Here is a 53,444-nt window from a genome sequence, read left to right on the forward strand (position 1 = left end):
GAAGGCGATCGGATAGGTGAAGGCGCCCCAGGTCAGGATGTCGGCAAGGTTGATGCCGGCGACCATGGCGTTCAGCGGAAACTGAACGAGGAAGTTTGAGGCGACGACGACGAGCGTCATCAGGGCCACATAGATAAGCAGATAGCGTGTCTTCAGCATTTTTTTATCCTGGGTGATGCCACCAGTTGGAGTGAACAAATTTTGGCCGGTACCATACCGGCAAAGCAAAAGGCTTGTCCGGTTTCAACCGTGCAAGCCTTTTGAAACTTTCGAGAAGAAAGCGCGCCGATGCTTAGGCGGCAGCAGCAGCTTCTGCAGTCTTCTTGACGATCTGGCGGCGCAGCAGACGAGCGCGCATCGACAGTTCGTTTTCGCTTGCCTTGATCAGGAACGCGTCGAGACCACCGCGATGTTCGACCGAGCGCAGGGCGTGAGCCGAAACGCGCAGGCGGTAACGCTGGCCGAGAGCGTCGGAGATCAGGGTAACCTGGCACAGGTTCGGCAGGAACCGGCGCTTGGTCTTGTTGTTGGCATGGCTGACATTGTTGCCAACGAGGACGGCCTTGCCGGTCAATTCGCACACGCGAGACATTTGACACCTATTCTTGTTTTTCTCAGCCGCCGAATTACGACGCACCGGCAAAACCGGGCTTGCAATCCAAGGCCATGATTGGAAAGTTGCGGTTCTATAGTCAGAGCGGCTCGCCGCGTCAAGCCAAACCTTGGCCTTTCCCGCAATTCTGTCAAAAAGCTCGTGTTTGCTTCGACAAGCGGCCAGAGTATAGACCGCGTAACAGGGCGGCGTTCGCCCGTCAAACAAGGCTCGCTTCATGGCTCTTCTGGGCAGACGGATTTTGATCCCTGCAATCGTGGCATCGATGGCGATTCCGGCCGGCGCGGAGGAGATCCGCCACCGCACGGAATATCGCGTCGCCCTCGGTGTCCTGCCGATCGCGCGGGCGGCCTTCGTCACGCAGATCGAGGATGACAAGAGCTACACAGTATCCGGCGACATCAGTTCGGCCGGTCTCGCCGACTTGGTGACGACGATTTCGGCTAAGACCAGCGTCGACGGCGTCATTCGCGATGATCGGCTGCAGGCGCAGCGCTATTCGCTCTATTACAAGAGCGGCAAGCGGGCGCGGACCTACGAGGTTCGCTACAGCAACGGTAATATCGTCTCGACGACGGTGAAGCCGGAGCGCAAGCCGCCGAGCAACTGGATCAATGTATCGCCGGGCGACATGCGATCCGTTCTCGATCCGATTTCCGGCCTGATCTTTCCTGCTGACGTGAAGCTCTGCTCGCAGAAGCTGCCGATCTATGACGGCGAGATGCGCATGGATCTGGTGCTATCGCCGAAGGGCTCCGAAGATTTTGCGACGGATGGGTTCACCGGCAAGGCGACCGTCTGCAGCGTGCGCTTCGTGCCGCGGTCGGGCTATAAGAAGGGCCGCAAGGATATCGATTATCTCAGCAAGAGCGGCCGGATGGAAATCTGGTTTGCCAAGGCGGATGCGGCAAATGTATATGCTCCAGTCTACGTCAGCATTCCGACGCAATACGGAACGGTGACGATCAAGGCGGTGAAATACAGCGCCAGCTGACGGAGCCTGTCTCCGCAATCGGGGGACATGATGAAGCTTCGGGCAACTTTGATCGGTTTCACGGCCATTCTGATGTGGTCGTTTCTCGCGCTGTTCACGGCTGCATCCGGCAAGATGCCGCCGTTCCAGCTGTCGGCGATCTGCTTTGCCATCGGCAGTATCCCCGGCATCGCCGTCCTCGTTCTCAACCCGTCGCGGCTGGCGCTCTTGAAGCAGCCGGCGAAGGTCTGGATCGTTGGGATCGCCGGGCTGTTCGGCTATCATTTCCTGTATTTCACGGCGCTCCGGAACGCTCCGGCGGTGGAGGCGGGGCTGATTGCCTATCTGTGGCCGCTGCTGATCGTCGTCGGCTCGGCGCTGCTGCCCGGCGAGAAGCTCCGCTGGTATCATATTGCCGGTGCCCTTGCCGGTCTCTGCGGCACGTTTCTGATCGTCGGCCGCAACGGAATCAATTTCGACGGCGCCTACGCCGTCGGTTATGGCGCGGCGTTTCTCTGCGCCTTCACCTGGTCCGGCTATTCGCTGCTGACGCGCCGCTTCGATGCTGTTTCGACCGATGTCGTGACCGGTTTCTGCATCGCGACCTCTCTCCTGTCGCTCGTCTGCCATCTCGGATTGGAAACCACCGTCTGGCCTGAAACGGCATTCGAGTGGCTTGCCGTCGTCGGGCTCGGGCTCTTTCCTGTGGGGGCGGCCTTCTATGCCTGGAATCATGGCGTCAAGAACGGTGATATCCAGATCCTCGGCGCTGCAAGCTATGCCGCTCCGCTGCTCTCGACGCTCATCTTGACGCTGTTCGGCTTTGCCGAGCCGAGCTGGCGGATCGCTCTTGCCTGCCTGCTGGTGACCGGTGGTGCCATCCTGGCAGCGCAGGAGATGTTCCGGCGCAAGGCGGCGCCGAAACAGGCCGCGGCAGCCGAGTAGGTCAGCCGGCCGGTGCCCAGTCCGGCGGTGCCATCTCGAATTTCGAGAATTCGAAGCCGGGTGACACGGTGCAGCCGACAAGCGTGAAATCGCCGAGCGTTTCGGCCGATTGCCACCAGTTGGCGGGAATGATCGCCTGCGGGCGCTCGCCGCCTGCCAAGTCGATGCCGAGCTTCAGCGTTTCGCTGCTCGTTCCGTCTTCCGAGCGATGCAGGGCGAGCGGTGCTCCGGCATAATAGTGCCAGATCTCGGCGGCGTCGTGGACGCGATGCCAATGCGACCGCTGCCCTGATTTCAGCAGATAGTAGATTGCCGTCGAATGGCCGCGCTCGCCGCCATTGGTGTCGCGGAAGGTCTGGACATAGAAGCCGCCTTCCGGATGCGGCTGCATCGAAAGCGCCTCGATGATCTCATCGGGCGACATCAGAAATTGTCCTTGCGCTTGCGGATCTCCGCAAAGACCTCTTCGTTCGTCTTCGTTTCCATCAGAAGATTGCGGCGGATCGCCGGATCGGTAGCGCGCAGGAAGGGGTTGGTTTCCTTCTCGAGCGCCAGCGTCGTCGGGATCGTGAAGCGTCCCTCGGCACGCAGCGTCTCGATTTCGGCAGCGCGCGCCTTCAGCCGCTCATTTGTCGGATCGATAGTGACGGCGAAGCGGGCGTTCGACAGGGTATATTCGTGGCCGAAATAGATGGCCGTCTCATCCGGTAGCACCGCGAGCTTCTGCAGCGAATGCCACATGTCGGCGGCGGGGCGCTCGAAAAGGCGGCCGCAACCGAGTGCAAACAGCGTATCGGCGGCGAAAAGCAGCTTGTCGTCCACGAAGTGGTAGCAGATGTGGCCGGCGGTGTGGCCGGGGGTCTCGATCACGTTGACCGTATGGTCGCCGAAGGTGAAGCTGTCGCCATCGGCCATCGTCTTGTCGAGGCCCGGGATGGCGACGGCCTCGTTGACTGGGCCGATGATCTCGCAGCCGAACTGCTCTTTCAGCGCCAGATTGCCCTCGACATGGTCGGTATGGTGATGGGTGGTGAAGATGTGGGAGATCGTCCAGCCGCGGCGCTTGGCCGCCGCTTCGACAGCAGCCGCATCCGGAGCGTCGATCGTTGCAGTCAGGCCAGTTTCCGGATCATGCACGAGAACGCCAAAATTATCGGATCGGCAGAGAAAAACTTCTAATTCCAAAGGTTTCATAGTCTGAACGGCCTCTTTCCTACGGACATGCCCGGAATGTAGAGGCTCCGGCCTTGAAGTCCAACCGCCCACTGATAACATTTACTGCAATGCACGCGGATATTGTCGATCTACGCCAGTTTTATCATTCCGAGCTTGGCCGCCTGGCCGAGCAGTCGATCGCCATGGCGCTGTCATCGCTCTGGGTGCGGTTGCCGCAGGAGCGATTGGTCGGTCTCGGCTATGCCGTGCCGTTTCTCGATCGTTTCGGCGCCGATACCGAGCGCACCTTCGCCTTCATGCCGGCCGGCCAGGGTGCCGTGAACTGGCCCATGGGCTCGCTGTCCTCGACGGCGCTGATCTTCGACGAGGAATTGCCGCTGCCGGATTCATCCGTTGATCGGGTGCTGATGGTTCATTCGCTGGAATTCGCCGAAAGCCCGCGGGAAACGCTGAAGGAACTCTGGCGGGTGCTTGCGCCGGGCGGACGCCTGGTAATCGTCGTGCCGAACCGGCGTGGCGTCTGGGCGCGGATGGAGCATACACCCTTCGGCTCCGGCCGGCCCTATTCGCGTGGTCAGCTGACGCATCTGCTGCGGGAAACCAATTTCACGCCCGGAGCTTCCGCCGAGGCGCTGTTCTTCCCGCCATCCAAGCTGCGCACCGTTCTCAGCTTGCGGCGTGGTTTCGAGCGCATCGGACGGACACTGTGGCCGGCCTTCTCCGGTGTCATCATCGTCGAGGCGCAGAAGCGTCTCTATCAGGGTCTGCCGGTAGCGGCACGCGCCTCGCGCCGCGTCTTCGTGCCGGTTCTTGCGCCGCATGGCGTTCCGACCACGCGCAACCGCTAAGTCACTCGACAAAAGCCGCTTTCCGTTTTATTGCCAAAGGGCAATTTAAGCCGGAATTCCCGGCATTTTTCCAAGGTTGATCCCATGAGCGTTGAGAAGAGCAAGCCCGTTCCACGTCCCGGTATTCTTGATATCGCAGCCTATGTGCCGGGCAAGGAACATGCGCCGGGCGTTGCCCGTGTCTACAAGCTCTCCTCCAACGAAACGCCGCTTGGAGCCAGCCCGAAGGCGATCGAAGCCTTCAAGAACGCCGCTGGCAATCTCGAGCGCTATCCGGACGGCCAGGCACATGAGCTGCGCGAGGCGATCGCTGCTGTTCACGGTCTGAATCCGGCTAACATCATGTGCGGCAACGGCTCGGACGAGCTGCTCGGCCTGCTCTGCCACGCCTATCTCGGCGCTGGCGACGAGGCGATCATCACCGAACATGGCTTCCTGGTCTACAAGATCCAGATCATGGGCGCAGGCGCCACGCCCGTCACCGTCAAGGAAAAGGATCACGCGGTCGATGTCGACGCGATCCTCGCAGCCGTGACGCCGAAGACGAAGATGGTGTTCATCGCCAATCCAGGCAACCCGACAGGCACATATGTGCCGGTCAGCGAAATCCGCCGTCTTCAGGCCGGACTTCCGAAGGATGCCGTCCTGGTGCTCGATGCCGCCTATGCCGAATATGTCCGCCGCAATGACTATGAATCCGGTATCGAGATCGTCTCGTCCAACGCCAATGTCGTCATGACCCGCACCTTCTCGAAGGTCTATGGCCTGGCAGCGCTCCGCGTTGGCTGGATGTATGCGCCGGCTGAAATCATCGATGCGCTCAATCGCATCCGCGGGCCGTTCAACATGAATGCGCCGGCAATTTCCGCAGGTGCTGCGGCTGTTCGCGATCAGGCGTATGTGCAGGAGGCTGTTGCCTTCAATCTGATGTGGATCGAGAAGCTCAAGGGTGCCCTTGAGACAATTGGCCTGACGGTGACGCCGTCGGTCACCAATTTCATTCTCATCCATTTCCCCGATGCCGATGGCAAGCGCGCTGCCGATGCCGACGAGTTCTTGACTAGCCGCGGCTACGTCCTGCGTGCGGTCAAGGGCTATGGCTTCCCGAACTCGCTGCGCATGAGCGTCGGCCCGGAAGAGGCGAACCGCGGTGTTATCGAGTCGCTCGGCGAGTTTATGGGACGCAAGGCATGACCATCCAGTTCGACCGCATCGCGCTTATCGGTATCGGCCTCATCGGCTCGTCGATTGCTCACGACGTCAAGCGGCTGGGGATCGCCAAGGAAGTGGTGATCTCGACCCGCAGCGCCGACACGCTGAAGCGGGCGGAAGAACTCGGTCTCGGTGACCGTTATCTCCAGTCTGCGGCTGAAGCCGTCAAGGGTGCGGATCTCGTCATCGTTTCGGTGCCGGTCGGTGCGTCTGGAAGCGTCGCCAAGGAAATCGCCGCAACGCTGATGCCGGGCGCGATTGTCACCGACGTGGGCTCGACCAAGGCCTCTGTTATCGCGCAGATGCAGCCGCATATTCCCGAAGGCGTTCACTTCATTCCGGGCCACCCGCTGGCTGGTACCGAAAAGTCCGGACCGGATGCTGGTTTCGCCGGACTGTTCGAACAGCGCTGGTGCATTTTCACGCCGGTGGCCGGTACCGATCCGGCAGCGCTTGCCAAGCTTCGCCAGTTCTGGGAGGCGCTCGGCGCTCGGGTCGATGAGATGGATCCGCAGCACCACGACAAGGTGCTGGCCATCGTTTCGCATCTGCCCCACATCATCGCCTACAATATCGTCGGCACTGCCGACGATCTGGAGGCGGTGACCGAATCCGAGGTCATCAAGTATTCGGCTTCGGGTTTCCGCGACTTTACCCGTCTTGCGGCATCCGATCCGACCATGTGGCGCGACGTCTGCCTGCACAACAAGGATGCGATCCTCGAGATGCTGTCGCGTTTCTCGGAAGATCTCGCCTATCTGCAGCGGGCGATCCGCTGGGGCGAGGGCGACAAGCTTTTCGAGCTCTTCACCCGCACCCGCGCCATCCGACGCTCGATCATCCAGGCTGGTCAGGACGTCGATGCGCCGGACTTCGGCCGCCATCACGGCCAGGAACCGAAGAAGAGCTAACCGCGAGCGTTTCTCAGAAAACGCTTTAGATCGGCGGGATGGAGCCGAGCGGGATGAAGCCGCTGACGGTTGCCTCGCCGCGATTGACCACCAGATCCACCGACACGCGATCGCTGCCGGCTGCCAACGCTTTCAGAAGCTTGGCGGCGGTATCGACGGTCTTGGCGATCTGCGGGAAAGTCTGCTTGATGCTGTCGCGCCACGGGCCGAGCTGCTCGATCTCAAGCTTGAACTTACCCGAAAGAAAGCCCTGCTCATCGAAGGAGAAGGGGCCGGTCAGCGTCATGACCTTGCCGTCGCCGATATCGGCCACGACCTTGCGCAGCTCGCCACTGGCGCCGTAAAGCCCCTGTCTGTCGCTGCCATCGATCATTCCCGCCTTACCGACCAGCGTCACGTCGGCGCTCGCCGAGAATTTCGGGAAGACCTGCGGCCAATCCTTGATGACGGTGCTGGCATCCTGCAGCGAGATCGCGCCATCAAGATCGCCTTCATTCTGGCGGAGATGAATTTCCGTACGGGCGGCATCGACGTCGATCGTCTGACCGCTATAGGAGGAAACCGCGGTCGCCTTCAGTCCTTCGATAACGGTCGATGTCCGGTCGATGCCCTTGAACTTGGTGATCAGGCTGGACTGCAGGTTTGCCCATTGGGCCGAGAGGGTCAGGCCGTTTGCGGTGCGGATTTCGGCAGGCGAATCCAGTTCCCAGACGATATGGCCAGGCGCATAGACCTGTGCGGCGGAGCGCAGCTGGCCGAAGCTCGCCGACACGCCGTTCTTGTTGTCGTCGACATCGACTTTCGAGCAGAACAGGCCGATGCGGAAAGGATAGCCGCGGAAATCGATATCGGCGCATTCACCGCTGACACCGGCAGTGTTATGCGGCGCGATAACCTTCAGAACCGTGTCCTTGAGCTGTGAAGCGGCGTAGAACCAGCCGCCGGTATAGATTGCGACCACCAGTACGATGCCCAAGCCGAGCCACCAGAATTTTCTGCTGCTGCCGGATTGGCTTGACGCTGCCATGATGTTCTCCAATGGTGAATCGCGAATAGGAATCTCGGTCTGGCTTGCGATATGGACGAATTTTGGGTGTTTGGCTACGGATCCCTCATGTGGAACCCGGGCTTTGAGTTTGCTGAACGGTCGCAGGCTCTGATTTATGGCTATCGGCGTTCGCTCTGCGTCCGCTCCTGGGTTCATCGGGGAACGCAGGAAAATCCCGGTCTCGTGCTCGGTCTCGATCGCGGTGGCTCATGCCGCGGCATGGCTTTCTCCGTCGCGCCGGAAAATTGGGACGGGGTCATCGACTATCTGCGGGCTCGCGAACTGGTGACCAATGTTTATCTGGAAAAGCGCGTCTTGCTGCTGCTGGCCGATGGCCGCACCGTGAAGGCGGTCGCCTATGTTGTGGACCGCAGCCATGTGCAATATGCGGGCGCCCTTGATACCGGCGAGGCCGCGCGCGTCGTCAATGAGGCCGAGGGCCAATCGGGTCCGAACGACGCTTATGTCTTCAACACCTTGTCCCATCTGAAGCAGATGGGGATCCGCGATCACTGGCTGGAGCAGGTGGTCGGCGAAGTCGAGCGGCTGCGCGCCGCCTGAACTCAGGCCGACGCGGTCTTGGGTTCGTTCAGAACGGCAAGCCGGTCGATGGCCGTCTGCGGCAGCGGGAGATGCGGATTGCGGGCGACGGTGTCGAGAAGCAGTTCGTCGCTCGCCTTTTCCGTAATCTCGACCAGATGCTTAAAAAAGGCGTCTGGGTCCATGCCCGGCATGATCGGGGCGAGGATGCGGACCTTGAAATGGCCGGGATAGCGCATGGTGCTGCGGCGTGGCCAGAACAGGCCGGGATGCATGGCGATCGGCACGACGGGGATGTTGAGATCCCGGTACATGCGGGCAATGCCGTATTTGTAGACCGGCTCGGCGCCCGGCGGGCGGCGGGTGCCCTCAGGATAGATGATCAGCTGGCGGCCGGTCGACAGCTCTTCCTTGGTGCGCTTCAACACCTCGACCATAACCTTGCCGCGGGCGCCGCGGTCAACCGGGATCATCCGCTGCTTCTTGGCATACCAGCCGAACAGCGGGATCCACATCAGCTCGCGCTTGAGGATATAGACCGGGTCCTTCAGCCAGGGCAGCAGCGCGTAGGTATCCCAGAAGGATTGATGCTTCGGCGCCAGGATGTAGCCGCCATCGGGCAAGTTCTCCATGCCCTCGATCTCGAAGGTCGTGCCGACGATCTTCTCCATCAACCAATGGTTCGAGAGCGCCCAGTTCTTCGGAATGCGATAGGCGGTCAGCCGGGGCACGACGAAATAATAGGGCGAAAGCACGATCATCCGCAGGATGAGGTTGGCGTAGAAGATCGTGTTGAAGAGAACGGAACGCAGGGCGAGCATAAGGTTTCCCGAAAAGCCTATATCCGCGAGCAGGGCGGTTGCGACCTGCCTACACGATTATCATCGCCAGAAAAAGACGCTTCGCTTCAGTCCTTGCCGTCGGCGGCAGCCGAACGCAGGCCGGGATGACGGCCGAAGCCGGTGATGTTGCGCGCACCGGCAAACAGCACCTTGCCATATTCGGCGAGCATGACACGCAGCGCATTCGGATCCATGAACCAAGCACGTGTCTTCAGGTCGGAATTGACGACCGGATAGGGAATGAACTGGGTGTCGTCGTCGACATAGGCAAGTTCGGCAAGGCTGCGGGGCATGTGATAATTGTTGGTGACGACGAGAACGCTTCTATAGCCTTTGGCGTGGATCCAGTTCGATGCCTCCTCGGCATTGCCGATCGTGTCGATCGCGTCATAGCCGATATCGACGCAGCAATCGAAGAGATCGGCCGAGCCTGTCGTGGTCTTGCGGATCTGCGCCGGTGTGGTCGAGGGGTGGACGCCTGAAATCAGCAGCCGCTTGCCGGCGCCCTTCTGCAGGAGTTCAACCGCCTGGTCGATGCGCTGGTAGCCGCCTGTCAACACGACGATCGCGTCGGCCTTCGGTTCGGCTGGCGGCCTCATTGTGGTGACGGAATCGGCAAAGCGCAGGAAGCCGCCGAAAACCAGCGCCATTGCCAGAACGACGGCAAAGCCGCACCAGCGCAGCATGCGGCGCAGAGGCCCGCGACGCGGCGTCTCGACCCGGTAGCTAGCCAGCGCCGGGTCGGGGCGAATCGGATTGCGTCTCGTGTAGCCCATGGTCATGAGTCGTGCATATATCGGGATTGCGGCAGCGAACGGGCAAAGGCGGTGCTATATGTGATAGCTATCATCAGCTCGCTATCCCGTCTGTTCGTGTCGGATCGGAGCGAAGTGTATCGATCTCGTATATCGTGCGGACGACCGTGACGCGCGCCGTCAGCGTCGTCAGCAGGGCGATGATGATCATCGTGGCGAAGATGCCGAAATAGCCGAGCACGCCGACCGAAAAGGTCCCGAAAAGCGCAGTTGCCTGATCGGTCTGCGGTGTTGCGATCGTGCGGCTCTGCAGGAAGCCCGCAGCGGCAAAAAACAGCGCTGCCAGACCGCTGCCGATCGCCGAGCCCTTGAGGCTGATTTTCAGGAAGTGCTTCTGGAATTCGGTTGCAACGAAGGAGCTTTCGGCGCCGACGAAATGCAGCACCTCGACGATATGGCGGTTGCCCGACAGAGCGCCGCGTGTCGCGAAGACGACGGTGAGCACCATGGCGGTGAAGACCAGCAGCAGAATACCCGTGCCGATCATCACTGTCGTATGCGCCATCGACACCAGCCGGTCGACCCACGTTCTGTGGTCGTCCAGCGTCGCCTGCGGGATACTGTCCTTGAGCAGCGAGCGCATTGCCTCGAAATCCGGCGGATTGTTTTCGTCGATCGTAACGATAACGAGCCTGGGAACCGGGAGTTCCTTGAGATCAAGGCCGCTGCCGAGCCAGGGCTCGAGCAGACGCGCCGTTGCCGCCTCATCGACGATCTGGCCGCTCTTGGTGCCGACGAAGGTCATGGCGATATCGCGCGCCTGGTTCAGCGCCTTTTCCATATCGAGGCCGTCATCCGGCTTGATCTGGATGGTGATTTCGCGGGAGATCTGGCTTTCCCAGCTGGCGGCCGTCGAGCGCACCATGCTGACGCCGCCGAGCGTCAGGCAGGCGAGGAAGGCCATGATGGCGATCACCACCATCAGCGCGTTGCCCTGGATGTTGGAAGGCGGCAGGATCGGCGCTGTCGGGCGAACGCGCATTTCCGGGCGCCGCTGCTGCTGGGTGGCCGCTTCCGCTACCTTCTTGCTGGGGGATCGCTCAGTCATAGACGTCGAGATGCCCCTCGGACAGAATCATCCGCCGCGCTTCGACTTGGTCCATCAGGGCCAGATCGTGGGTGGCGATGACGACGGCAGTGCCGAGCCGGTTGAGCTCGAGGAAGAGATTGAGAAGGCGGCGCGCCATCGGCGGATCGACGTTGCCGGTCGGTTCGTCGGCGAGCAGGACTTCCGGGCGGTCGATCAGGGCGCGGGCGATCGCGGCACGCTGCTTTTCACCGCCGGAGAGGACCGGCGGCAGCACGTTGATGCGCTCGCCGAGCCCGACCCATTTCAGCAGTTCCAGAACGTCGGTCTTGTAGGTGCTCTCGTCCTTGCCGCGCACGCGCAGCGGCAGCGCGACGTTCTCATAGGTCGTCAGGTGGTCGAGAAGGCGGAAGTCCTGGAAGACGATGCCGACGCGGCGGCGCAGCAGCGGCAGTTCCGGGCGCGGAATATCCGAGATATCGCGGCCGAACATGCGGATCAGACCGCGGGTCGGCTGCAGCGACATGAAGAGCAGGCGCAGCAGCGTGGTCTTGCCGGCGCCGGAGGGACCCGTCAGAAACTGGAAGGACTTTTTCGGAATGTCAAAGGTCAGGTCCCGGAGGATCTCCGGCCCCATGCCATAGCGCAAACCGACATTCTCGAAGTGGATCAACGGGCAACTCAGATTGTTCGAGGTTTCTCACCATCGACTTGTTAACCAAGTGGATTAACAACCGGTAAATTTCGGCGGAAAGATGCCCTATCGGCACCGGATTTAGCGAAGCATTAACCATTAAAATTTACGACTGAGCTGGATTCGTTTCAATGCCCGGTATCGTCCGTGCACCGAAACCATGTGAAGAGCTGAAAGGCCGTCATCATGGAAGCATCTTCGTTCAGCCGCCGCGCGCCGGGGCACGCCTATGATTTCCTGCCGCCGGACAAGGCGGCACGCCAGCCGCGGGCCGGAACGCGCCCGGCCGACATTTCCGATGCCGAGTTCGTCGTCATCAGCGGGCGAAGCCAATCGCCAGGCTTCAATGCGAAAAGTTTCAACGATAATCGCAAGCGGGCTGCAGCAGTACCGAAGGTGGAGACACCGAAAGCGACAATGGCCGCGGCTGCTGCCTTCCGCGCCCTGGAAGAACATTTGCAGCAGGCTTCGTTCAAGAGTTTCGCGGCGCTCGTCCTTCTGCTTTTTCTTCTGGTCTTCGGGTTGTCCGGCGGCTTCTCCAGCCTTCAGGCAGAGGATCAGTCCGCTGCCGGATCGCCTCTGCATTTCACCCACGTGACGCTGACGCCGCGCGATGCCAATGGCATGCGCATCCTGATGGTCAACGGCATTCTCGAAAACGAGAGCGGCACCACGCAGACGGTTCGGCCGATCCGCGCCGACCTGGTGAGCGATGGGCGGCTGATGGCGAGCATCGTTATCAACCCGCCAGTCGACGTCATCTATGGCGGCGAGAGCCGCGGATTTTCGGCGCGTGTCCAGCACTCTGGTGGAAAAATGCCGGAAGTCCGGCTGTCATTCATGCCCTAAGGGTGTTTCTCCGCGTCTAATGTGCTAACGGCTTACCCTTCATTTTCACGGAGCAAGCCGTATGCCTGTCGTGCGCGGAAAAAATATCGATCCTCTTTTCACTGCCGAGCAGATTGCCGAGCGCAACGATGCAATGGCAAAGCAGATTGCCGAAGGTCCGACCAAGGACCTGCTGGTGATCGCTGTCTTGAAGGGGTCGTTCATTTTCGCGGCCGACCTGATCCGCGCCCTGCACAACAACGGTCTAGCGCCTGAGGTCGAGTTCATCACGCTGTCGAGCTACGGCACCGGCACGGTTTCGCAGGGCGTTCGTATCGTCAAGGATATCGATAGCGACGTGAAGGACCGCGATGTCCTGCTGATCGACGACATTCTGGAATCCGGCCGCACGCTGCTGTTTGCCAAGGAGCTGCTCTTCGAACGCGGCGCCCGCAATGTGACGATCGCCGTGCTGCTCGACAAGAGCGTCAAGCGCAAGGAAAAGCTGGAGGCCGATTATGTCGGCTTCGAATGCCCCGACTATTTCGTCGTCGGCTACGGCATGGATGTCGCCTACGCTTTCCGCGAACTTCCCTTCGTCGGCGTCGTCACCGGCGACGCCTGAGCGCCTCCGATACAGACGGGTTGTTAACCATCCCGTCCATCGCCCGCCGCCGTTTACCGATCGCAAAGGAACGGCATGCGATTTCCGTCTTGGGGCATGAAGACGGAGCGATGCATCGATGGCAAAAATTCTGATCACGGAAGACGAGGACTCCCTCCGTTCTTTCGTAGCCCGGGCCTTGCGCCTTGACGGTCATGAGACCGATGAAGCGGCCGATGGTGCCGAGGGGCTGGAGAAGCTGAAGGACGGCGTCTACGACCTGCTGCTGTCGGATATCCGCATGCCCGTTATGGACGGCATCGAGCTGGCGCACCAGGCAAAGTCGGCCTTTCCGGCATTGAAAATCCTGCTGATGACCGGCTATGCCGAACAGCGCGAACGCGCTGACGATCTGGCTGAAAAGATCGTCGATGTGGTCTCGAAGCCGTTTGCGCTTCCCGATATCCGCAAGGCGGTCGCCCGCGCACTGGCTGCCTGATCAGGCAGCCTCATTCATCCGGGACGAACTTGCCTTCGTAGCGCACCCGGAAATTCCGCCTGTGAAAATCCTGCTCGAAGCAGACGAATACCAGTTCGATATCGTTGTCGCTGTCACGCTTGCCGAGCAGGCTTAGCGTGATGACCACGACGCCGCTATAGCCACGGGTGATGCGGAAGGCGGCGTTGCGGATTTCCGTGGCTTCGGGATCGCGGCGATCGTCACGGCGTTCGTAGATGATCCAGAAGCGGGCGGCATCCCAGGTCTTCCGGAGTATTTCGCTGACCTCGGCCTTGAACTCCTCGGCATGCATCGCCGGTCCCCAGGATAATGCCGTTTCTCCGGCGTCGCTGACGACATTGAGATAGCCGTCATACTGGTAGGCGCCCGAAAGCGCCTTTTCGATCATCTCGAAAGCCGAGTTTTCGCTGATTGCAGTCTTGAAGAGAATTGCCATCGAATCGCTGTCGTTCGTCAACCGTCGAGATTGACATTACGAAGCTCACGCGAAAAGGCGAAGGATTTCAGCACTTCGTTACTGAATATCCAGCAGACGCTCCAGATAGCGCCGCTCCATCTCTTGCGGCGGGTTGTTGCCGAGCTTCTCGCGGATGGCATCGAGAATCTCGCGGGCGCGCTGGACGTCGATCTCGTCGGGCACCTTCACGGTGTCGCCGAAGTCAGGCCCATCGGCGCGCCGCGGGCGGCCAAGCGGGTCGCGGCCGTTCTGATCGCCCTGGCCGACCTGGCCGTTCGGGCCTTGCTGACCCTGCTGGCCCTGTTGCGCCTGCATCATCTGGTTCATCATGTCGCGGGCGCCCTGGCGCAGCGCTTCCAGCGCGCGGCCCTGTCCCTGAACCGCGGTATCGCCACGGCCCTGGCCGAGTTCGCGTCCGGCGCCTTCCATCTCGCGCTGGGCCTGGCCGAATCCCGGGCCGGGCTTCATACCCATGTCGCCGAGACCCTTCTGCAGTTCGCCGAGCTGCTTGCCGAGAGCGTCCTGCTGTTCGCGCAGTTTCTTCAGCGCGTCGCGGAGCTGCTGCTCAGTCATCTCGTTCGACGGCTGGTCACCCTGCTGGCCGTTCTGGCCCTGTTGTTGCTGCTGGCCCTGATCCTGCTGTTCGCCATCCTGGCCGGGCATCATGTTGTCAAGCAGCGGGTCGTTCATGCCCATGTCGGGGTCGCCGCGCTGCATACGATCGCGAAGCTGCTGATCGAGCTTGAACGTCTGCTCCATCAGCTTCTGCTGGTCGCGCAGGATCTGGCCGAGCTTGTCCATCTGCTGGCGCATCTGGCTGTTGTCGCCCTGCTGCTGCTGGCCCTGCTGCGAACGTCCCGCCTGCAGGTTATTCATCATTCGCTGCAGTTCCGACAGCATCTGCTGTGCGGCATCGCGGTTGCCGGAGCGGGCAAGGTTTTCGATCTGGTCCATCATCCGCTCCAGATCCTGCTGCCGCAGCATCTGGGCATTCTGATTGGGCTGCATCGGCGCATTCTGCATGCGCTGGGCGAGCTCCTTCATGTATTCGTTCATCGCCTTGCGAAGCTCGTCCATCAGCTTCTTGACTTCGGCATCCGGCGCGTTGCGCTGGAGCGCGTCGGCAAGGTTCTGCTGGGCGTTACGCAGATTGCGCTCGGCCTGCGACAGGTCGCCGTCCTCGATGCCAAGCGCGATGTCCCAGAGATAATCGGCGGTGTCCTTCAGCTGCTCGTCGGTCTTGGCAAGCTTCATGCGCGCCAGGGCCGATTCGATCAGCAGGTAATTGGTGAGTTTCGGGATGGTCTCTTCCGGGCGGATCGTCAGCGCTTCGTTGAGCGCGGTCGCTTCGGGCATCTTGCGGGTGTCGAGCGCAAAGACTTGGCGCTCCTCGGCAACGGCTGCGGCGAGCGGTTCGTTGAACGGCCGCGCGGGGAGAACCATTTCGTGCGGCGGGCTGCGGCCGATCTGGCCTGCCGCGTCCTTGGCGACGAGCGTCACGCGGACGCGCTTGCCGGCCAGCGGGTGCTCTGTCAGGTTCTTGCTGCTGACGCCCTTGGCATCGCGGGCATTGCGGCGCGGGATATCGAGGCGGAAATCGGGAAGCGGGTAGAGTGGCTTGGCAGCCGGATCGGATTCGACCGGTAGAATTTCCGCATGGGCTTCCTGGACGCCGTAATCGTCCTTAGCCGTGAACTTGATCTCGAGCGCACCATTCACGCTCGCTTTCGGCAGCCCGTCGAAAGCGATCTCTGGCGCCTTGTCGGGAATGACGTTGAAGCTCCAGCTCCGGCCGTTGACCTGCAGGGCGCCGTTTTCCTCAAGCTTCATCAGATGCGTCTGTGCCATAGGCACCGGCGTTTCGCCGGCCGCCGTCTGCTGTGGCTGCTGAGTTGGTGCGGAAGCATCTGCCGGCTGCTGACCTGCCTGCTTTTCGGCGGCAATCTCCCTGGCCTCGCCGTTCTCCCTCTTGAAGACGACCTTCTCGTCCGCCTCACCGCCGCTGACGCGCACGGTCAGGCTGGAGAATTGCGGAACGTTGATCGGCGCCTGTTCCGTGCCTGTAGCCGTCAGATAGACGGGGGCGCGGCCGGTATAGGAGGGAGGTGTGATCCAGGCATCGATGCGGACGGCGGGATTTGTCTCGCCCTGCTCGACGGGAGGCTGGAAGGCGTCGGCGATCGAGCCGCCATTGGTGGACAGCGAATAGCCGAAGCCCATGACGACGAGCAGCGCCGGAATGGCGCGCAGGGCGAAGCGGTCGTGCCGGGCGATATCCGGGCGCGGATAACCGGCGTCGAGCGCGGCGATCTTCTCGGCCATGCGTGTCTGGTGTTCGCGCCAGAGCGCGCGGGCAAAGGGCGTGTCGAAGGCCGGTTCGTCTTCCTGCACGGTGACAGGCTGATGCGGCAGGCCGTTGCGCTCTTCGAGCAGCCGGTCGGCCTCGGCATTCGTTGGCCAGCGCAGATGGCGGAACGGGATGAGCGATGCAATGAAGACGCCAGCAAACGCGATCAGCAGCAGGATGCGCAGAATATCGGGAACGCTGCGGAAGAGGCCAAACCAGGAGGCTGCCAGATAAAGCGCGATGACCGAGAGAACGGGCACCAGCGGCGGCAAAACTTGTTCGGAAAGAAGGACGACACGCGCAAAGAGACGCTTTACCGCAACCAGCCTCGCAAGAGATGGCCTGATGGCAAATGCACCATGTCCCTGCCTGCTCGGGCTCTTCTTCAATCCGGTCTCCGCCATGGCGTGTTAGAGTAACAGTGGGCGCTTCCGGCGATTGCTCAGCAATTCGCTCGCATGAGGAAAGGATAACACTCTTTGTGGCGAAGGCGAGGGCGACCGGCGGTTAATGCCGGTTTTTCACGGCCGGTCGCCAAAAAGTGATGGTTCGTCAGTCGAGCCAGGCCGGGACGGAATCAAGGCCGATCAATTCCTCGTAGGTCCGGCGCGGCCGGATGACGTGGAAATCGGAGCCCTTGACCAGCACTTCCGGAACCAGCAGGCGGCTGTTGTAGGTGCCCGCCTGCACCGCGCCGTAGGCGCCACCCGACATGACGGCGAAGAGATCGCCCGGCTTAGGCATTGCCATCTCGCGGTCGAGCGCCAGATAGTCGCCGGTCTCGCAGACCGGGCCGACGATATCAGCCTTGATGCGCGGCGCGTTGGCGGCGGAGATCACCACGGGCTTGATCTCGTGGTAGGCTTCGTAGAGCGTCGGGCGGATGAGATCGTTCATCGCGCCATCGACGATGACGAAGGTCTTCTCGCCGCCGTCCTTCACGTAGATCACTTCGGTCACCAGGATACCGGCATTGCCGACGATGAGGCGGCCGGGCTCGGTGACGATCTTGCAGTTCAGGCTGCGTAGCTGGTTCTTGACGATCGCCGCATAGGCGTCGGGCAGTGGCGGCGGGTTGTTGTCGTCCTTGTAGGGAATGCCGAGACCGCCGCCGATATCGACATGGTGGATGTCGTGGCCGTCGGCGCGCAGCGTGGCGACCAGATCGTGCAGCAGCTTGAAGGCATCGTCGAATGGCTGCAGTTCGGTGATCTGGCTGCCGATATGCATGTCGATGCCGGTCACCTCGATACCGGGAAGTGTCGCAGCGCGCGCATAGACGGCGCGGGCACGCTCCCAGGAGATTCCGAACTTATTTTCCTTCTTGCCGGTCGAGATCTTCGAATGCGTCTTGGCATCGACGTCGGGGTTGATGCGGAAGGAAACCGGCGCCTTCTTGCCGGCCTTGACGGCGCGGCTGTTGAGGATCTCGAGCTCGGGTTCGGACTCGACGTTGAAGCAGTAGATGCCGGCTTCGAGCGCGAAATCCATCTCATGCGGCGTCTTGCCGACGCCGGAGAACATGATGCGGGATGCCGGGATACCGGCGGCCAATGCGCGGCGCAGCTCGCCCTCGGAAACGACGTCGATACCGGCGCCGAGCTTGCCGAGGGTCTTGAGGACTGCCTGGTTCGAATTCGCCTTCATGGCATAGCAGACCATGGAGTCGACATCGCTGAAAGCTTCGGCGAAGACGCGGTAATGGCGCTCCAGCGTTGCCGTGGAATAGCAATAGAAGGGGGTGCCAACGGCCTTGGCAATTTCGGGAACAGGAACGTTCTCGGCGTAAAGAATGCCGTCGCGATACTCGAAGTGGTTCACGGCTTCAGCCTATCAGAGCAGGGGATCGAGAAGGAAAGGCTTGTCGGCAACGCCCGGCTGTTTCGTCGGCTTGGAGGAATCGCCGCCCTTCGTTGCCTGCGCACTCGGCGGATCGAGATCGCCTTTGCGTCCACATCCGGCAACGGCAAGGCCGACGACGGCAAGAACGACCGTCAGGCGGATGAGGTGCGGCAAGCTGGTCTGCATGGGTATCCTCTTGGAGCGGCACTGGTGGACATCTTCATAGCGAAGTTTATCCGGCTTGTGCACCCTGATTGTTGCGCTGTTGCTGGCGGCCGGAACTCAGTTGCGGCCGCGCCAGTAGGCGATCTGCTTGCGCACTTCCGATGGCGCGGTTCCGCCGAAGCTCTTGCGGCTGGCAACGGAAGCTTCGACCGTCAGAACACCATAGACAGCGTCGGTGATCGCAGAATTGATCGCCTGCAGATCGGCGAGCGGCAGTTCGGCGAGATCGCAGCCCTTGCTTTCGGCCAATGCCACGGCGCGGCCGGTCACATGATGGGCGTCCCGGAAGGGAAGGCCCGCTTCACGCACCAGCCAGTCAGCAAGATCGGTGGCGGTCGAATAGCCGGAGCCGGCGGCCGCCTTCATGCGCGCGGTGTTGATGGTCATGTCGCGGACCATGCCGGTCATCGCGGCGATCGCCAGTTCCAGGCTTTCGGCAGCGTCGAAGACCTGTTCCTTGTCTTCCTGCATATCCTTGGAATAGGCGAGCGGCAGGCCCTTCATGATGGTCAGCAGGGCAACCAGGGAGCCGTTGATGCGGCCGGTCTTGGCGCGTACCAGCTCGGCAGCATCCGGGTTCTTCTTCTGCGGCATGATCGAGGAGCCGGTGGAGAAGGCGTCGGAGAGGCGCACGAAGCCGAATTGCGGCGTCGACCAGATGACGATTTCTTCGGCGAGGCGCGACAGATGCATGCCGGCGATCGCGGCGATCGACAGGAATTCGATGGCGAAGTCGCGGTCGGAGACGGTGTCGATCGAATTGCGGGTCGGCTCACGGAAGCCGAGCGCCTTGGCCGTCATGTGACGGTCGATCGGGTAGCCGGTGCCTGCCAGTGCCGCGGCGCCGATCGGGCTCTCGTCGAGATGCTCGATGGCATGGCGCACGCGCGAGCGGTCGCGGCCGAACATTTCGACATAGGCCATGCAGTGGTGACCGAAGGTGACGGGCTGGGCGGTCTGCAAATGCGTGAAGCCGGGCATGACGCTGTCGGCATGCTCTTCGGCGCGGTCGAGGAAGGCGGCGATCAGGCCGGTCAGCATCGCCTCGGTCTTCTGCAGCTCTTCCTTCACCCAGAGCCGGAAGTCGAGCGCCACCTGATCGTTGCGCGAGCGGGCGGTGTGCAGGCGTCCGGCGGCCGGGCCGATCAGCGTTGCAAGACGGGCTTCGACATTCATGTGAATGTCTTCGAGCTGGCGCGAGAATTCGAAATTGCCACTTTCGATTTCTGACAGGATCGTGTTTAGCCCGTGAACGATCTTGTCCTTATCGTCGGCCGATATGATGCCCTGATGGGCAAGCATCGTCGCGTGGGCGATCGATCCGCGGATATCCTGCGCGAATAGCTTCTTGTCGAAACCGATCGAGGCATTTATCTCCTCCATGATCGCATCGGGGCCGGAAGCGAAGCGTCCGCCCCACATCTGGTTGGAGGATTTGGTGTCCGTGTTGCCGTCGGCCATCGAAGCTGCCTGCCTTGAAAGATGCATGTCCTGGAGAATGAAATGACGACAAGAAAGCCGCTTGGGCTGCCATCCCTGAAATTGATCTCGATAGCTGCCGTCGCAGGCATAATTGCCGGTGCGGCAGCGGTTTACATTAAGGAGACGGGGTCTGGCAATGGCGGCGGCGAAACGGCGTCCGGCCAATGCGCCGCGGCAAAGGATCTGGCGCAGAAGATCACGCCGCTTGCCAAGGGACAGGTTGCGGCAATGGTCGCTGCCAACGAGCCGCGCAAACTGACATCGGTCGCCTTCAACGATGCCGACAACAAGCCCGTGACGCTCGACAATTTTGCCGGAAAGACCGTGCTTCTCAATCTTTGGGCAACGTGGTGCGTGCCCTGCCGCGAGGAGATGCCGGCGCTGAATGCGCTCGAGAAGGATATGGGCAGCGACAAGTTCCAGGTGGTCGCCGTCAACATCGATACCGGCGATGACGAGAAGCCGAAGGCCTTCCTCAGCGAGACCGGCGTCGATTCCCTGAAACTCTACCGCGACAATACGATCGGCGTGTTCAACAGCCTGAAAAAGGAAGGCCTTGCCTTCGGCCTGCCCGTTACGCTGCTGATCGATGACAAGGGATGCCTGGTCTCGGCAATGAACGGCCCGGCTGCCTGGGACAGCGAGGACGCGAAGGCGCTGATCAGGGGGGCGGTGGGGCTCTGACGCCGCTTAGCGGGTCGGGACCGGCACTTCGCCGCGATAATCGTAAAAGCCGCGGCCGGACTTGCGACCGAGCCAGCCTGCTTCGACATACTTCACCAGAAGCGGGCAGGGGCGATACTTCGAGTCGGCTAAGCCATCATGCAGGACCTGCATGATCGACAGGCAGGTGTCGAGGCCGATGAAATCGGCGAGCTGCAGCGGGCCCATCGGGTGGTTGGCGCCGAGCTTCATGGCGGTGTCGATGGCATCGACCGTGCCGACACCTTCATACAGCGTGTAGATCGCCTCGTTGATCATCGGCAGCAGGATGCGATTGACGATAAAGGCCGGGAAGTCTTCGGCGACCGTGACGGTTTTTTCCAGCGAGGCAACGAATGCCTTGGCAGTCGAGAAGGTCTTCTCGTCGGTCGCGATGCCGCGCACCAGTTCGACGAGCTTCATCACCGGCACCGGGTTCATGAAGTGAATGCCCATGAAATGTTCGGGGCGGTCGGTGGCCGATGCAAGGCGGGTGATGGAAAGCGACGAAGTGTTGGTGGCAAGAAGCGCTTCCGGCTTCAGGACCGGACAGACCTGGGCATAGATCTTGCGCTTGACGGCTTCTTCTTCGGTCGCGGCCTCTATGACGAGATCGGATGGGGCCAGATCGTTGAGATTGGCGGAGCCGGTGATGAGCGAGAGGGCTGTCTTGCGCTCTTCCTCGGTCATCTTGCCGTTGGTCACCTGCTTTGCGAGGTTGCCGTTGATGGTGGCCAGGCCGGACTCGATGCGGTCCTGGCTGAGGTCATAGATATGGACCTTGTAGCCTGCAGCGGCCGAAACGTGCGCGATGCCGCAACCCATCTGGCCCGCACCGACAATACCGATCGTCTTCAACGCGCTCATATCCAAACCCCCGCGGCAGTCGCCCCCGCGAGCGCAGCCGTATTTTTTAATGAAATTGCCGGGCAAAATGATCGCCCGGCAGCAGTAGTAGTCCCATAAGAGATAATTTTCCAGTCATTCGCAAGTGCGAAAAGCTGGCATCGTGCCTGCTCAAAGAGCTTTCTGCAGCTCTGGGAGGGCTTCGAAGAGGTCGGCGACGAGGCCGTAGTCGGCAACCTGGAAGATCGGTGCTTCCTCGTCCTTGTTGATGGCGACGATCACCTTCGAGTCCTTCATGCCGGCCAGATGCTGGATGGCGCCGGAGATGCCGCAGGCGATGTAGAGCTGCGGGGCGACAACCTTGCCCGTTTGCCCGACCTGCCAGTCGTTCGGCGCATAGCCGGCATCGACGGCAGCGCGCGAGGCGCCGACGGCAGCGCCGAGCTTGTCGGCAACCGGCAGGATGACCTCCTGGAACTTCTCGGCAGAGCCAAGCGCACGGCCGCCGGAGATGATGATCTTGGCGGAGGTGAGTTCCGGACGATCGGAGGAGGAGAGTGCATCCTTGACGAAGGTCGAGAGACCGGAGCCGGAAGCTGCCGAGACCGTCTCGACGGATGCCGAGCCGCCGTCAGCCGCAGAGGTGAAGGATGCGGTGCGCACCGTGATCACCTTCTTGGCGTCAGCAGACTGCACCGTCTGAATGGCGTTGCCGGCATAGATCGGCCGCTTGAAGGTGTCGGCGGAGACGACTTCGATGATTTCCGAGATCTGCGCGACATCGAGCAGGGCGGCAACACGCGGCAGAACGTTCTTGCCGGTCGAGGTCGCAGCCGCGATGATCGTGTCGTAGCTGCCAGCGAGCGAGACGATCAGATCGGAGAGCGGCTCGGCCAGATTATGGGCGAGTTCGTCGCTTTCGGCGAGCAGAACCTTGGAAACGCCTGACAGTTTGGCAGCCGCATCGGCAGCCGCCTTGGCGCCCTTGCCGGCGACCAGCACATGCACGTCGCCGCCAATCTTGGAAGCGGCCGTCAGTGCCTTACCGGTCTGGTCGGAAAGGGTCGCATTGTCGTGGTCAGCCAGAAGAAGAATGGCCATGGATATATTCCTTTCTCGAACCTTAGAGGACGCCGGCTTCGGTCTTGAGCTTCTCGACGAGCTCGGCGACCGACTTGACCTTGACGCCTGCCTTGCGGCCGGAGGGCTCTTCGGTCTTTAGCACCTTGAGGCGCGGCTCGGTGGAGACGCCGAAATCAGCCGGGCTCTTCTTGTCGAGCGGCTTCTTCTTCGCCTTCATGATGTTCGGAAGCGACGCATAGCGCGGCTCGTTGAGGCGAAGGTCGGTGGTAACGACAGCCGGAAGCTTGACGTCGATCGTCTGCAGGCCGCCGTCGACTTCACGGGTCACGGTTGCCTTGCCGTCACCGATCTCGATCTTCGAGGCGAAGGTCGCCTGGGCGGTGCCGAGCAGGGCTGCCAGCATCTGGCCGGTCTGGTTACTATCGTCATCGATTGCCTGCTTACCGACAATCACGAGACCCGGCTGTTCGGCATCGGCGACGCCCTTGAGGATCTTGGCAACGGTGAGCGGCTCGATGGCATCATCGGTCTCGACGAGGATGGCGCGGTCGGCACCCATGGCGAGCGCGGTGCGCAGCGTCTCTTCGGCCTTGGCGGGACCGATCGACACGACGACCACTTCCTCGGCCTTGCCGGCTTCCTTCAGCCGCAGCGCCTCTTCCACCGAGATCTCGTCGAACGGGTTCATCGACATCTTGACGTTGGCGAGCTCAACACCCGTGCCGTCAGGCTTGACGCGGATCTTCACGTTGTAATCAACCACCCGCTTCACAGGAACGAGAATCTTCATGGGGTCCTTCCTTCAAACTCTTTCGCCAGGAAAATGCGCGTTTCGGCGCTGCTCCGATTGTCGAATGGCGACATGGATACGCGTTTTTCCTCCAAACACAACGCTCGCCAGTCGCAGACAGACAAATTGAAGAACGGAAATATATTACGTTTACGTTCACGTCAATATTGTGGGCGCGCCGTCAAGAGTGGCTGTCTTCGGCTGCGATGGTGCGGCGGATGGCAGGCGTGCTGCGCACCGCGCGCGGCGTGACGATCTCCCGGTCGAAGAGGGGCACATCGCGGCGCTTCAGGAGCAGGACGAGGATGGCGCCTGCGAGGATACCGCCGACATGCGCGCCCCAGGAGACGTCGCTATCCGTACTGATGACCAGCATGAAGAACTGCTGGCCGACCCAGAGCAGCAAAGGAATGAAGGCGGGAAGCGGCAAGGGCACACGGAAGAACACCAGCACCCAGACTTTGACGCGCGGGTGCAGCACAAGATAGGCCGCCACGATGCCCGATATGGCGCCTGACGCACCGATCAGCGGCGCCTGGGATTCAGTTGCGAGCAGGCCGTGGCAGAGCGCGCCGAATGCGGCACAGGCCAGATAGAAGATGAGAAAGCGCAGATGCCCCATGGCGTCCTCAACATTGTCGCCGAAGACCCAGAGGAAGATCATGTTTCCCGCCAGATGCCAGAAGCTGCCATGGAGAAAGGCGTAGCTGATATAGGTCAGCGGCTCGGGGATCAGTTCCAGCTCGGGCGGCAGGATGGCGTGATGGAAGGCGACGGCCGGGATATAACCGAGGCCGACGGTTGCCGCCTTGGCGATATCGGGAGAGGCAAAGCCGGTGAACAGCCAGATCGCGACATTCGCGGCGATCAGGGCCAGCGTTACCCACTGCACCTTGATATGTTTCAGCGTATTGGCGTCGTGCAGCGGAATGAACATGAAAGCCTGCCCCCGGGCGATCTTCGTTGCCGGGAACCTATCTGTTTTTTCCGGGAACCCAAAGCACATCCGCGCGGCCCTGGTCATTCGCATGACGGGCGGCAACGAAGAGGAAATCGGAGAGGCGGTTGACGTATTTCAGCGCCTCCTGGCCGACCGTCTCGCCTTCGGTTCGCGACAGCGCCACCATCAGCCGCTCGGCGCGCCGCGAGATGGTGCGCGCCAGATGCAGATGCGCGGCAGCCGGCGAGCCGGCCGGCAGCACGAAGGATTTCAAAGGTTCTAAATCGGCGTTCAGCCTGTCGATATCAGCTTCCAGACGGGTCACCTGGGCGGCGACAATGCGCAGCGGCTCATAATCGAGCGGCTTGCCGGTGTCGGGGGTCGCAAGATCGGCGCCGAGATCGAAGAGGTCGTTCTGGATGAGCATCAGCATCCGGTCGAGCTCTGGGTGATCGCCGGTGTGGAGCCTGACGACGCCGATCGCCGAATTCGTCTCGTCGATCGTGCCATAGGCCTCGATACGCAGATCGTGCTTCTGCCGCCGGGGACCGGAGACCAGCGCGGTCGTACCGTCGTCGCCGGTCTTGGTGTAAATCTTGTTGAGCTTGACCATCGATCCCCCAGTTCTCAATGCGTCAGGTCGGGCGGCCGCCGCCGGTCAGCCACAGCGTCAGCATGATCAGGATGACGGCGATCGCCTGCAGCAGCACGCGCAGCTGCATCAGCTTGTTCGACAGGTTGGAATCGCCGCCCTTCATCATGTTGAAGAGGCCGCGGATCAGCACCAGCGCGACGAGGCCCATGACGATGATGGCGAGAATGTAAGTGGCCGTGGACATGGTATTCGGCTTTCTTGGTCAGTCGGTCCAGCGCATCAGGCGATAGAAGAGATCTGCAGGCAGCAGTCTCTTCAGCATCATGCCCTGCTTTGCCGGAACCGTTACAGGATAATGTGGCTTCGGATTTTTCGAGTTCAATGCGTCTTTTAGAACCGCATAGACCGCATCCGGTTGAAGTTTATGTCGGCTGACCGGGCCGGTGCCGTCAAGCCGCGCCAGCTGTCGGCGATAATCTGCCGCATGCACGGAGCCGCGGATATCGATGTGCTCGTTGATCTTGGAGAGCGCATTGGCCGTGAAGCGCGAGGCGATAGGGCCTGGCTCGATCAGGCTGACATGGATGCCGCTGCCTTGCAGCTCCATTCGCAGCGTGACGCTCAGGCCTTCGAGAGCGAATTTCGATGCGGTGTAGGCGCCGCGGTAGCGGTAGGGCACGACGCCGAGGATCGAGGAGCACTGGACGATGCGGCCGCTGCCTCGCTTGCGCATCAGGGGCAGTACGCGGCGCGTCAGTTCATGCCAGCCGAAAAAGTTGGCCTCGAACTGTTCCCGCAGCACATCCGTCGTCAGATCCTCGACGGCGCCCGGCTGACCGTAGGCGCCATTATTGAAGAGGGCGTCGATGCGGCCGCCGGACACAGCTTCGATCTCGCGCATGAAATCGGCGATGGAATCGGTATGGGCATAATCCATGCGGAAGGCTTCTATGCCATCGGCCTCAAGCGATCCGAGATCTTCCTGCTTGCGTACAGTGGCGAAGACACGCCAGCCGTCAGCCTTGAGAGCACGTGCGCAATAGGCACCGATCCCGGACGAACATCCGGTAACGATGATGGTGCGCGGCTCTGCCATTCATTGATTCCTGTACAAACTGGGACTCGTTTCCCATATTCGCACCGAGGTTACAATCGCCAGCGCCGGAGATGGAATGCCGAAGATACTGCGTATGCTCTATGAGGTGGTCTACGACGCGATCTGCCATCTCATCGAGGACGACGGCTTCGCCATGGCCAGCCATGTGGCGCTATCGACCCTGCTTGCGGTCTTTCCGTTCCTGATCTTCGGCACGGCGCTTGCGAACTTCCTCGGCGCCGATCAGTTTTCGATGACGGCGATCCACATCATCTTCGATACCTGGCCGGAAGCGATCGCCAAGCCGCTGGCCGATCAGGTTGTGCAGGTGCTGACAGTGCCGCGCGGCGGGCTGCTCACCATCTCGGTTCTCGCTGCCGCCTACTTCGCCTCGAATGGCGTGGAGGCGCTGCGCATCTCGCTGAACCGCGCCTATCGCGTGCAGGAGACGAGGCCCTGGTATTTCACGCGCCTTGCCAGTCTCGGATATGTCCTCGTCGCCGTCATCATCTTTGCGGCCATCAGCATCCTGCTTGTGGCGGTGCCCGTTGGTCTCGACTACGCCCGCGAATGGCTGCTCCACAACGATGCTTTCGAGTGGATACCGCCAACTGTTCGCCAGTGGCTGCCGGTTATCGTCGATACGCTGGAGGTGGTCTTCAGCTGGCGTATCTACGGCACTCTGGTGATGCTGACGCTCGGCTTGCTGGTCGTGCATCTCTGGCTTCCGTCCGGGCGCCGCAAGGTGTTCGACGTCATACCGGGCGTGTTGCTGACGCTGCTGCTCTGGCTCGCGGGCGCGCTGATCTTCGCCTATTATCTGGCAACCTTCGCCAATTACACCGCGACCTATGCCGGTCTCGCCTCGGTGATGGTGGTGCTGATCTTTCTTTATATGGTCGGCGTGATCTTCATTATCGGCGCTGAACTGAACGCGGCGCTGCTGAAATTTCGGGTTCGGGCGATCTTCAAGCGCAATTTTCTCAGCGGCAATGGCCACAAGCGCTCAGAGGCCGACAAGCTGCCGGATGTCGGCGGCTGAAAGACCCTTGGCCCGTAGTTCGGCAATCCCGGTATCGCCCTCGCTTTTCGAGAGCTTGCGTCCGGATGCATCGGTCACGAGCCGGTGGTGATGATAGGCGGGCTCTGGCAGGTCGAGCAGAACCTGCAGCAGCCGGTGGACCGACGTCGCATGGAAAAGATCAAGCCCGCGGACGACATGGGTGACGCCCTGGAGCGCGTCGTCGAGAACGACGGAAAGATGGTAGCTCGATGGTGCGTCGGAGCGGGAGAGGATAACATCGCCCCAGGCGGCCGGGTCGGCTTCAACGATGCCGCGTTCGCCGTCTCCGGTGTCGGTCCAGCTCAGGTTTGAACCGGCGGCCTCCAGCGCGCGGCGCATGTCGAGCCGCCATGCATGCTTGAGGCCTGCGCTCAGCCTTTCCGCTCGCTCCACCTCGCTCAGTTCGCGGTCTTCAGCTGGATAGAGCGGTGAACCATCCGGATCGCGCGGCCATGGCACGCCTGCTGCCTCATGGGATGCGACCTTCGTTTTCACTTCGCCGCGGGTCATGAAGGACGGATAGACGAGGCCGCGGCCGATCAGCTGTTGGAGCGCTGCCTGATACTCGCCGAAATGCTCCGATTGGCGGCGCGCCGGCCTCTCCCATGAAATGCCCAGCCATTCCATGTCGTGGTAGATGCCGGTTTCGAAATCGGGTGTGCAGCGCGTTAGATCGATGTCTTCGATGCGCAACAGCAACCGGCCATCAGCTTTCCCGGCCATGTCCTGATTGATCAACGCAGACAGCGCATGGCCAAGATGCAGCGGCCCGTTGGGGCTGGGGGCAAAACGGAAGACGGGCTTTTGACGCTGAGTCGTGGTCATGCTTTCTTCTGCCATGGATTCGAAACCACCGCGAGGCGACGTGCAGATCATTCGAAACGAGGGCGATGTCGAGCAGGGGCTGGCTGAATTGCTGCGGCTCGATCCGCGTCTTTCAACTGTCGCCGCCGATGGCGGGCCGCTGCCCTTGCGGCTGCGTGAGCCGGGTTTTGCCGGTCTCGCGCATATCATCGTTTCGCAAATGGTCTCGCGGGCGAGCGCCGAAGCGATCTGGCGGCGAATGCTGCCTGCCGATGGCGAGCTGACGGCCGAGAGCTACGTGATGCTGCATGAGGAGGCGTGGCGGGAGTTCGGGCTCTCCCGCGCCAAGGCTTCTACGCTGTCAGGAATCGCGACCGCGGTTGCCGCCGGACATCTGGATCTGACCGTGCTTTCGGTGCTGCCGCCTGACGAGGCGCGGCATGTGTTGACGGCGTTGAAGGGCGTCGGTCCGTGGACGGCAGAGGTCTATCTGATGTTCTGCTGTGGCCATGCCGATATCTTTCCATCCGGCGACGTTGCTCTGCAGAATGCGGTCGCCGCGGCATTCGGTCTCGCTGAACGGCCGCAAGCCAAGGCGCTAGCGGCAATGGCGGAAGTCTGGGCACCGTGGAGATCCGTGGCCGCAAGGCTTTTCTGGGCGTATTATGCGCAAAAACTCGGCCGCGGGCTGGTGCCGGTCGCCTGATCGGCAACACTCATCGAATTGCCGTTATTGACTGAATTTATTGGACTTCACAAGGCTGTCACAACCGGCCTAATATAAGGATGCAGATGCCGAATCGATCAGGAGAGTCCCTTGACGATTGCAGTCTCCCCCCAGGCCCTGCCGGCGCTCGTTCTGAACGCTGACTACAGGCCTTTGAGTTATTATCCCTTGTCGCTCTGGTCCTGGCAGGACGCGATCAAGGCGGTCTTCCTTGACCGTGTGAATATCATCGCAGAGTACGAACACTCGGTTTCTTCGCCGAGCTTTTCGATGCGGCTACCCAGTGTCGTTTGCCTCAAGACCTATGTTCAGCCATCGCGCAATCCCGCATTCACGCGCTTCAACGTGTTCCTTCGGGACAAGTTCGAATGCCAGTATTGCGGCGATCACAACGACCTGACCTTCGACCATGTCATCCCGCGCGCCCATGGCGGCGAGACGACCTGGGAGAATGTCGTGGCGGCCTGCTCTCCCTGCAATCTCAGGAAGGGCAGCAAGCTACCGAAGCAGGCAGGCATGGTCCCACACCAAAAGCCGTACCAGCCGACCGTGCAGGATCTGCACAATAACGGCCGCCTTTTCCCGCCCAACTATCTGCACGACAGCTGGCTCGATTATCTCTACTGGGATACCGAACTGCAGCCGTAACGGCAGCCGCCTTTCTCAGGCCGACTTGCGGACGCCGATAAAGGCGAAGGCCGCGAGCACGAGGCTTGCAATCACGTTCCAGCCCGCAAAGGACAGGCCGAGCACGCGCAAAGCCGCGTCGGTGCAGGATGGTCCCTTGATGGTGTTGAGTTCGGTCAGCAGATCGCCGGCATTCTGCGTCATGCTGCCTGCCGTCGTCGAGCAGGTCGTGGGGCCGGCCCAGAAGTGCCATTCGACGCCTGAGTGATAGACGCCCATGCCGGCGCCGACGACCATCAGGGCACCGGCTGCAAGGAGGAGCGCACGCGACATCCAGTTCGGGAGGCCGAAGAGCGAACCGACCGCGCCAAGGAGTGCGATCGGAATGGCGTAATAATAGGGCTGGCGCTGCATCAGGCAGAGCGCGCAGGGGATGTAGCCGCCGATATACTGGAAGCCGAGCGCCGTGCCGACGACGACCGCCATGGCGACGGCGAGGACCAGCGAATAGATGAAGACCGGACGGCTGACGGATGGGGCAATGGCAGTCATGGCGGGGCTCCGCGGAGTTTCAGTGGGCAATGAGCTTGTAGGCAACGCCGAGGGCGATCAGCACGACTGCCGCGATAGCGGCGATCTGGCCGAGACGCTTCTCGATGAAATGGCGGATCGGCTCGCCGTAGCGGCGTAGCAGCCAGGCGAGGAAGAAGAAGCGCGCGCCGCGGGCGACGATCGCCGAGATGACAAAGAAGCCGAGGTTCATGTGGATGACGCCGGCGAGAATGGTGACGATCTTGATCGGCGGCAGGTGCGCCAGACCCGATGTCACCAGAAGCAGCAGCAGGATTTCCCACTCGTCATGGATATAGACCCTGAGCTGCTCGAAGGCTTCGAGCTTGCCGTAGAATTCCAGGACAGGACGGGCGAGCGCATCATAGGCGTAATAGCCGAGCGCCCAGCCGGCGATGCCGCCGAGGACTGAGGCGACCGTTGCCACCAACGCGTAGCGATAGGCGCGTTCCGGCTTGGCAAGCGCCATCGGAAGATAAAGGACATCGGCCGGAACGAGAAAGACGGAGCTTTCGACGAAGGCGATAACGGCGAGCCAGACTTCGGCCGACTTGCGGGCGGCGAGAGACATGGTCCAGTCGTAAAGTCTGCGGAGCATTCCATTCCTTTCGCGCTGCGGTGCAAGAGCATTAGGCGGCGGGTCAGGCGCTGTAAATGCTCACTGTGGCAATGATAGTGGCGCCGGCGGTGAAATTTTTCGTGATCCGGCGGCAGATGACCGTGTTCAGGTTTCGGCCGAAGGCTCGCGCGGTTCCGGATGGGCGGCGCGTTTGGCGCGCATCACGTTCATTTCCGTGCGTTCGCGTGCCATATCGCTGACCGCTGCCCTCAAAGCCGGGTGGCGTGCCGTGAACATGTTGAAGTCGCGGCGTTCCAGAACCAGGAATTGGCAGAAATCGATGGCGATGACATCGGCCGTGCGGCGCCCGCCGGAGAGCAGCGCCATCTCGCCGAAGAACGAGCCCGGCTCAAGCCGGACCGGCCCGCCATTGACGCGCACTTCGACAGCGCCCGAAGAGATAAAGTACATGCCGTCGCCGCGATCGCCCTTGCGGACCACGCGTTCGCCGGGGAGCGCGGATTTCGGCCGGAAGAGGAGCAGCAATTCTTCCTGCGAATGCTCATCGACCTCCGCAAACATCGGGAAGGTTTCGACCAGCTTCTGCATTTCCAGCTGGTGCTCGCGCTCGCGCTCCTCGCCGAGCAGCCGGTTCTTCTCGAGCTCGCGCCCCAGCACATCAAGGCGCTTGCGGCCATAGCCGTCGTAGAGATGCGGCCACTTCTTGTGGACGCGCTTGTGCGCGACCTCGGCTGCGAGGCAGACCAGCGGATTGAGTGTGATCGACAGAATGGCGGCTGCGAGGATGAGATCTTGTCCCTCTTTCGGCATGAGGCCGAGGGAGACGCCGAGGCTTGCAAGAATGAAGGAGAATTCGCCGATCTGCGCCAGACCGCCCGCCACTGTCAGGCCCATGCCGACAGGGAAGCGCAACAGCATGACGATACCGAAGGAAATAATCCCCTTGCCGATGATGATCAGCGCCAGCGCACCGAAGACCGCCATTGGCTCCTGCAGCAGGATCGAGGGGTTAAAAAGCATCCCGACCGAAACGAAGAACAGCACCGAAAAGGCATTCTGGAGCGGCAGCGAATCCGCGGCAGCGCGATGGCTGAGGTTGGACTCGCTCATGACGACGCCGGCGAAGAAGGCGCCGAGCGCGAAGGAAACGCCGAAGATCGCCGCCGACCCGAAGGCGATGCCGAGCGCGATCGCCAGAACCGTCAGGGTGAAGAGCTCGCGCGAGCCGGTGCGGGCCACGAGGGTCAGAAGCCAGGGCACGACCTTGGGCCCGAGCACGACGGCCATGATGGCGAAGGCGGCGACTTTCACCAACGTCAGTGCGATCGTCAGCGGCAGGGGCAGGCCCGCGCCATGAGCGACCGCATCGCTTGCGTGGCCGCCCAGCAGCTCGGCGAGCGCTGGAAGCAGCACGAGCGCCAGCACCATCGCCAGATCTTCGACGATCAGCCAGCCGATCGCGACGCGGCCGCTGGCCGTGTTGATAAGATTTCGCTCTTCCAGGGCTTTCAGAAGCACGACCGTACTGGCGACCGAGAGACTAAGGCCGAAAACGATCCCGGCTCCCAGGCTCCAGCCCCAATAGGAGCAGAGCGCCACGCCGAGCAGTGTCGCAAGCAGGATCTGTATGATGGCGCCTGGAACCGCCACGCCGCGCACGGCCAAGAGGTCGCTCGCCGAAAAATGCAGACCGACGCCGAACATCAGCAGAATGACGCCCATTTCCGCAAGCTGGCTTGCCAGTCCTGTGTCGGCGACGAAGCCGGGCGTGAATGGCCCCATCAGGATCCCGGCCATCAGATATCCGACCAGCGGCGGTAGCCGCAGCCGGTCGGCGACATAGCCGAGCACCGCCGCAAAGACGAAGCTTACTGCGACTGTTGCGATAAGGCCTGCTTCCTGATGCACGTCGTCCCCTTGCCGTTCGTTGCGGCGCCACTTTGAACGAAGGGCAAGCAAAATTAAACACTTGATTTGGACAGCATGGCCGCGGTGCGCAGGAATTTTGGCAGGAAATGTGCCTGCGCGGCATCTGGAATGACCCCTCGCGCAAGCATTCCGTCAAGGTTGCAACAGCCTGAAGCCAGTTTCGGCGCTCAATATGAGATTGCACTAAAACAGTCGATGCCATCTCATTGGAGAATTCCATGCGAGAATTAGGAACTGTTGCGGCGGCCGCCAGCCACTACTGCGATGATACTGTCGAATTCGGCTATGTCAGGGAGGTCTTTCTCGAGGATGAGGCCTGCTGGGGCGTCTTCGACGCCGACGGCGACGTCATCTTCGTTGGCGATGATCTCGATGAATGCCGCTCCTTCGCTGCGAAGGAAGAGATACGGATACAGCTGATCCACTAGGAACGGCATTCGGCAGGGTCCTTGCCGCTGGCCTGTTATGAGGCGGTGGTAACCGAATTGCCGCGTAATTTTGCAAAAAATACGAATCCGGCCGCTTTTTTGAGGGTGTTCGCCAAATATGTGCTAAGGCCCCCTCAGAAACTTAAAACAGGCCTTTTACAATTATGATCGAACTTACCCCCGCCCTCATCTCTGCGCTGAAGCTTGCCAAGGACGGCGACCTTCATCCCCAGACCACGAACAAGTGGACTCATGAGAACGCCACCGTGACCTACGCAAAGAACGACCGGTGGAAAGAGCGTCCGCAGAAGATCAAGTCCGTGACGCCCAAGTCGATCGAAGAACTGAGCGGATCCGGCCTCATCGAGCGCCGCAACCTCGACACCGACGCCGCCAAGGATGTCTACGGCATCACCATGGCCGGCAAGATGTGGCTGCTGAAGAACAAGTAGGCGCAGACGGTTCGGCAGGCTTCGCCGGCACGCGACGGGACGCAGCCCTGAGGGCTGCTTTTCCGGGAGGTGGTGCCCCATGCCGGAGTCGAACCAGCACTTCTTTCGAAACTCGATTTTGAGTCGAGCGCGTCTACCAATTCCGCCAATGGGGCAACGGATACCGACGGGCGGGTGTCTAACATGCGATTGCCCGCGCATGCAAGACGGCGGGCGGGCTTATCCGGCTGATTTGATATGGCTTCCGGCGCAAATGCGCCGGAAGCCATTTTTCGTTAGTGGGCGACGGCGGACCCGGCGCTGCCAAGGCCCGGCTTTTTCAGTGTGATCGCCAGGATCGAGGCGAGCAGGCAGAAGGCGCCGGCGATGAAGAAGGCCGGAAGATAGCTCTGAAGCTCGGTGCGCGACAGGCCGGCGCCGTAGGCGGCGGTTGCTGCGCCCAGCTGATGGCCCGCGAAGACCCAGCCGAAGACCAGGCCGACCTTCTCCTTGCCGAAGCGATCGGCGGCGATCTTGACGGTCGGCGGCACAGTGGCAATCCAGTCGAGACCGTAGAAGACAGCGAAGATCGACAGGCCATAGAAGGTGAAGTTGCTGAAGGGCAGGAAGAGCAGCGAGAGGCCGCGCAGGCCATAGTACCAGAACAGCAGCCAGCGATTGTCGAAGCGGTCCGAGAGCCAGCCGGAGCCGATCGTGCCGAAGAAGTCGAAGATGCCCATGACGGCCAGAACGCTGGCGGCTGCGACCGGAAGGATACCGAAATCGCCGCAGAGCGTGACGAAATGCGTCTGGATCAGGCCGTTGGTGCTGAGGCCGCAGATGAAGAAGGTGGCAAACAGGATCCAGAAGGTCGAGGTTCCCGAAATCTCCTTGAGGACGACAAGCGGCATCTTCAGAGCGTCGATCAGCGTGCCGCGGGCGGGCGCCGCCGTCACGTGTGCCTCGCCGACAGACGGCAGGTTCAGGTCGGATGGCCGGTCGCGCATGAAAAGAAGGACGATGAGGGCGGCGACCATGATCATGGCGCAGACGAAGAAGACCGTCGAGCGCCAGCCGAAGCGCTCGGTCAGCTCCGCCATCAGCGGCAGGAAGACGAGCTGGCCGGTCGCCGAGCTGGCCGAGAGCATGCCGACGACGAGGCCGCGATGCTTGGTGAACCAGCGGGCCGAGACGGTTGCGGCAAGGACCATGGCGGTGAGGCCGGTGCCGAAACCGACGACGATGCCCCAGAGCACCAGCAGCTGCCAGAGCGAGGTCATAAACAGCGAGCCGATAAAGCCTGCGCCGATCAGGCCGAGGGCGAAGACGATGACCTTGCGGACGCCGAAATAATTCATGAAGGCAGCGGCGAAGGGGCCCATCAGCCCGAAGAGGATAAGGCGGATCGCCAGGGCAGAGGAAATCTGCGAGGTCTCCCAGCCGAATTCGTCCTGTAGCGGCTTGATGAGAACGCCGGGTGCGCCCATGGCGCCTGCTGTCACCAGCATGGTCAAGAAGGTGGCGGCGACGATGATCCATCCGTAGTGAATGTTTCGCCGGGCGAGGGTTGAGGCTAGCGCTGTGGATACCATGGGGCGTGTTCCATTCAGAGGGCTGATCAATACATCACCGATTTAGATGATGGTCATCATATTTGTTGCGTATTGATGATCGGCATCATATAAATTGTCAAGCGACCAATTTCAGGAATTGTTTTGATGCGTGTCAGCCGCGAAAAATTTGCCGAAAACCGTGAGAAGATCATCCAGGCGGCGGGTGTGATGTTTCGCGAGAACGGCTTCGATGGCGTTGGTGTTGCCGACATCATGAAGGCCTGCGGGCTGACGCATGGCGGTTTCTACGGCCACTTTCAGTCGAAGGACGAATTGCAGATCGAGGTCAGCCGGGCGCTGGTCGCGCGGGTTGAGGTGCGCTGGAAGGAGTTGATCGCGCAGTCTCCTGATCGGCCGCTGGAGGCGCTGGTCGAGCACTATGTCTCCTGGCGGGCCGTCGATGATCCCGGCAACAGCTGCGTCTTCGTCTCGCTGATGGACGAGGTCGGGCGAAGCACTGGCGCGGTACGCGAAATTTTCAACGATGGCTTCGAGAAGCTTGCGGCAATCCTGGCTGAAGTCGTCCCCGGCGACACGCCAGAAGAACGGCGCAAGAACGGCTTTACCACGCTGTCGTCGATGATGGGGGCGGTCAGCCTGGCGCGGGCCGTCCAGAGCCGCGAACTGGCGGCGCAATTCCTCTCGTCGATGCGTGAAAAGTTGGCGCCGAAATCGGCGCCGCTCAAGGTTTGAGACGGCGCCGGCCGTTTGCTTATTTGAAGCCTTCGACGCGGTGGGGAATATAGGGCTCTTCGAGGGCTGCGATCTCTTCCGGCGTGAGCTTGACCGCCAACGCGGCGACGGCATCGCTCAAATGACCCGGCCGCGAGGCGCCAATGATAGGAGCCGTGATGGCGCTCTTCTGCAGGATCCAGGCCGTTGCGATCTGCGCGCGCGGCACGCCGTGTTCCTTGGCCAGCCGGCCGACGGTGTCGATGATCTTGCGGTCGGATTCTTCGGCCTGGCGGTAGAGCGTCTTTCCGAATTCGTCGCTTTCGGTGCGGGCCGTCTGCTCGTCCCAGTCGCGCGTCAGGCGGCCGCGGGCAAGCGGGCTCCAGGGAATGACGGCGATCTTCTGGTCCTGGCAGAATGGCAGCATCTCGCGCTCTTCCTCGCGGTAGAGCAGATTGACGTGATCCTGCATGCTGACGAATTCGGTCCAGCCGTTGAGGCGCGAGGTATAGACCATCTTGGCAAATTGCCACGCATGCATCGAGGAGGCGCCGATATAGCGGGCCTTGCCCGATTTCACGACGTCATGCAGTGCCTCCAGAGTTTCCTCGATCGACGTCGAATAGTCGAAGCGATGGATCTGGTAGAGGTCGACGTAATCGGTGCCGAGGCGGCGCAGGCTGTTGTCGATCTCATCGAAGATCGCCTTGCGCGACAGGCCGGCGCCGTTCGGGCCCGGGCGCATGCGGTTGAAGACCTTGGTGGCGAGCACGATGTCTTCGCGCTTGGAAAAGCTCTTGATGGCCCTGCCGACGATCTCTTCGGAAGAGCCGTCGGAATATGTGTTGGCGGTGTCGAGGAAGTTGATGCCGAGATCGATCGCCTGCTTGAGGATGGTGCGGCTTTCCTCTTCGCCGAGCGTCCAGGCATGGTTGCCGCGGCCGGGATCGCCGAAGGTCATGCATCCGAGGCAGATTTTCGACACTTCGAGGCCGGTCTTGCCGAGTTTTACATAATCCATTGAAATGACTCCGTGATTGAATAAACGCCGCCGCCTGCCGGATAATCTAGGGCGAATACGGGCGAAGTGTCAGCAGGCTGCGGGCAGAAATTTGCAGTGTCCGGCCACTCGCTTGCGCTTCGGTGCTACAGGGTGTTAGCTGGTGCAGCATCGACTGGACCTAACCTATGAAATTGCCCGACTTCGATCGGTACGACGATCTCTACCGTGAATTTGCATGGGACATTCCAGGTGATTTCAATATCGGCCGGGCGGTCAGCGACGATTGGGCTGCAAGAGAGCCTGGCAGGATCTGTCTCGAACATTTCAACCCTGACGGCCGCCATCAAACGATGAGCTATGGCGAGCTTTCTCAGAGGTCGGCGTCACTCGCCAACGCGCTGGTTTCGCTCGGTATCCGGCGGGGCGATCGCGTGGCATTGCTGCTGCCGCAATCCTTCGAAACGGTCATTTCGCATGTCGCGATCTACAAGATGGGCGCCATTGCCCTGCCGCTCGCGCTGCTTTTCGGTGTCGAGGCGCTGGAATACCGGCTGAAGACGGCAGGTGCATCGGTTGTCATCACCAATGCCTTCGGGATGACACGGATCGCGGAAATCCGCGACCGGCTGCCCGAACTGAAGACGGTGGTTTCAATAGACGGCGGAGAAGCACTGTCCTTCTCGGATCTGGCCGCAACGCATTCGCCTGTCTTCGAGGTTGCCGAGACCGGGCCTGACGATCCGGCGTTGATGATCTTCACCTCGGGCACGACCGGTCCGCCGAAAGGCGCACTGCATGGCCATCGCGTGCTCGCGGGCCATATTCCAGGCATGCAGTTTGCTCACGAGGGGTTCCCGCAGGCGGGCGACAAGGTCTGGACGCCATCCGACTGGGCCTGGGCGGGCGGATTGCTGAATGCGCTGCTGCCAAGCCTGCTGCTCGGCGTGCCCGTGGTTTCATCACCAGCCCAGAAATTCGATGCGGACATGGCCTACCGGATCATGGCCGAGATGCATGTGCGCAACGCCTTCATTCCGCCAACGGCGCTCAGGCTATTGAAGGCTGGCGGCGATCTGCACCAGAAATACCATCTTGATCTGCGCACAATCGGTTCGGCGGGCGAGTCTCTCGGCCGCGAGACCTATAACTGGGTGCGCGATGCGCTGGGAATGACCGTCAACGAATTCTACGGTCAGACTGAGTGCAATTTTGTGATCTCCTCAAGTGCCGCCGCCGGCGTTTCGAAGGCGGGGGCGATCGGGCGGCCGGTGCCGGGGCATCTGGCTGCCGTCGTCGATGACAAGGGCAACGAGCTGCCGGTGGGGCAGACCGGGCAGATCGGTGTCAGGGCGCCGGATCCGGTGATGTTTCTTGGCTACTGGAACGATGATGACGCGACGGAGCGCAAGTTCGCCAACGGCTGGCTGCTGACAGGAGATCTGGCGCATCAGGATGAAGAAGGCTTCATCACCTTCGAGGCGCGCGACGACGACGTCATCACCTCATCCGGATACCGGATCGGGCCGGCGGAGATCGAGGATTGCCTGTCCGGTCACCCCGCGGTGCAGCTGGCGGCGGCGGTCGGCAAGCCGGACCCGGTCCGCACCGAGATCGTCAAGGCCTATGTCGTGCTGTCACAGGGCTTTGCGCCAAGCGCGAAACTTGCCGCCGAAATCCGCGACTGGGTGAAGATGCGGCTCTCGATGCATGAGTATCCGCGTGAAGTGGAATTCGTCGATGCGCTGCCTTTGACGACGACTGGTAAGGTGATCCGGCGAACGCTGCGGGAGCGCGCCGCCGCAGAGACCGCCTAGCCGCGTCCGGCCAGCGACATGATCTTGGCGCGCAGCATTTTCGCCATGTTGCGGGTGTTGCTGTACATGTGCAGCTGGGTTGCCGCCTGGCGCACGTCCCGGTCGCCGTTCTGCGACAGGCCGATGACCAGCGTTCCCATCTCTTCGCGCTCCTTCCAGAAGCGGCTCATGATCGGGTGGCCCGGAATGGCGCAGGAATCGGACCTGATGATGTTAGCGTCGTCGAGATGCCATTCCGTCAGCTCGCCCATCAGCAGCTTGCCGGGCGAATAGCGGGCAAACTCCTCGTCATAGGCGGTTTTCCAGGTGTAGGCTTCGCCGCCCATCATCAGTACGACGATGGCGGCAATCGCCTTGCCGTTAAAGTCGATGGTGTGAATACGGACCGCGTCGATGGCTGCCAGATTGGAGACGGCTTCGCGGGCGAAGGCGGTGTGATAGCGGTCGGTGGCGAGCGCGCTGCGCTTCTTGCCCTTCCATCCGCCGGCTTCCATGGCGAGAAACTGTTCGAAGCGCATATGCACGTCGCGCGGCTGGCGGGCGACGCTGTAGGTCACCGTGCCCTTGTCCTCAAGAAGCCGCCATTGCCGGCGCATCTCGCGCATGTGCGACGAGGATACGGAGCTTGTGAGATAGACGGCGGCGTCTTCCTCGCTCTGCAGCATCGGACGCTCGAAGGGGTTGGTCATGGTGATCGGCAGGTTGCGGCTCAGCGCGACGGCTTTGACGAGCCGGGCGAAAATGCCGTTCAGCCGCAGATCCGGCAGGACGAGAATCGGGGGCAGCCTGAGATCGCGGATCGTCAGGCCCTCGAAGAGATTGTCGAGCGTCTCGGCAGCATCCTCGGCATCGACAAGCGGCGTTCCAAGTGGCGCGAAGCTGTTCGACCACGCACGGATGATCGATGGGCCGACGGCAAAGCCCGGCTTCTCGACGGAGAACGGCATCAGGAAGCGCATACGGCTGCGGTTGCCGCCGGTATCACGCATCAGCGCGAAGCTGACCTGCCGGTCGTCGAGGCGCGGCATGGCGGGCGCCAGGAAGCGGCCGGTAAAGAAGACGTTCGGTTCGATCGCCCGGTTCGACAGGAAGTCGAGTTCATCCTGCAGCTCGTAGCCGAGCTTGCCGGGATAGACGCAAAGCTCGCGACCCGGGCGGCCGATCTCGACGCAGGCCTCGGCCTGCGGTCCCTCGAAATTCAGCGAGGCGAGCTCGTGAACCATTCGGTTGGTGGTAGCGTCGGTGGACTCGGTATTCGGAGGGGTGCGCACCATCAAGGGGCCTTCCTGTCTGCCTGCGCAGTCGCCGGGCGGCTGAATGCAAAAAGTACGATGCCAAGCGTGCGCCGCACAGCGATATGAAGAAGTGTTGCCTCGACGGCCATCGCCGATGCCGTGGCGATCGCGGTGCCGATGGTTCCGAGGTGAGGGATAAGGGTCAGGTTCAGCGTGATATTGGCCGTCAGCGCGCCGGCATAGAGGGCAGCGCAGAGGTTCTGCTTGCCTGCCATCATCAGCAGCATTTCGGCCGGACCAACCAGCGCCTTGGCAAGAATGCCGGCAAGCAGGATCGCCATCAGCACATAGCCAGCGGTGAAGGCTCCACCGAACAGCGATAGAAGCAGGTGGCCAGCGGCAAGGACCGCGAGGCCGACGCCAAGTGCCGGCCAGAACGTCCATCGCGCAGCGTCGGCGGCGGCAGAGGCGAGCTCGCCCCTCGTGCCGTCGGCGATTATGCTGGAGAAACGCGGGCCGGAGGCAGCCTTTACCGAAAACATGATGAACTGCACCAGCGCCATGGTTTTGGCTGCAGCGAAATATATTGCGACATCATGCGGCTCAAGGAAGATGCCGACGATGACGACATCGGAGTTGGTTAGCAGGAAGCTGGCACCCTCGATCAGAAAGATCGGGAAGGCGACGCTCAGCCAAACGATGAAATCAACCTTGCGGTCTCCGGTGTCGTAGTGGTGGCGCAGGCGCAGCAGCGTTGCGGCATATTGGCCAAGCGCCGTGACGTAGGTAGCGGCGAGGGCGGCCTGCATCGCCGTGACCGCGGTGTGATCGGCACCCATCGCGTTCGCGATGAGCATAAAGACGATAATCAGTACCGGCCGGATGATATAGATCGGGCTCAGGGCCATGACCGGCCAGTGATTGGCGCGCGAAGTGCCCTCCAGAACGTCGCCGAGCGCAATCATCGGCAGAGCGAGAAGGCCAAGGAAGCCGGGGATCAGATAGTAGGTCGCAATCCTGTCGCCAAAGAAATGCAGGCCTGCCATGCCAAACACCATCAGCAGCGAACCGGAAAGGATCGCGAAAATGCGGGCGGTGCCAGTCAGACCGCGGATTTCCTCGAAAGCGCCCGATGCCTTGTATTGCGGCAGGAAGCGAACGATCGCGGTGTGGAAACCGAGGCAGGAGAGATCACCGAAAAGAACGATCAGTACCCAGATGAAGACGTAGATGCCGTATTCCCACTCGCCCATCAGCCGCGCAAGAATGATCTGAGAAACGAAAGCAAGGGCGGCGCTGAGGATGCGGATTGCGAAGGCCGTCAGCGCCATGCGCTGGGCGGTCGCCTTGCCATCCCGCTGGGTCAGCACGGCGGCAAGCATATGCAGAACCCGGCTGCCGGCGGGACGCAGGCTCGCAGGCAGCATTTTTTCCGCCGTCTCAATGACTGCCATAATGAACACGCACAACCCAGAACTCAGGCAAATCGTATCGTCAGTCTTGCCAGATCAGGGTTAAGAAACGGTTGTGGCGCGTCCGCGGCGCTTAATATCGCGGTTGTCTGTGCCGCAAATGAAAATGCCGCCCGGAGGCGGCATTTTCATTGTCTATCCAAGCTCTTACGCTTCGGCAAATGCGCCGTGGCAGTGCTTGAACTTCTTGCCCGAGCCGCAGGGGCAGGCTTCGTTACGGCCGATCTTGCCCCAGGTGGACGGGTCGTTCGGGTCGCGGTTCTCGGGAGCGACGATGACTTCCGAAGCCTGGTAGGCCGTCGCAAACTCGTTCTCGCCGGTCGCCGGGTCGAGGTGCTGTGCGTGCATGACCGGGAGTTCCGGTTCGGCCGGCGCCTGCTGGACCAGTTCGACGCGCATCAGCTGAGCCGTCACCGCCTGGCGAAGGTTGTTCAGCAGCGACTGAAAGAGCTCGAAAGCTTCCGACTTGTATTCCTGCAACGGATCGCGCTGCGCATAGCCGCGGAAACCGATGACCGAGCGCAGATGATCGAGATTGACGATGTGTTCGCGCCAGAGATGGTCGAGCGTCTGCATGACGATCGAGCGCTCGACATAGCGCATGATGTCATCACCGAAGCGTTCGGCCTTTTCCGTGAAGGCGGCGTTGGAGGCTTCGGTCAGGCGCTCGCGGATATCGTCTTCGCCGATACCTTCTTCCTTGACCCAGTCTTCGACGGGCAGATCGAGGTTCAGCAGGCTGACGACCTGTTCCTTCAGACCGGCAGCATCCCACTGTTCGGCGTAGGCGCGCTCGGGGATATGCTTTTCTACGAGGTCTTCGATGACTTCGCGGCGCATATCCGAAACGGTCTCGGCGATATTGGCCGATTCCATCAGCTCCAGGCGCTGGTCGAAGATGACCTTGCGCTGGTCGTTCAGAACATCGTCATACTTGAGCAGGTTTTTGCGGATGTCGAAATTGCGGGCTTCGACCTTCTTCTGGGCGCGCTCGAGGGCCTTGTTGATCCAGGGATGGACGATCGCTTCGCCTTCCTTGAGGCCGAGCTTCGTCAGCATCGAATCCATGCGGTCGGAGCCGAAGATGCGCATCAGGTCGTCCTGAAGCGACAGGTAGAACTTCGAACGGCCCGGGTCGCCCTGGCGGCCGGAACGGCCACGCAGCTGGTTGTCGATACGGCGGCTTTCGTGACGCTCTGTCGCGATGACGTAGAGACCGCCTGCAGCAATCGCCTTTTCCTTGAGCTGCTTGATCTCTTCGCGGATCGCCTCGACCTTCGCGTCGTATTCGGGACCGGGCTCGACGCCATCGAGCTCGCGCTCGACACGCATATCGAGATTGCCGCCGAGCTGAATGTCGGTACCGCGGCCGGCCATGTTGGTGGCGATCGTGACGGCGCCGGGGACGCCGGCCTGTGCGACAATATAGGCCTCCTGCTCATGATAGCGAGCGTTGAGGACCTGGAAGTCCTTGAAGCCCTGCTTGCGCATCATGTCGGCCAGCAGTTCGGACTTCTCGATCGAGGTCGTGCCGACCAGCACCGGCTGATTGCGCTTCTGCGCCTCGGCGATCTCGGCGATGATCGCCTTGAACTTCTCTTCGAAGGTCCGGTAGACCTCGTCGTCCTCGTCGATACGCTGGATCGGCAGGTTGGTCGGTACTTCGACGACTTCGAGGCCGTAGATGTTGCCGAACTCTTCCGCTTCCGTCTGCGCCGTACCGGTCATGCCGGCAAGCTTGCCGTACATGCGGAAGTAGTTCTGGAACGTGATCTGCGCCAGCGTCTGGTTCTCAGGCTGGATTTTGACCTTTTCCTTGGCTTCGAGTGCCTGGTGCTGGCCTTCCGAATAGCGGCGTCCCGGCATCATGCGGCCGGTGAATTCGTCGATGATAACGATCTCGTCGTTGCGGACGATATAGTCCTTGTCGCGCTGGAACAGCTTGTGGGCCTTCAGCGCGTTGTTGACGTGATGGACGATCGCGACGTTTTCGATGTCGTAGAGTGCGTTGCCCTTCAGCAGGCCGGCCTGCTTCAGCAGGTTTTCAAGCTTTTCGGTGCCTTCTTCGGAGAAGTTGGCAGAGCGCTGCTTTTCGTCGATCTCATAGTCGCCGTCCGAGAGGAGCGGGATATAGGCATCGATCGTGTTGTAGAGATCGGAGCGGTCGTCCAGCGGACCGGAGATGATCAGCGGCGTGCGCGCTTCATCGACGAGGATCGAGTCCACTTCGTCGACGATCGCGAAGTTGTGGCCGCGCTGAACCATCTGGTTCTTCTCGTACTTCATGTTATCGCGCAGATAATCGAAGCCGAGCTCGTTGTTGGTCGCGTAGGTGATGTCGCAGCCATAGGCGGCGGCGCGTTCCTCGTCGGAAAGGCCGTGGACGATGACGCCCGTGGTCAGCCCGAGGAAGCCGTAGACCTTGCCCATGGTCGCCGCGTCGCGCTGCGCCAGATAGTCGTTGACGGTGACGACGTGCACGCCCTTGCCGGAAAGCGCGTTCAGATAAACCGGCAGGGTTGCGACCAGTGTCTTACCTTCACCGGTCTTCATCTCTGCGATATCGCCGGAGTGAAGGATCATGCCGCCGACGAGCTGTACGTCAAAAGGTCGCATGCCGAGTACACGGCGCGAGGCCTCGCGGACGACCGCGAAGGCGGGCACCAGGATGTCGTCGAGCGTCTTGCCTTCGGCGAGGAGCTTGCGGAACTCGACCGTCTGAGCGGCGAGCTGTTCGTCGCTCAATGCCCGCGTCTTTTCTTCAATCGCATTGATGTCTGCGACTTTCGGCTGGAAAGACCGCACGCGGCGGTCATTGGCAGAGCCAAATATCTTGCGGGCAAGGCCGCCAAAGCTGACCATATGACTGGTCCTTTCTCAATATTCTTCCCCGGCTTTTCTTATACGAATGCCCAGCCGAAAATCAGGCACGCGTCTCGAAACGCCAGGAAACTTTTCTGGACGCGAGGTTGCGTGACAGATAAGAGGGGGGTCGAATGATGTCAACGGATTTGGCTGATATAGAAAGGCCACATTCCAGTGTTGAACGCTGTTTTGGGCTGGATTCACACATGATGCTGAAGCCGGCGGTGTAACTCTGAAAGGTTATTTGATGTTGAGCTACAACAAACTTGCCGTGATGGCGGTCGCGACCTTCGTTGCGTTCCATGCGCCGGTCTATGCTGAAGACAAGCCGGATGCCGTCATTGCCAAGGTTGGCACTCTGGAAATTCATCAGTCGGAACTGGATCTGGCGATCGCCAATCTCGATCCGCAGCTGGCCCAGCTGCCTGACGATCAGAAGAAGGTCGCAGCGCTATCCGCCGCCATCGACGTAAAGCTGCTCGCCGGCGATGCCGCCACGGAAAAGCTAGATCAGACCGACGAGTTCAAGAAGCGCCTTCAGTATCTGACGGACCGCGAACTGCACAACGCCTACTTCAAGAAGCATGTTGTCGACACCGTCACCGATGACGAAGTGAAGGCGCGCTACGACAAGGAAGTCGCCGCTCTTCCGAAGCAGGAAGAAGTCCACGCCCGCCACATCCTGGTGAAGACCGAGGACGAAGCCAAGGACGTCATCAAGCAGCTCGACGCCGGCAAGGATTTCGCAGAGCTCGCCAAGGAAAAGTCCACCGACCCGAACAAGGCTGACGGCGGCGATCTCGGCTATTTCACCAAGGGCCGCATGGTCAAGGAATTCGAAGACGCAGCCTTCGCGCTCGACAAGGGAACCTACTCGAAGACCCCTGTGAAGACCGATTTCGGCTATCACGTCATCAAGGTCGAAGATAAGCGCGACGCACCTCCGCCGCCGTTCGATCAGGTCAAGGATCAGGTTCGTCAGCTCGTCATGCGCGACAAGTATCTTGCTCTTCTCGCTTCCGCGAAGGAAAAGTCCAAGGTCGATATCATGGACGAAACCCTGCGCAAGGGTTACGAGGATGCGAACAAGCAGCCGGCGCCGGGTCAAGAGCCCGTCGTTCAGCCGCAGCAGTAATCATCACTATTCGGGCCCGGTTCTTCCGGGCCCTTCACTATCAGGCAGGTCCATCACAATGTCCGGTTCCGTTTCTCCACTCGCCCCGAAGACCTTCGCATCCATGCCTGCGCTACGCGGTGTGCGCATGGCGACCGCTTCCGCAGGCATCAAATACAAGAACCGGACCGACGTGCTGATGATGGTCTTCGACAAGCCTGCCTCGGTTGCGGGCGTTTTCACGCGTTCGAAGTGCCCTTCGGCGCCTGTCGATTTCTGCCGCGCCAACCTGCCGCATGGCATTGCCCGCGCCGTCGTTGTCAATTCCGGCAATGCCAACGCCTTTACTGGCCTCAAGGGTCGCGCTGCGACCGAGCTGACGGCGAAGTCGGCTGCCGCCGCCGTCGGCTGCGGCGAGAATGAAATCTACCTGGCATCGACCGGCGTTATCGGTGAGCCGCTGGATGCGACCAAGTTTGCTGGTGTTCTGGATGCCATGCATCGCGATGCGAGCGGCGATTTCTGGTTCGAAGCTGCCAAGGCGATCATGACGACCGATACCTATCCGAAGGTCGCCACGCGCAGCGCCGAGATCGGTGGCGTGACCGTCACCATTAACGGCATCGCCAAGGGCGCCGGCATGATCGCGCCCGACATGGCGACGATGCTGTCCTTCGTGGTGACCGACGCCGATATCGCCCCGGCTGCCCTGCAGGCGATGCTGTCCGAGGGCGTCGGCCCGACCTTCAACTCGATGACCGTCGATAGCGACACCTCGACGTCCGATACGCTGATGCTGTTTGCAACGGGTGCGGCTGCGGCAGACGGTCAGGCCCGCGTCGAGCGCGCCGACGATGCCCGCCTCGCGACTTTCCGCGTCGCGCTCAACGAAGTGCTCAAGGATCTCGCCCTGCAGGTCTGCCGCGATGGCGAAGGCGCCACGAAGATGCTGGAGATCACCGTGACCGGCGCCGAGAGCGACGCTGCCGCAAAGCGCATCGCGCTTTCGATCGCCAATTCACCGCTGGTGAAGACGGCGGCTGCCGGCGAAGACGCCAATTGGGGGCGTATCGTCATGGCTGTCGGCAAGGCCGGCGAGATGGCGGACCGCGACAGGTTGGCGATCTGGTTCGGTGACGTGCGCGTTGCCGTCAACGGCGAGCGCGATCCCGGCTACTCCGAAGAGGCCGCCTCGAATGTGATGAAGGAGCAGGATATTCCTGTCAAAGTCGATATCGGCCTCGGGAATGGTCACGCAACGGTCTGGACCTGTGACCTCACTAAGGAGTATGTGGCGATCAACGGCGACTACCGGAGCTGATCGTTCATTGACTGAGACTTCTTCAAAAAGTGCAAATTTGCCGCTGGTGCGCAGGCTCGAGGCCGTCGGGTTCCGGGCCTGGCCGGCCTCGTCCGTGCAATATGACGGCAGCTGGCAGGTGCGTTTGACGGCCGGTCATCCGTCCAACCGTCTGAATTCGATCGTTCCGCTCGATCCGTCCGATCATCGCGACATCGAAATCCGCGTGGAAAAGGCGAGCCGCAAGTTCGAGGCCTATGGCCGCCCGGCGGTTTTGCGGCAAACGCCGCTCTGCTCACCGTTGCTGGTGGATCTGGTGGCAGCGCAGAACTGGACGCATTTCGACGAGACGATCGTCATGACCTGCGATCTGACACAGGCAGATCTTCCGGATACACTCGATCATCTCCCGACCCACGATATCGGCCGCTTCGTCGATGCCAATCTGGCGACCGATCAGGTCTCGGCCAAACTGAAGCCGGCGCTTGCCGAAATCATCAATGCGATCAAGCCGCCATCCGGCTTGTTCATGATCGAGGATCCGGAGACCGGTCCGCTGGCGACAGTGCTCTGCGTTCAGGACAACGATCTCGCGGGCATCATGTCGCTTTCGGTCGCGCGGGGACGCCGCCGCGAGGGGCTGGGTCTCGAAATCCTGACGTCTGCGCTGCGCTGGGCACGGATGCGCTCTGCGCGCTCCGCCTGGCTTCAGGTAAAGGCGGATAATGTGCCGGCGCTCGCTCTTTACGAGCGGATCGGCTTTCGCGAAGCCTATCGCTACAGCTACTGGCGCAAGGATCGCTGCGGATGAGCGAGGCAGGCAAGAAGATTCTTCTAGTCGTCGCCTGCGCGCTGATCGATTCCGATGGGCGCATTCTTCTGGCGCAGCGCCCGGAAGGGAAATCGCTTGCAGGGCTCTGGGAATTTCCGGGCGGCAAGCTGGAGCCCGGCGAGACGCCGGAGGAAACGCTGGTGCGGGAGCTCGAGGAAGAGCTCGGCATCAAGACCAAGGTCGCCTGTTTGGCGCCGCTGACTTTCGCCAGCCACAGCTATGACACATTTCATTTGCTGATGCCGCTTTATGTATGCCGCCGCTACGAAGGCGTTCCGCAGGGCCGCGAAGGCCAGGCGCTGAAATGGGTTAAGCCCATGGCATTGCGCGATTATCCGATGCCACCGGCCGACGAGCCGCTGATACCGATGCTGCAGGATCTACTTTAGAGATTTCTCACGATTTACTTTCACGGATGGTTTTTGTCCGCGGATATTAATCGATCGTTTATCACCTTCTGCCAAAGATCGGCCTCAATCAAGCAACTGGCGTGTGTGTGTAAAGGCTTGACGGATGGACGACGATTTCTGGAAAGCAGTCAGAGAGAAGCAGCAGAGCTCGAATGCCTCGCGCAGGACGGGCGCGCTTAATCTTGCCTTGCTGTTCGGCACAGCCGCGGTCGCCCTGACGTTGATCCTCACGCCGATGCTCGCCGATAAATCGAAGTCCAGCGTGTTTGCCAGCGTGCCGACGGAATTCGACAACATCACGACGGGCTCGATCCCCAAGACCGAGAACGGCAAGCGCTACACAATCCGCCGCAGCGTGCTCCAGGAAAGCCCTGGCTCCGTCTGCGTCGTCCAGGGGTACGGTTCGGGCGCCGGCTGCTGAGGGAAGACCGTCTGCCGGGGCGCAGAGGAAAAGGTCACCGCCATATGCGGGAAAGGTTGGGGGTAATGCGTTCTCTGAAGGCTTTGATCGCGGATATCCGCGGCGCCACCGCCGTTGAGTATGGCTTGCTAGCGGCGTTGATATCCGTCGGCATCATTGCCGGTGTCGGTACCTTCGGCAACAATCTCCAGAACGTACTGACGAATGTCAGCAACACGATAGCCGCCCACAACCCGTAAATCAGCGCTTCACTGCTTCAGTTTGTGCTCTTCGACGCGTAGAGCATCGGCAAGGCGTGCCTTCGCCGATCCCGGCTGAAGGGGCTTCTGCTGGCTCTCATGAGGAGCCCATCCCGAGACGTAGATGATCGAGAATGTCGCGCGGATCCGGCCATCCGGATCGGAGTAGCGCTCGGCGTAGATTTCGGCTGCGCGCAGAAAGAAGGCGCGGGTCAGTGGCTTGCGGCTGCGCGCGGCGAGCGGGTTTGCCATCCCCATCGCCCGCAGATCCTTCATCAACTGAAAGATCGAATCGTAGCGCACGGTATAGGTTTCGGCATCGATGACAGGCAGCGAAAAGCCGGCGCGCTGCAACAATCCGCCGACATCGCGTACATCGGCAAAGGGAATGACGCGGGGGCTGGCGCCGCCGGTCATTTCGGCCTCGGTCGCCAGCAGAACGTCGCGCAGTTCCTGCAGCGTTCCAGCGCCGGGAATGGCTGCCAGGAACAGGCCGTCAGGCCGCAGTGCACGCTTGATCTGGATGAAGACGCCGGGGGTGTCGTTGGTCAAATGCAGGCTGAGCGGCGCGATGACGAGGTTGGCGGATTGCGGTTCGAGCGGAACATCCTCCAGCGGCGCGACCTGAAGTTCGCCGGGAGCGCCGGAAACATCCTGCACTTCGATGCGCCTGAGATCGCCGATCTTGCCGGTTGCCAATGCGGCGCGCGCCGCCGCGCCCGTCGCGCCGTGCAGTTCGACGGCGTGCTCGAAGGTGCGCTCGACCACCGACAGTCTCTCGGCCAGCTCCTCGGCGGCGATATCGAGAAGGAACGCGGCCTTCGGATCGCCTGCCTGCAAGGCGCGGTGGCGGTGTGCGGCGATCGCCGCCCTGTCGAAAATGATATCCATGCGACGTGAATAGTCCCGTCATTCTCAAGCGGCAAGACGGATTTTCCTTTGCTGGAAAACCAGCTAGCTTTCGTCTATGGGGGCGATCGATTTCGGCAGGCTGAGAGAATCCGGACGGACGCTTGTCCTCCAGCCCTTTCGCATGCTTGCGGATCTGGTTTATCCGCCGGCCTGTTCGGCCTGCGGGGCGCTGACCGCTGGGCATCGAGGGCTCTGTGCCAAATGCTGGTCTGGCGTGCGCTTCATCGAGCGGCCCTATTGCGAGGTTCTCGGACTTCCCTTCTCGCACGATCTTGGCGCCGGAATTCTCTGTGCCGAAGCGATCGCAAACCCGCCGCCCTTCGACCGGCTGCGCTCTGCCGCCATCCATGACGAGGCCGTCCGCGATCTCGTTCATGGCCTCAAATATCGCGACCGTGTCGATCTGGCGCCGATGATGGCGGGCTGGATGCTGCGCGCAGCCGACGGCACAGTCGAGATTTGCGACGCAATCATTCCGGTGCCCTTGCATCGCTCGCGGCTGTTGTCGCGCAAGTTCAATCAGGCGGCCGAGCTGGCGCGGCATATTGCCAGTCTATCCGGCAAGCCGCTGCTTCCGGCAACGCTTTTGCGCGTCAAACGGACCGAGCAGCAGGTTGGTCTCGGCGCCCGTGCCCGCGAGGACAATGTCCGGGGAGCCTTCGCGCTGGCGCGCGGCCGCGAAAACGACGTCTTCGGCAAACGTGTCGTGCTCGTCGACGACGTTTATACGACAGGGGCGACAGTGGCTGCGGCAACGCGCGCCTTGCGCAAGGCGGGAGCCGCCGACATCAGTGTTTTGACCTTTGCAAGGGTCCTTTCAGAACCTATATGACTAGTGAAAACAGGCACCCGTCTGGAGACAGAGATGACACCGGTAACGATCTATACGCGACAGGCTTGCGGCTATTGCGCACGTGCAAAATCCCTTCTCGAACAGAAGGGTGTCGACTATGTCGAGCATGACGCGACCTTCTCTCCCGATCTTCGTCAGGAGATGATCGGCAAGTCGAATGGCCGATCGACATTCCCGCAGATTTTCATCGGTGGCGAACATGTCGGCGGTTGCGACGACCTCTTCGCACTCGATCGGGCCGGCAAGCTCGACCCGATGCTCGCAGCCTGAGCCGAAACCATGGTCTTCAAGGCTGCTGCCGTTCAAATGTGTTCAGGTGTCGATCCGGCGCGAAACGCCGTGTCGATGGCGCGGCTGGTTCGTGAGGCCGCCGGACAGGGCGCGACCTATATCCAGACACCCGAGATGACGGGAATGCTGCAGCGGGATCGGGCAGCCGCCAAGGCGGTTCTGCGCGGCGAGGCTGACGATATCATCGTCAATACCGCATCGGAGCTTGCTGCCGAACTCGGCATCTACATGCATGTCGGCTCGACGGCGATTGCGCTCGACGACGGCAAGATGGCCAATCGTGGTTTCCTGTTCGGGCCCGATGGCAAGGTGATGAACCGCTACGACAAGATCCACATGTTCGATGTCGATCTCGATAATGGCGAGAGTTGGCGCGAAAGCGCGGCTTACAGGCCTGGTTCCGAGGCCCGCGTCGTTTCGTTGCCGTTTGCCGAAATGGGCTTCACCATCTGCTACGACGTCCGCTTTCCCGCGCTCTTCCGCGCTCAGGCGGTTGCGGGTGCCGAGGTCATGACGGTGCCTGCCGCATTCACCAAGCAGACCGGTGAGGCGCATTGGGAAATCCTGCTGCGCGCCCGAGCCATCGAAAACGGCGTTTTCATCATTGCGGCGGCGCAAGCCGGCGTTCACGAGGATGGACGCGAGACCTTCGGGCATTCGATGATCATCGATCCCTGGGGACGCGTGCTGGCTTCTGCAGGCGGAACCGGCGAGGCCGTCATCGTCGCCGATATCGATCCGGCCGCCGTCAAGGCGGCGCATGACAAGATCCCGAACCTGAAGAATGGCCGTGAGTTTTCGATCGAGAAAATACCGGCAGCAATGAGCGGGGGCGCGGCCGCTTGATCCGCTATTCCCTCAGTTGCGAGAATGCGCACGAATTTGAAGGCTGGTTCTCCGAGAGTGCTGATTTCGATCGTCAGCTCGCCTCCGGCTTTCTGACCTGTCCGGTCTGTCAGTCGGCAACGATCTCGAAGGTGCTGATGGCGCCTTCGGTTTCGACGGCGCGCAAGAAGGACGAAATCAAGACCGTCGCCATGGATGCGGTGCGCCGCGAAGCGTTCCTGAAGCTCAAGCAGGCGGTTGCCGAGGTCAAGGCGAATTCCGAAGACGTCGGCACCAAGTTTCCCGAAGAGGCGCGCAAGATCCACTACGGCGAGGCGGATGCACGCGGCATCATCGGTCAAGCCACCGCGCATGAGGCGCAAGAGCTGATCGACGAAGGCATCGAGATCGCGGCGCTGCCGGTTCTGCCCGATGACGTGAACTGACATGACGGCGGAGCGCCTGGCCTTCTACAATTTTGGCCTCCACGTCGCTCCTCCGGAAAGCGAGACCATCCAGGGCTTTGTCCTGCGCGAGCCGCTGAACTTCGAGGCGGCGACGCGTGCCAGCGGCTTCCTCGGCCGCTCGGGTTATCCGGGCGTGCCCGGCACCAGAAGCTGGGGTGGGCAAGTCTTTCCGCGTTACATCGAGGGCAGCGGCTTCACGTCCGCGCCATCATCGCTCTCACTCTGGGCTGATATCGAGTCGCTGATGGCGTTCAGCTACAATGGCGTGCATGCCGAGGCGCTCAAGAATGCCCGCAGCTGGAATGTGAAGCCGGCATGGCCGCCGCTCGTGCTCTGGTGGGTTTCCGCAACGCATCGGCCGGATTGGGGGGAGGGTGCTCAGCGGCTCGAGCATCTCGACGACCACGGACCAAGCCCGCACGCATTCACGTTCAAGCAGCCTTTCGGGCCTGATGGTGCCGAGTTGTCGATCGATCGGGAGCGGGTCAAGGAGCTTGCAGCGCGTAACGCCGAACGCCAGCAGGATCTGCTCGAACGGGTTGGCAAGCTGAAGGTCTGAAGGCGTCTCTCTTACCGCTGGCGTTTCGCCAGCAGCATGAAATTGACGTCCATGTCCTTCGACAGGTTCCATTGATTGGAAAGCGGATTGAAGAACACGCCCGTGCGGTCGATGATTTCGAGGCCGTTTTCCGTCATCGGCTTTTCCAGCTCTTCCGGACGCACCAGCTTCTCATATTGATGTGTGCCGCGCGGCAGCCAGCGCAGGATGTTTTCAGCGGCAAAGATCGCCAGTGCGGCGGCCTTCATTGTTCTGTTGATGGTGGCGACGAACATCATCCCGCCGGGGCGGACCATCCTGGCGCAGGTCGTCATGAAGAATTCAACGTCAGCTACGTGCTCGACGACTTCCATGTTCAGGACGATATCGAAGGTCTCGCCGGCCTCCGCAAGCTGCTCGGCCGTGACAGCGCGGTAATCGACTGAAACACCCGATGCCTTGGCATGGGTGGAGGCGATGCCGATGTTCTTCTCAGAGGGGTCGGCGCCGACGACTGTGGCGCCCATCCGAGCCACGGGCTCCGACAGCAGTCCGCCGCCGCAGCCGATATCGAGAACGCGCAGACCTTCGAGCGGCTTCGGGTTTTTCGGATCAAGCCCGAAGTTCTCCGCCGCCTTGTCGCGGATGTAGGTCAGCCGTACCGGATTGAACTTGTGCAGCGGCTTGAACTTGCCGGTCGGGCTCCACCACTCCGCCGCCATCGCCGAGAAGCGGTCAACTTCGCTCTGGTCGATCGTGCTCTTCGCGGCTTCGCTCATCGGTCTGCTCCTTGCATTCGTCAGCAGTGAAGTCGGACGATCGGCAGCATAAGTCAAGGGGCGGGCAGTCGCGGCACGGCAAGCCGGGCCTCGAGTGCCGCCGCCATCGAAAGCACGCTCTCATCCGCGAAGCGCCGCCCGACAATCTGCAGGCCGACAGGCAGGCCATTCGCGGCAAGGCCGACAGGCAGCGAGAGGGCGGGCAGCTGCGGCAGCATGTTGAAGGGACAGGTCATGTCGAGACCGATGAAGCGCCCGTCCGAGCCGGTCGCGACATAATCGTCGTCGCATTCGGTGGCGAGCGGTGCTGTGACGGCGCAGGTCGGGCAGAGCAGCGCATCGTATGTCTTGAAGAGAGCGGCCATGTCCTGCCACATGCGGGTGCGCAACAGCTCGATGCGCTTGTAGGCGGTCGCATTCATTTTCAGTCCGCGTTCGATCATCGAGACGACGGCCGGATCCATCCTTTCGCGGTGGGTTTCGATCGTATCGCCGAAGAAGCCCGACATGAAGACGCACCAGATGTCGAACCACTCGTCATTGACGGCGCGGGTCCATTGCATCGGCACTTCATCGACGACGGCGCCCGCACGGCGAAGCTCTTCAGCGGCGTTGCGGACGAGGCGTTC

Annotated in this window: 61 protein-coding genes and 1 tRNA gene (2 of these 62 cut by a window edge); 28 read left to right on the forward strand and 34 right to left on the reverse strand. The window is 61.3% G+C overall.

What is annotated here, in order from left to right; genetic code table 11:
* Together AB4Z25_RS28325 and rpmB are read right to left on the reverse strand one after the other, a co-directional pair.
* Positions 1–159: the beginning of a VUT family protein gene (locus tag AB4Z25_RS28325; protein WP_112539047.1), read on the reverse strand. The gene continues 477 nt to the left of window position 1, outside the view; only the first 159 of its 636 coding nucleotides appear in the window; it begins with the start codon at positions 157–159; its stop codon lies beyond the left edge, outside the window.
* 133 nt (positions 160–292) lie between these two features.
* Complete coding sequence (rpmB, locus tag AB4Z25_RS28330; protein WP_112386143.1) at positions 293–592, reverse strand: 50S ribosomal protein L28; 300 nt, start codon at positions 590–592, stop codon at positions 293–295.
* A 238-nt stretch (positions 593–830) separates the two neighbouring features.
* On the opposite strand from rpmB, the gene AB4Z25_RS28335 reads away from it, so the two are divergent.
* Together AB4Z25_RS28335 and yddG are read left to right on the forward strand one after the other, a co-directional pair.
* A complete protein-coding gene (locus tag AB4Z25_RS28335) occupies positions 831–1,607 on the forward strand; it encodes a DUF3108 domain-containing protein (RefSeq protein ID WP_112386142.1) in 777 nt (258 codons plus the stop codon).
* 30 nt (positions 1,608–1,637) lie between these two features.
* The gene (gene yddG, locus AB4Z25_RS28340; RefSeq protein ID WP_442210431.1) at positions 1,638–2,531 is read left to right on the forward strand and encodes an aromatic amino acid exporter YddG; all 894 of its coding nucleotides are present in this window, start codon (positions 1,638–1,640) and stop codon (positions 2,529–2,531) included.
* A 1-nt stretch (position 2,532) separates the two neighbouring features.
* On the opposite strand, the gene AB4Z25_RS28345 is transcribed toward yddG, so the two are convergent.
* Both AB4Z25_RS28345 and gloB read right to left on the reverse strand, forming a co-directional pair.
* Entirely contained in the window at positions 2,533–2,955 is a 423-nt protein-coding gene (locus AB4Z25_RS28345; RefSeq protein ID WP_112539046.1) for a cupin domain-containing protein, read from the reverse strand.
* Positions 2,955–3,725: a hydroxyacylglutathione hydrolase gene (gene gloB, locus AB4Z25_RS28350; RefSeq protein ID WP_112539045.1), complete on the reverse strand. Its 771-nt coding sequence runs from the start codon at positions 3,723–3,725 to the stop codon at positions 2,955–2,957. Before gloB ends, AB4Z25_RS28345 begins: the two co-directional genes overlap by 1 nt.
* Before the next feature lie 53 nt (positions 3,726–3,778).
* Between gloB and AB4Z25_RS28355 the strand changes: the two genes are divergently transcribed.
* From AB4Z25_RS28355 to AB4Z25_RS28365, 3 genes are all read left to right on the forward strand, one after another.
* The gene (locus AB4Z25_RS28355; protein WP_112386139.1) at positions 3,779–4,555 is read left to right on the forward strand and encodes a class I SAM-dependent methyltransferase; all 777 of its coding nucleotides are present in this window, start codon (positions 3,779–3,781) and stop codon (positions 4,553–4,555) included.
* 84 nt (positions 4,556–4,639) lie between these two features.
* Positions 4,640–5,749, forward strand: coding sequence for a histidinol-phosphate transaminase (hisC, locus tag AB4Z25_RS28360; protein ID WP_112539044.1), 1,110 nt, complete (start codon positions 4,640–4,642; stop codon positions 5,747–5,749).
* Positions 5,746–6,678, forward strand: a complete 933-nt coding sequence (locus AB4Z25_RS28365; RefSeq protein ID WP_112539043.1) for a prephenate/arogenate dehydrogenase family protein — start codon at positions 5,746–5,748, stop codon at positions 6,676–6,678. Before hisC ends, AB4Z25_RS28365 begins: the two co-directional genes overlap by 4 nt.
* A 25-nt stretch (positions 6,679–6,703) precedes the next feature.
* On the opposite strand, the gene AB4Z25_RS28370 is transcribed toward AB4Z25_RS28365, so the two are convergent.
* Positions 6,704–7,705, reverse strand: a complete 1,002-nt coding sequence (locus tag AB4Z25_RS28370; protein WP_112539042.1) for a DUF2125 domain-containing protein — start codon at positions 7,703–7,705, stop codon at positions 6,704–6,706.
* A gap of 51 nt (positions 7,706–7,756) precedes the next feature.
* Between AB4Z25_RS28370 and AB4Z25_RS28375 the strand changes: the two genes are divergently transcribed.
* Complete coding sequence (locus tag AB4Z25_RS28375) at positions 7,757–8,287, forward strand: gamma-glutamylcyclotransferase (protein WP_442210380.1); 531 nt, start codon at positions 7,757–7,759, stop codon at positions 8,285–8,287.
* Between the two features lie 2 nt (positions 8,288–8,289).
* Here the strand turns inward: AB4Z25_RS28375 and AB4Z25_RS28380 are convergent, their stop codons facing one another.
* The 4 genes from AB4Z25_RS28380 to ftsE form a co-directional block, all read right to left on the reverse strand.
* Positions 8,290–9,087, reverse strand: a complete 798-nt coding sequence (locus AB4Z25_RS28380) for a lysophospholipid acyltransferase family protein (RefSeq protein WP_112539040.1) — start codon at positions 9,085–9,087, stop codon at positions 8,290–8,292.
* An 86-nt stretch (positions 9,088–9,173) separates the two neighbouring features.
* Positions 9,174–9,890, reverse strand: coding sequence for a YdcF family protein (locus AB4Z25_RS28385; protein WP_112539039.1), 717 nt, complete (start codon positions 9,888–9,890; stop codon positions 9,174–9,176).
* Positions 9,891–9,957: 67 nt separating this feature from the next.
* Positions 9,958–10,905, reverse strand: a complete 948-nt coding sequence (locus AB4Z25_RS28390; protein ID WP_405049624.1) for a cell division protein FtsX — start codon at positions 10,903–10,905, stop codon at positions 9,958–9,960.
* Positions 10,906–10,963: 58 nt separating this feature from the next.
* Positions 10,964–11,623, reverse strand: coding sequence for a cell division ATP-binding protein FtsE (gene ftsE / locus AB4Z25_RS28395; RefSeq protein WP_112386132.1), 660 nt, complete (start codon positions 11,621–11,623; stop codon positions 10,964–10,966).
* Between the two features lie 207 nt (positions 11,624–11,830).
* Between ftsE and AB4Z25_RS28400 the strand changes: the two genes are divergently transcribed.
* The 3 genes from AB4Z25_RS28400 (at position 11,831) to AB4Z25_RS28410 (ending at position 13,575) form a co-directional block, all read left to right on the forward strand.
* Entirely contained in the window at positions 11,831–12,493 is a 663-nt protein-coding gene (locus tag AB4Z25_RS28400; protein ID WP_112539037.1) for a hypothetical protein, read from the forward strand.
* Between the two features lie 61 nt (positions 12,494–12,554).
* Positions 12,555–13,097: a hypoxanthine phosphoribosyltransferase gene (hpt, locus tag AB4Z25_RS28405; RefSeq protein ID WP_112386130.1), complete on the forward strand. Its 543-nt coding sequence runs from the start codon at positions 12,555–12,557 to the stop codon at positions 13,095–13,097.
* 118 nt (positions 13,098–13,215) lie between these two features.
* Entirely contained in the window at positions 13,216–13,575 is a 360-nt protein-coding gene (locus tag AB4Z25_RS28410; protein ID WP_027512336.1) for a response regulator, read from the forward strand.
* Positions 13,576–13,585: 10 nt separating this feature from the next.
* Here the strand turns inward: AB4Z25_RS28410 and AB4Z25_RS28415 are convergent, their stop codons facing one another.
* From AB4Z25_RS28415 to argH, 5 genes are all read right to left on the reverse strand, one after another.
* Positions 13,586–14,032: a hypothetical protein gene (locus AB4Z25_RS28415; protein WP_112517946.1), complete on the reverse strand. Its 447-nt coding sequence runs from the start codon at positions 14,030–14,032 to the stop codon at positions 13,586–13,588.
* A gap of 78 nt (positions 14,033–14,110) precedes the next feature.
* A complete protein-coding gene (locus tag AB4Z25_RS28420; protein WP_442210386.1) occupies positions 14,111–16,789 on the reverse strand; it encodes a TIGR02302 family protein in 2,679 nt (892 codons plus the stop codon).
* Between the two features lie 163 nt (positions 16,790–16,952).
* Complete coding sequence (gene lysA, locus AB4Z25_RS28425; protein ID WP_112539035.1) at positions 16,953–18,221, reverse strand: diaminopimelate decarboxylase; 1,269 nt, start codon at positions 18,219–18,221, stop codon at positions 16,953–16,955.
* Between the two features lie 12 nt (positions 18,222–18,233).
* Entirely contained in the window at positions 18,234–18,428 is a 195-nt protein-coding gene (gene lptM / locus AB4Z25_RS28430; RefSeq protein ID WP_112386127.1) for an LPS translocon maturation chaperone LptM, read from the reverse strand.
* A gap of 96 nt (positions 18,429–18,524) precedes the next feature.
* Entirely contained in the window at positions 18,525–19,928 is a 1,404-nt protein-coding gene (gene argH, locus AB4Z25_RS28435; protein ID WP_112539034.1) for an argininosuccinate lyase, read from the reverse strand.
* 42 nt (positions 19,929–19,970) lie between these two features.
* Between argH and tlpA the strand changes: the two genes are divergently transcribed.
* Positions 19,971–20,633 carry a thiol:disulfide interchange protein TlpA gene (gene tlpA / locus AB4Z25_RS28440; RefSeq protein ID WP_112539033.1) on the forward strand — a complete coding sequence of 221 codons (663 nt, stop codon included), beginning with the start codon at positions 19,971–19,973 and terminating at the stop codon, positions 20,631–20,633.
* A 6-nt stretch (positions 20,634–20,639) separates the two neighbouring features.
* Here the strand turns inward: tlpA and AB4Z25_RS28445 are convergent, their stop codons facing one another.
* From AB4Z25_RS28445 to AB4Z25_RS28475, 7 genes are all read right to left on the reverse strand, one after another.
* Positions 20,640–21,518, reverse strand: coding sequence for a 3-hydroxybutyryl-CoA dehydrogenase (locus AB4Z25_RS28445; RefSeq protein WP_112386124.1), 879 nt, complete (start codon positions 21,516–21,518; stop codon positions 20,640–20,642).
* 150 nt (positions 21,519–21,668) lie between these two features.
* The gene (locus AB4Z25_RS28450; RefSeq protein WP_112539032.1) at positions 21,669–22,598 is read right to left on the reverse strand and encodes an electron transfer flavoprotein subunit alpha/FixB family protein; all 930 of its coding nucleotides are present in this window, start codon (positions 22,596–22,598) and stop codon (positions 21,669–21,671) included.
* A gap of 22 nt (positions 22,599–22,620) precedes the next feature.
* Positions 22,621–23,370 (reverse strand): electron transfer flavoprotein subunit beta/FixA family protein, encoded by a 750-nt coding sequence (locus AB4Z25_RS28455; protein ID WP_112539031.1) that lies wholly within the window; start codon positions 23,368–23,370, stop codon positions 22,621–22,623.
* A 181-nt stretch (positions 23,371–23,551) separates the two neighbouring features.
* Positions 23,552–24,307 carry a rhomboid family intramembrane serine protease gene (locus tag AB4Z25_RS28460; protein ID WP_112539030.1) on the reverse strand — a complete coding sequence of 252 codons (756 nt, stop codon included), beginning with the start codon at positions 24,305–24,307 and terminating at the stop codon, positions 23,552–23,554.
* A 37-nt stretch (positions 24,308–24,344) separates the two neighbouring features.
* Positions 24,345–24,923: a cob(I)yrinic acid a,c-diamide adenosyltransferase gene (locus tag AB4Z25_RS28465; RefSeq protein WP_112517687.1), complete on the reverse strand. Its 579-nt coding sequence runs from the start codon at positions 24,921–24,923 to the stop codon at positions 24,345–24,347.
* A gap of 22 nt (positions 24,924–24,945) precedes the next feature.
* Positions 24,946–25,149: a twin transmembrane helix small protein gene (locus tag AB4Z25_RS28470; protein ID WP_112386119.1), complete on the reverse strand. Its 204-nt coding sequence runs from the start codon at positions 25,147–25,149 to the stop codon at positions 24,946–24,948.
* Between the two features lie 18 nt (positions 25,150–25,167).
* Positions 25,168–26,001: an SDR family oxidoreductase gene (locus AB4Z25_RS28475; RefSeq protein WP_112539028.1), complete on the reverse strand. Its 834-nt coding sequence runs from the start codon at positions 25,999–26,001 to the stop codon at positions 25,168–25,170.
* Positions 26,002–26,077: 76 nt separating this feature from the next.
* On the opposite strand from AB4Z25_RS28475, the gene AB4Z25_RS28480 reads away from it, so the two are divergent.
* Positions 26,078–27,043, forward strand: coding sequence for a YihY/virulence factor BrkB family protein (locus AB4Z25_RS28480; RefSeq protein ID WP_112539027.1), 966 nt, complete (start codon positions 26,078–26,080; stop codon positions 27,041–27,043).
* On the opposite strand, the gene gluQRS is transcribed toward AB4Z25_RS28480, so the two are convergent.
* Positions 27,008–27,889, reverse strand: coding sequence for a tRNA glutamyl-Q(34) synthetase GluQRS (gene gluQRS / locus AB4Z25_RS28485; protein WP_112539026.1), 882 nt, complete (start codon positions 27,887–27,889; stop codon positions 27,008–27,010). The two genes, AB4Z25_RS28480 and gluQRS, sit on opposite strands and share 36 nt — an antisense overlap.
* Here gluQRS and AB4Z25_RS28490 point away from each other — a divergent pair.
* A complete protein-coding gene (locus tag AB4Z25_RS28490; protein ID WP_112539025.1) occupies positions 27,888–28,574 on the forward strand; it encodes a DNA-3-methyladenine glycosylase family protein in 687 nt (228 codons plus the stop codon). The two genes, gluQRS and AB4Z25_RS28490, sit on opposite strands and share 2 nt — an antisense overlap.
* Positions 28,575–28,685: 111 nt before the next feature.
* Positions 28,686–29,243: an HNH endonuclease gene (locus AB4Z25_RS28495; protein WP_112386114.1), complete on the forward strand. Its 558-nt coding sequence runs from the start codon at positions 28,686–28,688 to the stop codon at positions 29,241–29,243.
* Positions 29,244–29,258: 15 nt separating this feature from the next.
* Here AB4Z25_RS28495 and AB4Z25_RS28500 read toward each other — a convergent pair whose 3' ends face one another.
* The 3 genes from AB4Z25_RS28500 to AB4Z25_RS28510 all read right to left on the reverse strand — a co-directional run bounded on the left by AB4Z25_RS28500 (position 29,259) and on the right by AB4Z25_RS28510 (position 32,280).
* A complete protein-coding gene (locus tag AB4Z25_RS28500; protein WP_112386113.1) occupies positions 29,259–29,774 on the reverse strand; it encodes a disulfide bond formation protein B in 516 nt (171 codons plus the stop codon).
* Between the two features lie 19 nt (positions 29,775–29,793).
* On the reverse strand, positions 29,794–30,390 hold the full coding sequence (locus AB4Z25_RS28505) for a YqaA family protein (RefSeq protein ID WP_112517682.1): 597 nt from the start codon (positions 30,388–30,390) through the stop codon (positions 29,794–29,796).
* Positions 30,391–30,516: 126 nt separating this feature from the next.
* On the reverse strand, positions 30,517–32,280 hold the full coding sequence (locus AB4Z25_RS28510) for a cation:proton antiporter domain-containing protein (RefSeq protein WP_112386111.1): 1,764 nt from the start codon (positions 32,278–32,280) through the stop codon (positions 30,517–30,519).
* A 239-nt stretch (positions 32,281–32,519) separates the two neighbouring features.
* On the opposite strand from AB4Z25_RS28510, the gene AB4Z25_RS28515 reads away from it, so the two are divergent.
* Complete coding sequence (locus AB4Z25_RS28515) at positions 32,520–32,729, forward strand: hypothetical protein (protein ID WP_112386110.1); 210 nt, start codon at positions 32,520–32,522, stop codon at positions 32,727–32,729.
* Between the two features lie 164 nt (positions 32,730–32,893).
* Complete coding sequence (locus AB4Z25_RS28520) at positions 32,894–33,181, forward strand: hypothetical protein (protein ID WP_112539022.1); 288 nt, start codon at positions 32,894–32,896, stop codon at positions 33,179–33,181.
* A gap of 70 nt (positions 33,182–33,251) precedes the next feature.
* Here AB4Z25_RS28520 and AB4Z25_RS28525 read toward each other — a convergent pair.
* Together AB4Z25_RS28525 and AB4Z25_RS28530 are read right to left on the reverse strand one after the other, a co-directional pair.
* A tRNA-Leu gene (locus AB4Z25_RS28525) sits at positions 33,252–33,336 on the reverse strand.
* A gap of 120 nt (positions 33,337–33,456) precedes the next feature.
* Positions 33,457–34,752 (reverse strand): MFS transporter, encoded by a 1,296-nt coding sequence (locus tag AB4Z25_RS28530; protein WP_112539021.1) that lies wholly within the window; start codon positions 34,750–34,752, stop codon positions 33,457–33,459.
* 126 nt (positions 34,753–34,878) lie between these two features.
* Here AB4Z25_RS28530 and AB4Z25_RS28535 point away from each other — a divergent pair, with 126 nt between their 5' ends.
* Positions 34,879–35,466, forward strand: a complete 588-nt coding sequence (locus AB4Z25_RS28535; RefSeq protein WP_112386107.1) for a TetR/AcrR family transcriptional regulator — start codon at positions 34,879–34,881, stop codon at positions 35,464–35,466.
* Between the two features lie 19 nt (positions 35,467–35,485).
* Here AB4Z25_RS28535 and AB4Z25_RS28540 read toward each other — a convergent pair whose 3' ends face one another.
* Positions 35,486–36,466, reverse strand: a complete 981-nt coding sequence (locus AB4Z25_RS28540) for an aldo/keto reductase (RefSeq protein ID WP_112539020.1) — start codon at positions 36,464–36,466, stop codon at positions 35,486–35,488.
* A 167-nt stretch (positions 36,467–36,633) separates the two neighbouring features.
* Between AB4Z25_RS28540 and AB4Z25_RS28545 the strand changes: the two genes are divergently transcribed.
* Positions 36,634–38,262 (forward strand): AMP-binding protein, encoded by a 1,629-nt coding sequence (locus AB4Z25_RS28545; RefSeq protein WP_112539019.1) that lies wholly within the window; start codon positions 36,634–36,636, stop codon positions 38,260–38,262.
* Here AB4Z25_RS28545 and AB4Z25_RS28550 read toward each other — a convergent pair.
* From AB4Z25_RS28550 to secA, 3 genes are all read right to left on the reverse strand, one after another.
* Positions 38,259–39,536, reverse strand: coding sequence for a GNAT family N-acetyltransferase (locus tag AB4Z25_RS28550; protein ID WP_112539018.1), 1,278 nt, complete (start codon positions 39,534–39,536; stop codon positions 38,259–38,261). The genes AB4Z25_RS28545 and AB4Z25_RS28550 overlap by 4 nt on opposite strands.
* Positions 39,536–40,951: a lipopolysaccharide biosynthesis protein gene (locus AB4Z25_RS28555; RefSeq protein ID WP_112539017.1), complete on the reverse strand. Its 1,416-nt coding sequence runs from the start codon at positions 40,949–40,951 to the stop codon at positions 39,536–39,538. Before AB4Z25_RS28555 ends, AB4Z25_RS28550 begins: the two co-directional genes overlap by 1 nt.
* Before the next feature lie 165 nt (positions 40,952–41,116).
* The gene (secA, locus tag AB4Z25_RS28560; protein ID WP_112539016.1) at positions 41,117–43,831 is read right to left on the reverse strand and encodes a preprotein translocase subunit SecA; all 2,715 of its coding nucleotides are present in this window, start codon (positions 43,829–43,831) and stop codon (positions 41,117–41,119) included.
* Positions 43,832–44,081: 250 nt separating this feature from the next.
* Between secA and AB4Z25_RS28565 the strand changes: the two genes are divergently transcribed.
* From AB4Z25_RS28565 to AB4Z25_RS28590, 6 genes are all read left to right on the forward strand, one after another.
* Positions 44,082–44,969, forward strand: a complete 888-nt coding sequence (locus AB4Z25_RS28565) for a peptidylprolyl isomerase (RefSeq protein ID WP_112386101.1) — start codon at positions 44,082–44,084, stop codon at positions 44,967–44,969.
* 58 nt (positions 44,970–45,027) lie between these two features.
* Positions 45,028–46,269 carry a bifunctional glutamate N-acetyltransferase/amino-acid acetyltransferase ArgJ gene (argJ, locus tag AB4Z25_RS28570; RefSeq protein WP_112539015.1) on the forward strand — a complete coding sequence of 414 codons (1,242 nt, stop codon included), beginning with the start codon at positions 45,028–45,030 and terminating at the stop codon, positions 46,267–46,269.
* Entirely contained in the window at positions 46,238–47,059 is an 822-nt protein-coding gene (locus AB4Z25_RS28575) for a GNAT family N-acetyltransferase (protein WP_112539014.1), read from the forward strand. Before argJ ends, AB4Z25_RS28575 begins: the two co-directional genes overlap by 32 nt.
* On the forward strand, positions 47,056–47,469 hold the full coding sequence (gene mutT / locus AB4Z25_RS28580; RefSeq protein ID WP_112539013.1) for an 8-oxo-dGTP diphosphatase MutT: 414 nt from the start codon (positions 47,056–47,058) through the stop codon (positions 47,467–47,469). Before AB4Z25_RS28575 ends, mutT begins: the two co-directional genes overlap by 4 nt.
* 124 nt (positions 47,470–47,593) lie before the next feature.
* Positions 47,594–47,911 (forward strand): hypothetical protein, encoded by a 318-nt coding sequence (locus AB4Z25_RS28585; protein WP_112386097.1) that lies wholly within the window; start codon positions 47,594–47,596, stop codon positions 47,909–47,911.
* Positions 47,912–47,976: 65 nt separating this feature from the next.
* Complete coding sequence (locus AB4Z25_RS28590) at positions 47,977–48,150, forward strand: Flp family type IVb pilin (RefSeq protein WP_112517670.1); 174 nt, start codon at positions 47,977–47,979, stop codon at positions 48,148–48,150.
* A 9-nt stretch (positions 48,151–48,159) separates the two neighbouring features.
* Here AB4Z25_RS28590 and AB4Z25_RS28595 read toward each other — a convergent pair whose 3' ends face one another.
* On the reverse strand, positions 48,160–49,041 hold the full coding sequence (locus AB4Z25_RS28595) for a methyltransferase domain-containing protein (RefSeq protein WP_112539012.1): 882 nt from the start codon (positions 49,039–49,041) through the stop codon (positions 48,160–48,162).
* A 76-nt stretch (positions 49,042–49,117) separates the two neighbouring features.
* Between AB4Z25_RS28595 and AB4Z25_RS28600 the strand changes: the two genes are divergently transcribed.
* From AB4Z25_RS28600 to AB4Z25_RS28620, 5 genes are read left to right on the forward strand one after another with little or no spacing between them, the layout of a single operon-like run.
* Positions 49,118–49,894: a ComF family protein gene (locus AB4Z25_RS28600; protein WP_112539011.1), complete on the forward strand. Its 777-nt coding sequence runs from the start codon at positions 49,118–49,120 to the stop codon at positions 49,892–49,894.
* Between the two features lie 33 nt (positions 49,895–49,927).
* Positions 49,928–50,185 carry a glutaredoxin 3 gene (gene grxC / locus AB4Z25_RS28605; RefSeq protein ID WP_112517668.1) on the forward strand — a complete coding sequence of 86 codons (258 nt, stop codon included), beginning with the start codon at positions 49,928–49,930 and terminating at the stop codon, positions 50,183–50,185.
* A gap of 9 nt (positions 50,186–50,194) precedes the next feature.
* The gene (locus tag AB4Z25_RS28610) at positions 50,195–51,052 is read left to right on the forward strand and encodes a carbon-nitrogen hydrolase family protein (protein ID WP_112539010.1); all 858 of its coding nucleotides are present in this window, start codon (positions 50,195–50,197) and stop codon (positions 51,050–51,052) included.
* Positions 51,049–51,477, forward strand: a complete 429-nt coding sequence (locus AB4Z25_RS28615; RefSeq protein WP_112539009.1) for a DUF1178 family protein — start codon at positions 51,049–51,051, stop codon at positions 51,475–51,477. The genes AB4Z25_RS28610 and AB4Z25_RS28615 overlap by 4 nt, the downstream gene beginning before the upstream one ends.
* A gap of 1 nt (position 51,478) precedes the next feature.
* Complete coding sequence (locus AB4Z25_RS28620) at positions 51,479–52,057, forward strand: DUF3291 domain-containing protein (RefSeq protein ID WP_112539008.1); 579 nt, start codon at positions 51,479–51,481, stop codon at positions 52,055–52,057.
* A gap of 11 nt (positions 52,058–52,068) precedes the next feature.
* Here the strand turns inward: AB4Z25_RS28620 and ubiG are convergent, their stop codons facing one another.
* The gene (gene ubiG, locus AB4Z25_RS28625) at positions 52,069–52,815 is read right to left on the reverse strand and encodes a bifunctional 2-polyprenyl-6-hydroxyphenol methylase/3-demethylubiquinol 3-O-methyltransferase UbiG (protein WP_112539007.1); all 747 of its coding nucleotides are present in this window, start codon (positions 52,813–52,815) and stop codon (positions 52,069–52,071) included.
* Positions 52,816–52,868: 53 nt separating this feature from the next.
* On the reverse strand, positions 52,869–53,444 hold the end of the coding sequence (locus AB4Z25_RS28630; protein ID WP_442210411.1) for an amidase. 855 nt of this gene lie beyond the right edge of the window; only the last 576 of its 1,431 coding nucleotides appear in the window; its start codon lies beyond the right edge, outside the window; it ends in the stop codon at positions 52,869–52,871.

This window comes from Rhizobium sp. RAF36 (genome assembly GCF_052114105.1).
In the GTDB taxonomy this organism is placed as follows: domain Bacteria; phylum Pseudomonadota; class Alphaproteobacteria; order Rhizobiales; family Rhizobiaceae; genus Rhizobium.

What these genes read in the sequence shown, in the direction of transcription:
- hisC (WP_112539044.1), top strand. Translation starts at nt 4,640, where the DNA reads ATGAGCGTTGAGAAGAGCAAGCCCGTTCCACGTCCCGGTATTCTTGAT.
- AB4Z25_RS28555 (WP_112539017.1), bottom strand. Translation starts at nt 40,951, where the DNA reads ATGGCAGTCATTGAGACGGCGGAAAAAATGCTGCCTGCGAGCCTGCGT.
- AB4Z25_RS28620 (WP_112539008.1), top strand. Translation starts at nt 51,479, where the DNA reads ATGACGGCGGAGCGCCTGGCCTTCTACAATTTTGGCCTCCACGTCGCT.
- AB4Z25_RS28535 (WP_112386107.1), top strand. Translation starts at nt 34,879, where the DNA reads ATGCGTGTCAGCCGCGAAAAATTTGCCGAAAACCGTGAGAAGATCATC.
- gluQRS (WP_112539026.1), bottom strand. Translation starts at nt 27,889, where the DNA reads ATGACCACGACTCAGCGTCAAAAGCCCGTCTTCCGTTTTGCCCCCAGC.
- gloB (WP_112539045.1), bottom strand. Translation starts at nt 3,725, where the DNA reads ATGAAACCTTTGGAATTAGAAGTTTTTCTCTGCCGATCCGATAATTTT.
- AB4Z25_RS28455 (WP_112539031.1), bottom strand. Translation starts at nt 23,370, where the DNA reads ATGAAGATTCTCGTTCCTGTGAAGCGGGTGGTTGATTACAACGTGAAG.
- AB4Z25_RS28515 (WP_112386110.1), top strand. Translation starts at nt 32,520, where the DNA reads ATGCGAGAATTAGGAACTGTTGCGGCGGCCGCCAGCCACTACTGCGAT.
- yddG (WP_442210431.1), top strand. Translation starts at nt 1,638, where the DNA reads ATGAAGCTTCGGGCAACTTTGATCGGTTTCACGGCCATTCTGATGTGG.
- AB4Z25_RS28460 (WP_112539030.1), bottom strand. Translation starts at nt 24,307, where the DNA reads ATGTTCATTCCGCTGCACGACGCCAATACGCTGAAACATATCAAGGTG.
- AB4Z25_RS28480 (WP_112539027.1), top strand. Translation starts at nt 26,078, where the DNA reads ATGCCGAAGATACTGCGTATGCTCTATGAGGTGGTCTACGACGCGATC.
- grxC (WP_112517668.1), top strand. Translation starts at nt 49,928, where the DNA reads ATGACACCGGTAACGATCTATACGCGACAGGCTTGCGGCTATTGCGCA.
- AB4Z25_RS28585 (WP_112386097.1), top strand. Translation starts at nt 47,594, where the DNA reads ATGGACGACGATTTCTGGAAAGCAGTCAGAGAGAAGCAGCAGAGCTCG.
- AB4Z25_RS28490 (WP_112539025.1), top strand. Translation starts at nt 27,888, where the DNA reads ATGCTTTCTTCTGCCATGGATTCGAAACCACCGCGAGGCGACGTGCAG.
- AB4Z25_RS28475 (WP_112539028.1), bottom strand. Translation starts at nt 26,001, where the DNA reads ATGGCAGAGCCGCGCACCATCATCGTTACCGGATGTTCGTCCGGGATC.
- AB4Z25_RS28450 (WP_112539032.1), bottom strand. Translation starts at nt 22,598, where the DNA reads ATGGCCATTCTTCTTCTGGCTGACCACGACAATGCGACCCTTTCCGAC.
- AB4Z25_RS28375 (WP_442210380.1), top strand. Translation starts at nt 7,757, where the DNA reads ATGGACGAATTTTGGGTGTTTGGCTACGGATCCCTCATGTGGAACCCG.
- AB4Z25_RS28505 (WP_112517682.1), bottom strand. Translation starts at nt 30,390, where the DNA reads ATGCTCCGCAGACTTTACGACTGGACCATGTCTCTCGCCGCCCGCAAG.
- AB4Z25_RS28575 (WP_112539014.1), top strand. Translation starts at nt 46,238, where the DNA reads ATGTGGCGATCAACGGCGACTACCGGAGCTGATCGTTCATTGACTGAG.
- AB4Z25_RS28370 (WP_112539042.1), bottom strand. Translation starts at nt 7,705, where the DNA reads ATGGCAGCGTCAAGCCAATCCGGCAGCAGCAGAAAATTCTGGTGGCTC.
- AB4Z25_RS28590 (WP_112517670.1), top strand. Translation starts at nt 47,977, where the DNA reads ATGCGTTCTCTGAAGGCTTTGATCGCGGATATCCGCGGCGCCACCGCC.
- AB4Z25_RS28400 (WP_112539037.1), top strand. Translation starts at nt 11,831, where the DNA reads ATGGAAGCATCTTCGTTCAGCCGCCGCGCGCCGGGGCACGCCTATGAT.
- AB4Z25_RS28390 (WP_405049624.1), bottom strand. Translation starts at nt 10,905, where the DNA reads ATGCGCGTTCGCCCGACAGCGCCGATCCTGCCGCCTTCCAACATCCAG.
- AB4Z25_RS28530 (WP_112539021.1), bottom strand. Translation starts at nt 34,752, where the DNA reads ATGGTATCCACAGCGCTAGCCTCAACCCTCGCCCGGCGAAACATTCAC.
- AB4Z25_RS28345 (WP_112539046.1), bottom strand. Translation starts at nt 2,955, where the DNA reads ATGTCGCCCGATGAGATCATCGAGGCGCTTTCGATGCAGCCGCATCCG.
- AB4Z25_RS28410 (WP_027512336.1), top strand. Translation starts at nt 13,216, where the DNA reads ATGGCAAAAATTCTGATCACGGAAGACGAGGACTCCCTCCGTTCTTTC.
- AB4Z25_RS28385 (WP_112539039.1), bottom strand. Translation starts at nt 9,890, where the DNA reads ATGACCATGGGCTACACGAGACGCAATCCGATTCGCCCCGACCCGGCG.
- mutT (WP_112539013.1), top strand. Translation starts at nt 47,056, where the DNA reads ATGAGCGAGGCAGGCAAGAAGATTCTTCTAGTCGTCGCCTGCGCGCTG.
- AB4Z25_RS28550 (WP_112539018.1), bottom strand. Translation starts at nt 39,536, where the DNA reads ATGGTGCGCACCCCTCCGAATACCGAGTCCACCGACGCTACCACCAAC.
- AB4Z25_RS28610 (WP_112539010.1), top strand. Translation starts at nt 50,195, where the DNA reads ATGGTCTTCAAGGCTGCTGCCGTTCAAATGTGTTCAGGTGTCGATCCG.
- lptM (WP_112386127.1), bottom strand. Translation starts at nt 18,428, where the DNA reads ATGCAGACCAGCTTGCCGCACCTCATCCGCCTGACGGTCGTTCTTGCC.
- argH (WP_112539034.1), bottom strand. Translation starts at nt 19,928, where the DNA reads ATGGCCGACGGCAACACGGACACCAAATCCTCCAACCAGATGTGGGGC.
- AB4Z25_RS28600 (WP_112539011.1), top strand. Translation starts at nt 49,118, where the DNA reads ATGGGGGCGATCGATTTCGGCAGGCTGAGAGAATCCGGACGGACGCTT.
- AB4Z25_RS28465 (WP_112517687.1), bottom strand. Translation starts at nt 24,923, where the DNA reads ATGGTCAAGCTCAACAAGATTTACACCAAGACCGGCGACGACGGTACG.
- hpt (WP_112386130.1), top strand. Translation starts at nt 12,555, where the DNA reads ATGCCTGTCGTGCGCGGAAAAAATATCGATCCTCTTTTCACTGCCGAG.
- AB4Z25_RS28470 (WP_112386119.1), bottom strand. Translation starts at nt 25,149, where the DNA reads ATGTCCACGGCCACTTACATTCTCGCCATCATCGTCATGGGCCTCGTC.
- rpmB (WP_112386143.1), bottom strand. Translation starts at nt 592, where the DNA reads ATGTCTCGCGTGTGCGAATTGACCGGCAAGGCCGTCCTCGTTGGCAAC.
- AB4Z25_RS28380 (WP_112539040.1), bottom strand. Translation starts at nt 9,087, where the DNA reads ATGCTCGCCCTGCGTTCCGTTCTCTTCAACACGATCTTCTACGCCAAC.
- AB4Z25_RS28595 (WP_112539012.1), bottom strand. Translation starts at nt 49,041, where the DNA reads ATGGATATCATTTTCGACAGGGCGGCGATCGCCGCACACCGCCACCGC.
- AB4Z25_RS28545 (WP_112539019.1), top strand. Translation starts at nt 36,634, where the DNA reads ATGAAATTGCCCGACTTCGATCGGTACGACGATCTCTACCGTGAATTT.
- AB4Z25_RS28365 (WP_112539043.1), top strand. Translation starts at nt 5,746, where the DNA reads ATGACCATCCAGTTCGACCGCATCGCGCTTATCGGTATCGGCCTCATC.
- AB4Z25_RS28540 (WP_112539020.1), bottom strand. Translation starts at nt 36,466, where the DNA reads ATGGATTATGTAAAACTCGGCAAGACCGGCCTCGAAGTGTCGAAAATC.
- AB4Z25_RS28445 (WP_112386124.1), bottom strand. Translation starts at nt 21,518, where the DNA reads ATGAGCGCGTTGAAGACGATCGGTATTGTCGGTGCGGGCCAGATGGGT.
- AB4Z25_RS28565 (WP_112386101.1), top strand. Translation starts at nt 44,082, where the DNA reads ATGTTGAGCTACAACAAACTTGCCGTGATGGCGGTCGCGACCTTCGTT.
- argJ (WP_112539015.1), top strand. Translation starts at nt 45,028, where the DNA reads ATGTCCGGTTCCGTTTCTCCACTCGCCCCGAAGACCTTCGCATCCATG.
- secA (WP_112539016.1), bottom strand. Translation starts at nt 43,831, where the DNA reads ATGGTCAGCTTTGGCGGCCTTGCCCGCAAGATATTTGGCTCTGCCAAT.
- AB4Z25_RS28335 (WP_112386142.1), top strand. Translation starts at nt 831, where the DNA reads ATGGCTCTTCTGGGCAGACGGATTTTGATCCCTGCAATCGTGGCATCG.
- ubiG (WP_112539007.1), bottom strand. Translation starts at nt 52,815, where the DNA reads ATGAGCGAAGCCGCGAAGAGCACGATCGACCAGAGCGAAGTTGACCGC.
- AB4Z25_RS28415 (WP_112517946.1), bottom strand. Translation starts at nt 14,032, where the DNA reads ATGGCAATTCTCTTCAAGACTGCAATCAGCGAAAACTCGGCTTTCGAG.
- AB4Z25_RS28520 (WP_112539022.1), top strand. Translation starts at nt 32,894, where the DNA reads ATGATCGAACTTACCCCCGCCCTCATCTCTGCGCTGAAGCTTGCCAAG.
- tlpA (WP_112539033.1), top strand. Translation starts at nt 19,971, where the DNA reads ATGACGACAAGAAAGCCGCTTGGGCTGCCATCCCTGAAATTGATCTCG.
- AB4Z25_RS28500 (WP_112386113.1), bottom strand. Translation starts at nt 29,774, where the DNA reads ATGACTGCCATTGCCCCATCCGTCAGCCGTCCGGTCTTCATCTATTCG.